Source organism: Rhodococcoides trifolii, from assembly GCF_014635345.1.
Lineage (GTDB): Bacteria > Actinomycetota > Actinomycetes > Mycobacteriales > Mycobacteriaceae > Rhodococcoides > Rhodococcoides trifolii.
On record NZ_BMCU01000004.1, the window covers coordinates 280,386 to 336,648 of the forward strand.

56 protein-coding genes and 2 riboswitches (2 of these 58 only partly in view) are annotated in these 56,263 nt (G+C 66.9%); of the genes, 38 read left to right on the forward strand and 18 right to left on the reverse strand.

Annotation, left to right across the window (positions count from 1 at the left end):
- Together IEW02_RS19015 and IEW02_RS19020 are read right to left on the reverse strand one after the other, a co-directional pair.
- Positions 1 to 1,012, reverse strand: partial view of an NHL repeat-containing protein gene (locus IEW02_RS19015; RefSeq protein ID WP_188546449.1) — the 5' portion only. The gene continues 47 nt to the left of window position 1, outside the view; 1,012 of the gene's 1,059 nt are visible here — the first part of the coding sequence; the start codon lies at positions 1,010 to 1,012; its stop codon lies beyond the left edge, outside the window.
- Positions 1,013 to 1,044: 32 nt separating this feature from the next.
- On the reverse strand, positions 1,045 to 3,234 hold the full coding sequence (locus IEW02_RS19020; RefSeq protein WP_188546450.1) for an MMPL family transporter: 2,190 nt from the start codon (positions 3,232 to 3,234) through the stop codon (positions 1,045 to 1,047).
- A gap of 112 nt (positions 3,235 to 3,346) precedes the next feature.
- Between IEW02_RS19020 and IEW02_RS19025 the strand changes: the two genes are divergently transcribed.
- Positions 3,347 to 3,994, forward strand: a complete 648-nt coding sequence (locus IEW02_RS19025; protein WP_188546451.1) for a GntR family transcriptional regulator — start codon at positions 3,347 to 3,349, stop codon at positions 3,992 to 3,994.
- Positions 3,991 to 5,187: an MFS transporter gene (locus tag IEW02_RS19030; protein WP_188546452.1), complete on the forward strand. Its 1,197-nt coding sequence runs from the start codon at positions 3,991 to 3,993 to the stop codon at positions 5,185 to 5,187. The genes IEW02_RS19025 and IEW02_RS19030 overlap by 4 nt, the downstream gene beginning before the upstream one ends.
- A 47-nt stretch (positions 5,188 to 5,234) precedes the next feature.
- Here IEW02_RS19030 and IEW02_RS19035 read toward each other — a convergent pair whose 3' ends face one another.
- Together IEW02_RS19035 and IEW02_RS19040 are read right to left on the reverse strand one after the other, a co-directional pair.
- Positions 5,235 to 6,566 carry a M1 family metallopeptidase gene (locus IEW02_RS19035; RefSeq protein WP_188546453.1) on the reverse strand — a complete coding sequence of 444 codons (1,332 nt, stop codon included), beginning with the start codon at positions 6,564 to 6,566 and terminating at the stop codon, positions 5,235 to 5,237.
- A complete protein-coding gene (locus IEW02_RS19040) occupies positions 6,566 to 10,456 on the reverse strand; it encodes a Pls/PosA family non-ribosomal peptide synthetase (protein WP_188546454.1) in 3,891 nt (1,296 codons plus the stop codon). Before IEW02_RS19040 ends, IEW02_RS19035 begins: the two co-directional genes overlap by 1 nt.
- A gap of 133 nt (positions 10,457 to 10,589) precedes the next feature.
- A riboswitch (SAM riboswitch) is annotated at positions 10,590 to 10,705 on the forward strand.
- 35 nt (positions 10,706 to 10,740) lie between these two features.
- On the opposite strand from IEW02_RS19040, the gene IEW02_RS19045 reads away from it, so the two are divergent.
- The gene (locus IEW02_RS19045; protein WP_188546455.1) at positions 10,741 to 12,099 is read left to right on the forward strand and encodes an aminotransferase class V-fold PLP-dependent enzyme; all 1,359 of its coding nucleotides are present in this window, start codon (positions 10,741 to 10,743) and stop codon (positions 12,097 to 12,099) included.
- A 176-nt stretch (positions 12,100 to 12,275) separates the two neighbouring features.
- Positions 12,276 to 12,755: a hypothetical protein gene (locus IEW02_RS19050; RefSeq protein WP_188546456.1), complete on the forward strand. Its 480-nt coding sequence runs from the start codon at positions 12,276 to 12,278 to the stop codon at positions 12,753 to 12,755.
- On the opposite strand, the gene IEW02_RS19055 is transcribed toward IEW02_RS19050, so the two are convergent.
- From IEW02_RS19055 to IEW02_RS19065, 3 genes are read right to left on the reverse strand one after another with little or no spacing between them, the layout of a single operon-like run.
- On the reverse strand, positions 12,752 to 13,234 hold the full coding sequence (locus tag IEW02_RS19055) for a YbaK/EbsC family protein (protein WP_188546457.1): 483 nt from the start codon (positions 13,232 to 13,234) through the stop codon (positions 12,752 to 12,754). The two genes, IEW02_RS19050 and IEW02_RS19055, sit on opposite strands and share 4 nt — an antisense overlap.
- Positions 13,234 to 14,229 (reverse strand): allantoicase, encoded by a 996-nt coding sequence (gene alc / locus IEW02_RS19060; protein ID WP_188546458.1) that lies wholly within the window; start codon positions 14,227 to 14,229, stop codon positions 13,234 to 13,236. Before alc ends, IEW02_RS19055 begins: the two co-directional genes overlap by 1 nt.
- A 10-nt stretch (positions 14,230 to 14,239) precedes the next feature.
- A complete protein-coding gene (locus IEW02_RS19065) occupies positions 14,240 to 14,758 on the reverse strand; it encodes a 2-oxo-4-hydroxy-4-carboxy-5-ureidoimidazoline decarboxylase (RefSeq protein ID WP_188546459.1) in 519 nt (172 codons plus the stop codon).
- Between the two features lie 109 nt (positions 14,759 to 14,867).
- Between IEW02_RS19065 and IEW02_RS19070 the strand changes: the two genes are divergently transcribed.
- Together IEW02_RS19070 and IEW02_RS19075 are read left to right on the forward strand one after the other, a co-directional pair.
- Positions 14,868 to 15,692 (forward strand): crotonase/enoyl-CoA hydratase family protein, encoded by an 825-nt coding sequence (locus tag IEW02_RS19070; protein WP_188546460.1) that lies wholly within the window; start codon positions 14,868 to 14,870, stop codon positions 15,690 to 15,692.
- Between the two features lie 45 nt (positions 15,693 to 15,737).
- Positions 15,738 to 16,793, forward strand: a complete 1,056-nt coding sequence (locus IEW02_RS19075) for a GGDEF domain-containing protein (protein ID WP_188546461.1) — start codon at positions 15,738 to 15,740, stop codon at positions 16,791 to 16,793.
- 1 nt (position 16,794) lies between these two features.
- On the opposite strand, the gene IEW02_RS19080 is transcribed toward IEW02_RS19075, so the two are convergent.
- Both IEW02_RS19080 and IEW02_RS19085 read right to left on the reverse strand, forming a co-directional pair.
- The gene (locus IEW02_RS19080) at positions 16,795 to 17,250 is read right to left on the reverse strand and encodes a PAS domain-containing protein (RefSeq protein ID WP_188546462.1); all 456 of its coding nucleotides are present in this window, start codon (positions 17,248 to 17,250) and stop codon (positions 16,795 to 16,797) included.
- A gap of 96 nt (positions 17,251 to 17,346) precedes the next feature.
- A complete protein-coding gene (locus IEW02_RS19085; RefSeq protein WP_188546463.1) occupies positions 17,347 to 17,835 on the reverse strand; it encodes an inorganic diphosphatase in 489 nt (162 codons plus the stop codon).
- 129 nt (positions 17,836 to 17,964) lie between these two features.
- Between IEW02_RS19085 and dacB the strand changes: the two genes are divergently transcribed.
- From dacB to IEW02_RS19195, 22 genes are all read left to right on the forward strand, one after another.
- The gene (gene dacB / locus IEW02_RS19090; RefSeq protein WP_188546464.1) at positions 17,965 to 19,368 is read left to right on the forward strand and encodes a D-alanyl-D-alanine carboxypeptidase/D-alanyl-D-alanine endopeptidase; all 1,404 of its coding nucleotides are present in this window, start codon (positions 17,965 to 17,967) and stop codon (positions 19,366 to 19,368) included.
- Between the two features lie 21 nt (positions 19,369 to 19,389).
- Positions 19,390 to 20,472, forward strand: coding sequence for an Rv3626c family coenzyme F420 biosynthesis-associated protein (locus IEW02_RS19095; protein ID WP_188546465.1), 1,083 nt, complete (start codon positions 19,390 to 19,392; stop codon positions 20,470 to 20,472).
- Positions 20,472 to 21,500 carry a tRNA lysidine(34) synthetase TilS gene (gene tilS / locus IEW02_RS19100; protein WP_188546466.1) on the forward strand — a complete coding sequence of 343 codons (1,029 nt, stop codon included), beginning with the start codon at positions 20,472 to 20,474 and terminating at the stop codon, positions 21,498 to 21,500. Before IEW02_RS19095 ends, tilS begins: the two co-directional genes overlap by 1 nt.
- A 12-nt stretch (positions 21,501 to 21,512) precedes the next feature.
- The gene (gene hpt, locus IEW02_RS19105; RefSeq protein WP_188546467.1) at positions 21,513 to 22,067 is read left to right on the forward strand and encodes a hypoxanthine phosphoribosyltransferase; all 555 of its coding nucleotides are present in this window, start codon (positions 21,513 to 21,515) and stop codon (positions 22,065 to 22,067) included.
- Between the two features lie 259 nt (positions 22,068 to 22,326).
- Positions 22,327 to 24,969 (forward strand): ATP-dependent zinc metalloprotease FtsH, encoded by a 2,643-nt coding sequence (gene ftsH / locus IEW02_RS19110; protein WP_188546468.1) that lies wholly within the window; start codon positions 22,327 to 22,329, stop codon positions 24,967 to 24,969.
- Between the two features lie 77 nt (positions 24,970 to 25,046).
- Positions 25,047 to 25,664 (forward strand): GTP cyclohydrolase I FolE, encoded by a 618-nt coding sequence (gene folE / locus IEW02_RS19115; RefSeq protein ID WP_188546469.1) that lies wholly within the window; start codon positions 25,047 to 25,049, stop codon positions 25,662 to 25,664.
- Between the two features lie 38 nt (positions 25,665 to 25,702).
- A complete protein-coding gene (folP, locus tag IEW02_RS19120; protein WP_188546635.1) occupies positions 25,703 to 26,503 on the forward strand; it encodes a dihydropteroate synthase in 801 nt (266 codons plus the stop codon).
- Positions 26,503 to 26,868, forward strand: a complete 366-nt coding sequence (gene folB / locus IEW02_RS19125; protein ID WP_188546470.1) for a dihydroneopterin aldolase — start codon at positions 26,503 to 26,505, stop codon at positions 26,866 to 26,868. The genes folP and folB overlap by 1 nt, the downstream gene beginning before the upstream one ends.
- The gene (gene folK, locus IEW02_RS19130) at positions 26,865 to 27,362 is read left to right on the forward strand and encodes a 2-amino-4-hydroxy-6-hydroxymethyldihydropteridine diphosphokinase (RefSeq protein ID WP_188546471.1); all 498 of its coding nucleotides are present in this window, start codon (positions 26,865 to 26,867) and stop codon (positions 27,360 to 27,362) included. The genes folB and folK overlap by 4 nt, the downstream gene beginning before the upstream one ends.
- Positions 27,359 to 27,826: a DUF3180 domain-containing protein gene (locus tag IEW02_RS19135; RefSeq protein ID WP_371829975.1), complete on the forward strand. Its 468-nt coding sequence runs from the start codon at positions 27,359 to 27,361 to the stop codon at positions 27,824 to 27,826. The genes folK and IEW02_RS19135 overlap by 4 nt, the downstream gene beginning before the upstream one ends.
- A gap of 86 nt (positions 27,827 to 27,912) precedes the next feature.
- On the forward strand, positions 27,913 to 29,100 hold the full coding sequence (locus tag IEW02_RS19140; protein ID WP_188546472.1) for a DUF6779 domain-containing protein: 1,188 nt from the start codon (positions 27,913 to 27,915) through the stop codon (positions 29,098 to 29,100).
- A gap of 138 nt (positions 29,101 to 29,238) precedes the next feature.
- On the forward strand, positions 29,239 to 30,171 hold the full coding sequence (locus tag IEW02_RS19145; protein WP_188546473.1) for a Rossmann-like and DUF2520 domain-containing protein: 933 nt from the start codon (positions 29,239 to 29,241) through the stop codon (positions 30,169 to 30,171).
- Positions 30,168 to 31,034, forward strand: a complete 867-nt coding sequence (gene panC, locus IEW02_RS19150; protein WP_188546474.1) for a pantoate--beta-alanine ligase — start codon at positions 30,168 to 30,170, stop codon at positions 31,032 to 31,034. Before IEW02_RS19145 ends, panC begins: the two co-directional genes overlap by 4 nt.
- 4 nt (positions 31,035 to 31,038) lie before the next feature.
- Positions 31,039 to 31,458: an aspartate 1-decarboxylase gene (panD, locus tag IEW02_RS19155; RefSeq protein WP_188546475.1), complete on the forward strand. Its 420-nt coding sequence runs from the start codon at positions 31,039 to 31,041 to the stop codon at positions 31,456 to 31,458.
- Positions 31,458 to 32,252: a type III pantothenate kinase gene (locus IEW02_RS19160; RefSeq protein WP_188546476.1), complete on the forward strand. Its 795-nt coding sequence runs from the start codon at positions 31,458 to 31,460 to the stop codon at positions 32,250 to 32,252. Before panD ends, IEW02_RS19160 begins: the two co-directional genes overlap by 1 nt.
- A gap of 123 nt (positions 32,253 to 32,375) precedes the next feature.
- Positions 32,376 to 32,888 (forward strand): cysteine dioxygenase, encoded by a 513-nt coding sequence (locus tag IEW02_RS19165; RefSeq protein ID WP_229746161.1) that lies wholly within the window; start codon positions 32,376 to 32,378, stop codon positions 32,886 to 32,888.
- 8 nt (positions 32,889 to 32,896) lie between these two features.
- Entirely contained in the window at positions 32,897 to 33,319 is a 423-nt protein-coding gene (locus tag IEW02_RS19170; protein ID WP_188546638.1) for a rhodanese-like domain-containing protein, read from the forward strand.
- Positions 33,320 to 33,339: 20 nt separating this feature from the next.
- A complete protein-coding gene (gene lysS, locus IEW02_RS19175) occupies positions 33,340 to 34,848 on the forward strand; it encodes a lysine--tRNA ligase (protein WP_188546477.1) in 1,509 nt (502 codons plus the stop codon).
- 113 nt (positions 34,849 to 34,961) lie between these two features.
- Positions 34,962 to 35,321, forward strand: coding sequence for a histone-like nucleoid-structuring protein Lsr2 (locus IEW02_RS19180; protein ID WP_188546478.1), 360 nt, complete (start codon positions 34,962 to 34,964; stop codon positions 35,319 to 35,321).
- A gap of 381 nt (positions 35,322 to 35,702) precedes the next feature.
- Entirely contained in the window at positions 35,703 to 38,237 is a 2,535-nt protein-coding gene (locus IEW02_RS19185; RefSeq protein ID WP_188546479.1) for an ATP-dependent Clp protease ATP-binding subunit, read from the forward strand.
- A gap of 72 nt (positions 38,238 to 38,309) precedes the next feature.
- Complete coding sequence (locus IEW02_RS19190) at positions 38,310 to 39,536, forward strand: NAD(P)/FAD-dependent oxidoreductase (protein WP_188546480.1); 1,227 nt, start codon at positions 38,310 to 38,312, stop codon at positions 39,534 to 39,536.
- A 30-nt stretch (positions 39,537 to 39,566) separates the two neighbouring features.
- A complete protein-coding gene (locus IEW02_RS19195; RefSeq protein WP_188546481.1) occupies positions 39,567 to 40,328 on the forward strand; it encodes a VOC family protein in 762 nt (253 codons plus the stop codon).
- Here the strand turns inward: IEW02_RS19195 and IEW02_RS19200 are convergent.
- Complete coding sequence (locus IEW02_RS19200) at positions 40,325 to 40,912, reverse strand: TIGR03086 family metal-binding protein (protein WP_188546482.1); 588 nt, start codon at positions 40,910 to 40,912, stop codon at positions 40,325 to 40,327. The genes IEW02_RS19195 and IEW02_RS19200 overlap by 4 nt on opposite strands.
- A 129-nt stretch (positions 40,913 to 41,041) precedes the next feature.
- Between IEW02_RS19200 and IEW02_RS19205 the strand changes: the two genes are divergently transcribed.
- Genes IEW02_RS19205 through IEW02_RS19215 form a run of 3 tightly spaced genes read left to right on the forward strand, consistent with a single transcriptional unit; the run spans position 41,042 to position 43,177 of the window.
- The gene (locus IEW02_RS19205) at positions 41,042 to 42,013 is read left to right on the forward strand and encodes a helix-turn-helix transcriptional regulator (protein ID WP_188546483.1); all 972 of its coding nucleotides are present in this window, start codon (positions 41,042 to 41,044) and stop codon (positions 42,011 to 42,013) included.
- A 43-nt stretch (positions 42,014 to 42,056) separates the two neighbouring features.
- On the forward strand, positions 42,057 to 42,497 hold the full coding sequence (locus tag IEW02_RS19210) for an OsmC family peroxiredoxin (protein ID WP_188546484.1): 441 nt from the start codon (positions 42,057 to 42,059) through the stop codon (positions 42,495 to 42,497).
- Positions 42,494 to 43,177, forward strand: a complete 684-nt coding sequence (locus tag IEW02_RS19215) for a DsbA family oxidoreductase (RefSeq protein ID WP_188546485.1) — start codon at positions 42,494 to 42,496, stop codon at positions 43,175 to 43,177. Before IEW02_RS19210 ends, IEW02_RS19215 begins: the two co-directional genes overlap by 4 nt.
- Here the strand turns inward: IEW02_RS19215 and IEW02_RS19220 are convergent.
- The 4 genes from IEW02_RS19220 to IEW02_RS19235 form a co-directional block, all read right to left on the reverse strand.
- Positions 43,141 to 43,959: a CbtA family protein gene (locus tag IEW02_RS19220; RefSeq protein ID WP_371829976.1), complete on the reverse strand. Its 819-nt coding sequence runs from the start codon at positions 43,957 to 43,959 to the stop codon at positions 43,141 to 43,143. The two genes, IEW02_RS19215 and IEW02_RS19220, sit on opposite strands and share 37 nt — an antisense overlap.
- Positions 43,950 to 44,144, reverse strand: coding sequence for a CbtB domain-containing protein (locus IEW02_RS19225; protein ID WP_188546486.1), 195 nt, complete (start codon positions 44,142 to 44,144; stop codon positions 43,950 to 43,952). The genes IEW02_RS19220 and IEW02_RS19225 overlap by 10 nt, the downstream gene beginning before the upstream one ends.
- Positions 44,145 to 44,176: 32 nt before the next feature.
- Positions 44,177 to 44,325, reverse strand: a riboswitch (cobalamin riboswitch).
- Entirely contained in the window at positions 44,322 to 45,770 is a 1,449-nt protein-coding gene (locus IEW02_RS19230; RefSeq protein ID WP_188546487.1) for a serine hydrolase, read from the reverse strand. (Overlaps the previous riboswitch by 4 nt.)
- 30 nt (positions 45,771 to 45,800) lie before the next feature.
- Positions 45,801 to 46,115, reverse strand: coding sequence for an antibiotic biosynthesis monooxygenase family protein (locus IEW02_RS19235; protein ID WP_188546488.1), 315 nt, complete (start codon positions 46,113 to 46,115; stop codon positions 45,801 to 45,803).
- Between the two features lie 23 nt (positions 46,116 to 46,138).
- Here IEW02_RS19235 and IEW02_RS19240 point away from each other — a divergent pair, with 23 nt between their 5' ends.
- Complete coding sequence (locus tag IEW02_RS19240) at positions 46,139 to 46,846, forward strand: alpha/beta fold hydrolase (RefSeq protein WP_268236753.1); 708 nt, start codon at positions 46,139 to 46,141, stop codon at positions 46,844 to 46,846.
- Positions 46,847 to 46,873: 27 nt separating this feature from the next.
- On the opposite strand, the gene IEW02_RS19245 is transcribed toward IEW02_RS19240, so the two are convergent.
- Positions 46,874 to 47,743 (reverse strand): HhH-GPD family protein, encoded by an 870-nt coding sequence (locus tag IEW02_RS19245; RefSeq protein ID WP_188546489.1) that lies wholly within the window; start codon positions 47,741 to 47,743, stop codon positions 46,874 to 46,876.
- 119 nt (positions 47,744 to 47,862) lie between these two features.
- Between IEW02_RS19245 and IEW02_RS19250 the strand changes: the two genes are divergently transcribed.
- Positions 47,863 to 48,570 carry a carbonic anhydrase gene (locus IEW02_RS19250; protein WP_188546490.1) on the forward strand — a complete coding sequence of 236 codons (708 nt, stop codon included), beginning with the start codon at positions 47,863 to 47,865 and terminating at the stop codon, positions 48,568 to 48,570.
- Between the two features lie 42 nt (positions 48,571 to 48,612).
- The gene (locus tag IEW02_RS19255) at positions 48,613 to 49,320 is read left to right on the forward strand and encodes a hypothetical protein (protein WP_188546491.1); all 708 of its coding nucleotides are present in this window, start codon (positions 48,613 to 48,615) and stop codon (positions 49,318 to 49,320) included.
- A 99-nt stretch (positions 49,321 to 49,419) separates the two neighbouring features.
- Here the strand turns inward: IEW02_RS19255 and disA are convergent, their stop codons facing one another.
- From disA to IEW02_RS19270, 3 genes are all read right to left on the reverse strand, one after another.
- Positions 49,420 to 50,508: a DNA integrity scanning diadenylate cyclase DisA gene (gene disA / locus IEW02_RS19260; RefSeq protein ID WP_188546492.1), complete on the reverse strand. Its 1,089-nt coding sequence runs from the start codon at positions 50,506 to 50,508 to the stop codon at positions 49,420 to 49,422.
- Positions 50,509 to 50,565: 57 nt separating this feature from the next.
- Entirely contained in the window at positions 50,566 to 51,987 is a 1,422-nt protein-coding gene (radA, locus tag IEW02_RS19265; RefSeq protein WP_188546493.1) for a DNA repair protein RadA, read from the reverse strand.
- A 67-nt stretch (positions 51,988 to 52,054) separates the two neighbouring features.
- Positions 52,055 to 52,657 (reverse strand): copper chaperone PCu(A)C domain-containing protein, encoded by a 603-nt coding sequence (locus IEW02_RS19270; RefSeq protein WP_188546494.1) that lies wholly within the window; start codon positions 52,655 to 52,657, stop codon positions 52,055 to 52,057.
- Between the two features lie 282 nt (positions 52,658 to 52,939).
- Here IEW02_RS19270 and IEW02_RS19275 point away from each other — a divergent pair, with 282 nt between their 5' ends.
- From IEW02_RS19275 to rlmB, 4 genes are all read left to right on the forward strand, one after another.
- Complete coding sequence (locus IEW02_RS19275) at positions 52,940 to 53,428, forward strand: CarD family transcriptional regulator (protein ID WP_188546495.1); 489 nt, start codon at positions 52,940 to 52,942, stop codon at positions 53,426 to 53,428.
- Between the two features lie 151 nt (positions 53,429 to 53,579).
- Positions 53,580 to 54,056 carry a 2-C-methyl-D-erythritol 2,4-cyclodiphosphate synthase gene (ispF, locus tag IEW02_RS19280; protein ID WP_188546496.1) on the forward strand — a complete coding sequence of 159 codons (477 nt, stop codon included), beginning with the start codon at positions 53,580 to 53,582 and terminating at the stop codon, positions 54,054 to 54,056.
- Between the two features lie 11 nt (positions 54,057 to 54,067).
- The gene (gene cysS / locus IEW02_RS19285; protein WP_188546497.1) at positions 54,068 to 55,462 is read left to right on the forward strand and encodes a cysteine--tRNA ligase; all 1,395 of its coding nucleotides are present in this window, start codon (positions 54,068 to 54,070) and stop codon (positions 55,460 to 55,462) included.
- 3 nt (positions 55,463 to 55,465) lie between these two features.
- Positions 55,466 to 56,263, forward strand: partial view of a 23S rRNA (guanosine(2251)-2'-O)-methyltransferase RlmB gene (gene rlmB, locus IEW02_RS19290; RefSeq protein WP_188546498.1) — the 5' portion only. Its footprint extends 174 nt past the window's final position; only the first 798 of its 972 coding nucleotides appear in the window; its start codon is at positions 55,466 to 55,468; its stop codon lies beyond the right edge, outside the window.

The window sequence follows — 56,263 nt, forward strand, 5'->3', positions numbered from 1 at the left end:
CGTCGGGATCGCTCCCGGTGACGACGACGCCACCCGTACGGGGATCGACCGCAACGGAATTGGGCTGCTGCACGGTCGGCACGTCGCCGACGGTGCGGGGCTGCTCGGGGTTCGAGAGGTCGACCACTCGCAGGATGTTCGACGCGGTCAGCGTGATGTACATCAGGTTGCGCTGCGCGTCGAACGCCATGCCGTAGGGATTGCCCGGCGCGTCGACGCGGGCGACGTCGGTGATCTGCGGTCCGATGCGCTCGATCAGGACCGCGCCGCCGTCGGTGTCGGCGAACGCGGCGAGGTCGCCGGTCAACGTCAGTGCGTGCGTGAGCTTCTGGCCGACCGGTGCCTGCGCGACCTGCTGCATCGTCGTGCCGTCGTACACCCAGACGCCGTTGCCCTGGACATCGGCGACCGCGGCGTACTGCCCGACAGCGGCGAGCCCGCCCGGCTGCACCGGCCCCGCCGGTAGCTCGCTCGCGACCTTGCCGTCGCGAATGAACACGACGCCGCCGCCCATCTCGTTGGTGACGACGATGGTGCCGTCGGACGTCCGTACGGCGTCGTGCGGTTGGCGACCGACCATCGACGCCGTGGAGGTCACGCTGCCGTCGGCCAACGAGAGCTGCGAGAACTCGTCCGACTGCTCCAGCGGGACGAGGACGGGACCGTCGGGTCCGGCGAGCGAGAGGTGCCGCGCGGACCCCTCGGTGGGGACGGTCTGACGGACCGCGCCGGTGGTCGCGTCGAACAGTTCGATGCCGTCGGGCTCGCGGACGGAGACTGCGCCGATGCCCGAGGTGCCGATCACGATTCCCTCGGGAGCGTTCCCGATGGGCACGACGGTGCCCACGGGCGGAACCGTCGGCGCCTCGGCCTGGCCGGGTTCGGCGGCGGGTGTGGTCGCCGCGGACGACGGGGTGGTCTCGGGCGGAGTCTCGGAGTCGGACGAACTGCATCCCGTCAGCACGAGACCGGCAACGAGCGAGGTGATCAGAACCGAGTTCCTGGTGCGCATTGCTCCAGTGTGCCCAGTCGGCGGGCCGGCGCCTAGTCGGCGGCTTTCGCCAGCGCCGACGGCCACCAGATCTTCTTGCCGATGTCGTACGAGAGTGCGGGGACGAGGATGCTGCGGACCACGATCGTATCGAGGAGGACGCCGAACGCCACCGCGAATCCGACTTCGGCCAGGAACACCAGGGGTAGGACGCCGAGCACGGCGAACGTGGCCGCCAGAACGATGCCGGCCGAGGTGATGACGCCACCGGTCACGGCGAGACCCCGAGTGACTCCTTCGCGGGTTCCGTGCTCCAGGGTCTCCTCTCGCACTCGTGTCATCAAGAAGATGTTGTAGTCGATACCGAGCGCGACCAAGAAGACGAACGCGAACAACGGGAACGACTGATCGGCACCCGCGAAGCCGAACACGTGGGTGAAGAACAGCCCCGACACTCCGAGGGCGGCAGCGAACGACAGGACGACGGTGACGATGAGGATCAGTGGTGCCAAGAGCGCGCGCAGCAACACCGCGAGCACGAGGAAGATCACGACCAGGACGATCGGGATGATCAGTTTGTTGTCGTGTACGGCCGCGTCCTGGACGTCGATGGTGGTCGCGGTCTGCCCGCCGACACGCACGTCGCCGGGCAGATCGTGCACCGTGGCCCGAAGATTCTTGACCGTGGCAAGGGCAGCGGGTGAGTCGTACGGATCTGCCAGTGTCGCGTTGACGAGAGTGCGCCCGTCGATCGGCTCGACCTGTAGTTGTACTGGTGCGCAACCAGTTTGCCCGGCCAACGCAGCCGGACCGAGCGATTGGAGAAGTGCCGCGATCTTCGCGAAGTCCGCCTGCACACAGACGGAGTTCTCTTTGGTGGCGATGCCGGGCGCCGATCTTGCTGCCTCGATGACACCCGCGGCGTCCGCTGCGTCGACGGTCATGACGACGGGAGCGCCGGTACCGGGGTCGAACTTGGAGTCGTAGAGCTCTTGGCCCGTCACCGCGGGAGGCTTGTTCGTGAAGGTCTGGGTGGTGGTGAGTCCGCCGGTGTCGAGGCTGACGACGCCGATGATGCACAGCAGCAGAACGACGGTGGCGCCGATCCACGCAGCCCGATGACGCGCAGCGATCAGTGCCGCGATGCGACCCCACAGGCCGTGTGTCGTCAGGTCGGAGGCGTGGTCGATCTTGGGTTTGCGGGGCCAGAACACCCACCGCCCCGCCGCGGAGAGGACGACGGGAAGGAAGGTCATCATCACCAGGAGCGTGCACCCGATACCGATGGCCGCCACGGGACCGAGACTCTTGTTCGAGTTCAGCTCCGAGAAACTCAGGCACAGCAGCCCGATGATGACTGTCGCCGCCGAGGCGAAGATGGCGGGCGCCGACTCCTTCCACGCCGTGATCATGGCGTCGAAGCGGTTCTCGTAGTTGTGCAGTTCTTCGCGGTAGCGCGAGATGAGCAGGAGGGCGTAGTCCGTGCCGGCGCCGAGAACCAGGACCGACAGAATTCCTTGACTCTGGCCGGTCAGCGTCAGGAGGTCGGCCTTTGCCAGGAAGTAGATGATCAGCGACGACACCCCCAACGCCAGCACCGCGGAGATGATCGGAAAGAACCACAGCACCGGTGATCGGTAGACCACCAGAAGGATCAGGATCACCACCAGGAGCGCTGCGCCCAACAAGGCGCCGTCGAGGCCGGAGAACGCATCGATGAACGCCACGAGCAATCCGCCCGGTCCGGCGGGCAGCACGGTGATCGTGTCGCCGGCCGTCTGCTGCGCCGCCGCGATCACGGCGTTCTCGGTCTCGGCGAGGGCGTCACCCTGAATGGGTGTGCCGTCGTCGGTCTCGGCGACCAGGGGGACGAAGAGGGACGCAGTCCTTCCGTCGCTCGAGTAGGTGGGCGCTGCGATGCCGTCCGTGTCCACGCCGTCGACTGCGCTGATTGCTTTCTGCGCGTCGAGGATTGTCGTCTTGTCTGCGTCGGTGAGCGGTTCGGTCTTGTCGAACAGCACGAAGCCGGGAATGGTCGGAACTTTGATGAACTCGGCGCTCTCGTTGCTCACCCGCGTCGATTCGGCCGATCCCGGGAGGTAGGACGCGTTGTCGTTCTTCTGAACCTCGGACAGCTTTCCTTGGTAACTCCCGCCCGCGCCGCCGACCAGGAGCACGAGGATTGCCACGGCGATGACGGTGAACACGGGCCGTCCGCGCCGGACGGTGGTGGGTGCAGTCATGTCTGGCCCCTCGGTCCTGGCCCGGCTTGTCGGGTGCGGTAAGTAGACCACCCATGTGCGACGGAGGCACTCGGTATTCACCCTGATCTTGCGGTCTGCTTAGATACAAGTTGTGCGCAACTTGCCGACATCAGCTGACCGGGCCTACTCGACGGTCAAGGAGCTCATCGTTTCGGGTGACCTGCCCGGCGGTGAACTGATCAGCGAGGGCGAAATCGCCGAGCGCACGGGAACCAGCCGCACCCCGGTCCGCGAGGCATTTCTCCGTTTGCAGTCCGAAGGCTGGATGCGGCTCTACCCCAAGCGCGGCGCCCTCGTCGTCCCGATCGCCGACGGTGAAGCCGGGCATCTGCTCGACGCGCGACAACTCGTCGAAACGGGAAGCCTGCAGGCGTTCGCCGAGGACCGCGCCGCGCGCGTCCGTGCCACTGAGGAGATGCGCGCCAGCCTCGAGCGGCAGCGCGCACTCGCCGGCACGGGGGATTTCCTCGGCTTCAGTGCCGAGGACGCCGACTTCCACGCCACCGTCGTACGCCACGGCCGCAATCCACTTCTCGACGTGTTCTACGCAAGCCTGCGCGACCGGCAGCGACGCATGACCGCCAAGTCGGTGACGCGCGATCCCGGGCAGCTGGCGTCGATCATCGCGGACCACGAGCACCTGGCCGCACTGGTCGCCGACGGTCGTGTCGACGAGTACGACGCGGCAGTACGGACGCACATGTACCGGGTACACGGAATGGAGGAGGGGAACCGATGAACAAGAACTGGCTTCTCGTCGCGGCGGGAATGTTCGCCGTCGCGTGGGGCGGAAACGAATTCACGCCGCTGCTCGTGATGTACCGGTCGGAAGGGTCTTTCACGCCCGTCGTCGTCGACACCTTCCTCTTCGCCTACGTGATCGGCATCGTGCCGGCCCTGCTCATCGGTGGGCCGCTGTCCGATCGCCTCGGCCGACGTGTGCTCATGGTCCCGGCGCCGCTGATCGCCGCCGCCGGATCCATTGTCATTGCGCTGGGCGCGGATTCGGCCGTTCTGTTGTTCGTCGGCCGCATCCTCAGCGGCGTCGCGTTGGGCATCGGTATGGCCGTCGGCGGAAGCTGGCTGAAGGAACTGTCCGAGCCGGGCGCCGGTGCGCGGCGTGCCGCGATGAGTCTGACGGGCGGTTTCGCGATCGGCGCGGGCGTCGCCGGTGTGCTTGCTCAGTGGGCGCCGTGGCCCACTCATCTGGCGTACGTCGTGCACGTCGTGATGTGTCTTGTGGTGTTCTCCGGCATTCGTCGTGTTTCGGAAACGATTGCACGGCAATCGAACCCAGGACGTCTGCGCGACGACTTGAAGATCCTGTCCGCCGGTCACCGCCGCTTCCTCACCGTGGTTCTGCCCGTCGCGCCGTGGGTGTTCGGGGCGGCGAGCGTCGCGTACGCCGTCCTGCCCGCGTTGATGACCGACCACAGCGGGTCGGCTCCGATTGCGTTCTCCGCCTTGCTCGGCGTCGTTGCTCTGGGCTGCGGGTTCACCATCCAGGCGGTCGGTCGGCGTATCGACACTCCGAGCGGGGCCCGCGCGGTGCTGGTGGCGTTGGGCATCATCGTGGTCGGCATGGCCCTTGCGGCTGTGGCCGCGGACCGGCTCACCGTTCCCTTGGCGCTCCTCGCGGCTGCCGTTCTCGGCGGTGGCTACGGAATGGCACTGGTGTCGGGACTGCAAGAGGTACAACGCATTGCGGGTCCGAAGGATCTCGCCGGGCTGACCGCCGTCTTCTACTCGATCACCTACCTGGGGTTCGCGGTGCCCGCGATCCTGGCCGTGCTGGTGCAGGAGTTCCCCGGCCTCGTGTCGTACCCGGTGCTGTTCGGCATCGGGTCGGCGGTGGCGCTGGTGTCGCTGGGGTGGGTGGCCGTCCGTTCGCGGGCGCATCTGCCGGAAGGCCGCGTTGCGGCACGGGTGTGAAAAAGAGTCCTCCCGCACTCTTTTTCACACCCGTGCGCCGCAGGTGCCTACGGCATTTTCGGCAACCGCGTCCCGTTCAGCCACGGATCCCAGAACGCCGCCGTCGTCCCGTACCGCGATGCGAGGTCGGTGAAGTCGGCCGTCACCACCGTCGAGTAGCGGAACTTGTCGGTCCACTCCTGGATCAGGGCGAAGAACTTCTCGTCACCGACCTTGCGACGCAACGCATGTACGGCTAGGGCGCCGCGCTTGTAGACGCGGTCGTCGAACATCGATTCCGGACCGGGATCGGCGAGCACGATGTCCATGGGCAACGCCGCCTGCAACGCATGCGCGCGGGTGGCGCGGGAGTGGGCGGATGGCCCGCCGGAGTTCTCGGACCAGATCCATTCGGAGTAGCAGGCGAAGCCTTCGTGCAGCCAGATGTCGCGCCAGCGACCGAGGGTCAGGCTGTTGCCGAACCACTGGTGCGCGAGCTCGTGCGCCACGAGCCGCTCGTAGCGCCGGGTGCCGTCGCAGTGATTCGCTCCGAACGTGCTGATTCCCTGTGCCTCGATGGGGATTTCGAGCTCGTCGTCGGTGACCACGACGGTGTAGTCGGCGAACGGATAGGGCCCGTAGAGGCGCACGAACACGTCCATCATCTCGGCCTGACGCCCGAAGTCGTGCGCATACGAGGGCAGCAGCCGTGACGGCAGCACCGCGGAGATCGGGACGGTTTCCGACTGGATGGTGTGCTTCTCGTACGGTCCGATCTGGATGGTCGCGAGGTAGGACGCCATCGGTTCCGGCTGATCGTAGACCCAGGTGGTGCGCGAGGACTTGGTCTGCTTGCGCACCAGTGTCCCGTTGGCCACCGCGAAGTACGGCGAGTCGGTGGTGATCGAAATGCGGTAGCTCGCTTTGGAACTGGGGTGATCGTCGCACGGGAACCAGGACGCGGCCCCGTTGGGCTGACTGGCGACCAGGGAGCCTTCGGTCAGCTCCTCCCAGCCGACCTGTCCCCACAGGCCGCGGATCGGTTGCGGGTTGCCGTTGTAGGCAACGACCACCACGAACGGTGCGCCGGTGGCGAGTGGCTTGCTCAGCGAGATGGTGAGCTTGCCGTCACGGTGCGTGTATTTGCTTGCGCGCGAACCGTTCACGGTCACCTTGGACGCACTGAGCGCGGGCCCGAAGTCGAGCGAGAACTTCTGCAGCGGCGAGACCGTGACTGCGCTGACCGTGGCCTTGCCGGCCAACCGGTTGGCACTGACCCGGTATTCGAGCTCGAGTTCGTACCGCGAGACCTTGAAGCCGCGGTTGCCGTTCTGCGGCAGATAGGGGTCGATGGGCGGTTCGATCGCCTCGCTGTCGAACCGTGGAGTCAACGGCTTCACTACGCCTCCGACTTCACGAGTGGGTCTCCTTTGACCCACGGGGAGATCGGATTGCCCTGCCACCGGCTCGAGCTCGGAACGCGGTCGCCGCGCATCACCAACGACGCCGGACCGACGGTCGCGCCGGGTCCGATACCTGCAGCGGGAAGAGCGACGCAGTGCGGCCCGAGGGTCGCACCGGCTCCCAGGGTGACGGTATCCATGCTCATGATCCGATCATGGAACAGATGCGTCTGCACAACGCACCCACGGTTCACGGTCGCGCCGTCGCCGAGGGTGATCAGATCTGCCTCCGGCAACCAGTAGGTCTCACACCAGACGCCGCGCCCGATGGTGGCGCCCAACCATCGCAACCACACGTTCAGCACCGCGGTGCCCTCGGCGGCCCGAGCGAACCACGGGGCGGCGACGGTCTCGACGAACGTGTCGGCCACCTCGTTGCGCCACACGAACGAACTCCACAACGGGTGCTCGACGGCACCGATGCGGCCGACGACGAGCCACTTCGCCAGCGCTGAAATCGCTGCGGCCACCGCGCCGGCGGCGAGCAGTACGAGTCCGCTCAGCAGAGCCGCAAGCCAATACCCGACGCTCGACGCGATGGCGGTCAGCGAGACGAGCACGCCCCACCCGATCGCGAACGTCACCATCACCGGAACGAGCCGGCACGTCTCGACGACGGCGCGCGCGATCTTGAGCTTGCGCGGTGGGTCGAACGTGCGGGCGGTGTCCGCAGAATTGGGTGCCCGACGCAACCGCACCGGTGGACTGCCCAGCCACGACGACCCGGACTTGGCCTTCGCCGGCGCCGCGGAGAGCACCGCGACGAGTCCGTTCTTCGGGACGCGGCGCCCCGCCCCGGCCATCCCGGAGTTGCCGAGGAACGCGCGTTTGCCGACCTTGGCCTCACCGAGCATCATCCAGCCGCCGCCGAGCTCGTAGCTGGCGATCATGGTGTCGTCGGCGAGGAACGCCCCGTCGCCGACGGTGGTGAACTTGGGCACCAGCAGCACCGTCGACGCTTCGACGTCCTTGCCGATGTCGGCGCCCAACAGCCGGAGCCACCGCGGCGTCAGCAGCGACGCGTACAGGGGGAAGAGGAACGTGCGGGCGGCGTCCATCAGGCGTTCGGTCGCCCAGACCTGCCACCCGATCCGGCTGCGTACCGCGTGATAGCCCGGCACCAACCCGATGGAGAGCAACCGCACCGCAACCAGGGTGATCACCGCGTACAAGAGAAGACTCACGAGTGTCGCGAGCGGCAGCCACGCCAGTCCGAGGCCGAGTGCGCCTGCGAGCGTGGTGGTGTCACGCACACCCCAGCCGATCAGGGCGATACCGAACGCGAGCGCGAAGATCGACAGACCCGAGAGCAGCAGCGACGTGACGCCGTAGGCGACCACCCACCGGCTCGCGCGCGGCGGCGTGTTCGCCGGCCAGAGATGTTCGGCCTTACCGACTTTCGCGGCCGGTGACCCGGCCCACTGCTGACCGGCCTTGACCTTGCCGACGACGGCCGAGCCGGCGAGGACCTCCGCGTTCTTGCCGATCTGCGCGCCGGGCATGACCGTCGATCGCGCCCCGATGGTTGCGCCGGCGCCGACGGTGATGCGCCCGATGTGCACGACGTCGCCGTCGATCCAGTGACCCGACAGGTCCACCTCGGGTTCGATCGAACACCCGTCACCGAGCGACAGCATGCCCGTCACGGGCGGAAGGGTGTGCAGATCAACGCCTTTGCCGATGTCCGCACCCAGAGCGCGTGCGTAGTAGACCATCCACGGCGCACCGGAGAGATTCGAGGCGCCGCTGGCGTCGGTGAGTCTGACCGCCGTCCACAGCCGCAGGTGCACGCTTCCACCGCGCGGGTACGAGCCGGGCTCGATACCGCGAAGGAGGATCCGGGACCCGACGACGGAGATCGCCATGCGGCCGATGGGCGTGATGAACAGGAGGAACCCGACGAGAATCCACCACCAGGACACCGTCGGCAACCAGGGGACCGGTGTGATCCAGGACAGGACATCGGCGGCTGCGCCGAGCCAGGTGATCCATTGCAGCCCGGTCAGAGTCGTCAGCGGAACCGTCGCCACGATCTGCGCCCACTGCGCTGCGCGCGGCGTCGGAGTCACCTCCCGCGGTTCGACCACGACGGTCGGGGCGAGCTCGTCCAACATCTCGACGAGCGATCCCAGCCGAGGGTGATCGTAGAGCTCGGCGACGGTCACCGACGGGAACTTCTCACGCAGCTTCGTCACCAGCTGAGCGGCCGAGAGGGAACCGCCGCCGGCGGCGAAGAAATCGACGTCCAGCGAATCGATCTCGGTCCCGAGCACGTCGGTCCACAGGTCGGCGACCCACCGGGCGGTGCCGTCGAGGTCGGATGCTCCGCCGGAGTCGGACTCGCGGCGGGGAAGTGGCCACGGCAAGGCATTTCGGTCGACTTTGCCGGAGGTACGCGTCGGCAGTTCGTCGAGAAGTGCGAGCCGGGGAACCAGGGCCGTCGGCAACTGCTCGACGAGGAGCTCGCGAGCACGCGCGAGGTCGAAGTCGGGATCGGTACTCGCGAGATAACCGACGAGAATCGGTGTGCCGGAACCGGTCTTGCGCACCGCCGCGGCGGCCGCGCTGACCCCGGGCAGTGCCTGCAAGGCGTTGTCGACCTCGCCGAGTTCGATGCGGCGACCACCGACCTTGACCTGATCGTCCGCGCGGCCCTGAAACAGCAGGCCCTCTTCTTCGAGCCGCACGAGATCGCCACTGCGATAGGCACGTTCCCACCCGAGAGACGGCATCGGGGCGTACTTCTCGGCGTCCTTGGCCGGATCGAGGTAGCGGGCCAGCCCGACGCCGCCGATGACGAGTTCTCCGACCTCACCGACCGCCACGGGCTCGCCGTCCGGTCCGACGACCGCGAGATCCCACCCGTCCAACGGTAATCCGATGCGTACCGGTCCCGTGCCGTCCATGAGCGCAGCACAGGCGACGACGGTGGCCTCGGTGGGGCCGTACGTGTTCCATACCTCTCGCCCCGGAACAGCAAGGCGCTCGGCCAGTTCCGGCGGGCACGCCTCGCCGCCGAAGATGAGCAGACGCACGTCCTCGAGGGTGACGGCCGGCCAGAGAGCAGCCAGGGTGGGCACCGTCGAGACGACGCTGATGTCGCGCGCCACGAGCCACGGACCGAGGTCCATGCCGCTGCGCACCAGCGATCGCGGCGCGGGCACCAGGCACGCACCGTTCCTCCAGGCCAGCCACATCTCTTCGCACGACGCGTCGAATGCGACGGACAACCCGGCGAGCACGCGGTCGCCGGGACCGATCGGTCTGTCCTGCAGAAACATTCGCGCTTCGGCGTCGACGAAGGCGGCCGCGTTACGGTTGCTGACCGCGACACCCTTCGGGGTGCCGGTCGACCCGGAGGTGAAGATGATCCAGGCGTCGTCCTCGGGGTTCGGCCGTCGGACGGGGCCGGCTCCGGGGGTGGCCGCAGACGTGGCCGTCACGCCGGACTCCATGACGATCGCGGTGACTGCGGCCTCGGAGAAGACGAGCTCGGCGCGTTCGTCGGGATCGTCGACGTCGACGGGAACGTAGGCCGCGCCTGCGCCGATGATCGACAGGATGGCCGCGTACAGCGAGTAGGTTCCGGACGGCATCCGGATGCCGACGCGGTCGCCGGCGCACACCCCGGCGCGGCCCAGCCACTGCGCGCCCTCGTCGATGGCGTCGAGAAGTTCGGCGTAGGAGATGGTGGTGTCACCGTCGTCGATCGCGGGGGCGTCGGGGAACCGGCGAGCGGTGTCCTCGAGCACGTCGATCAGCGTCCGCGCGGGCGGCGCCTCCGAAGATCGGAGGAACGTCTCGGGGATGCGGTTCTGCAGTGACAAGGTGAGACGGCCTTTCGTGTCCGGTCGGGTGTGCTCCGTGTTATCCCACGTCTAGTTTGCGGGTGGGTGAACAGAATCGCGCGCTCCCGGCCCCGGTTGACAACCGCGCGTGTCCTTGTCATTGTTTTGTTCAGGTCACGAGTACCAGCATCAAGCCCCGGCTCGCTGGTCGGCAACCCTCCTCCGCGGTGGGGTGCTCCGGGTGACGACCAGGCTGTGCCCCGAGGTGGGGTACGGCAAGCGCGGACTCCTCGTGGGTCCCCAAGCCGAGGGACATCTCTGCCATGACCACTGTTTCCTTCACTGCATGTTCGACCGTCTCCGGAGCGGACCTGGACGTTCCCCTCGTCGACGGACGCTCGGTCCGCTACGCCAACTTCGACTACGCGGCCAGCGCTCCCGCGCTCGAGGCCGTCACCGACGCGGTGCGAAACCTGTTGCCCTACTACGCTTCCGTGCATCGCGGCGCCGGATACGCCTCACGGGTCTCCACTCAGGCGTACGAGAACGCGCGCAACGCGGTGGGCGAGTTCGTGAATGCGCGTGACGCCGATGTCGTGGTGTTCACCCGCAACACCACCGATTCGCTGAACCTGTTGGCGCGGTGCGTACCCGGCGACACCGTGGTGCTCGACATCGAACACCACGCGACCCTCTTGCCGTGGCACGGGCGACGCGTGGTCTCCGCAGCCGACACGATCGACGAGACCTGCCAACGTCTGGTCGCCGAATTGTGGTCGAAACCCGCTGCGCTGCTTGCGGTCACGGGTGCGTCGAACGTCACCGGTGAGGTGTTGCCGCTCGCGCGTCTGGCCAGGATCGCACACGAATGCGGCGCGCGAATCTGCGTCGACGCGGCGCAGTTGGCTCCGCACCGCAGCATCGACATCGCCGACCTCGGTGTCGACTACGTCGCGTTCTCCGGACACAAGCTGTACGCGCCGTTCGGGGCGGGAGTGCTGGTGGGAAACCGGGATTGGCTCGACGCCGCGGACCCGTACCTGGCTGGCGGGGGCGCGGTGAGCAACGTGCGCGTCGACGAGACGGTGTGGGCGTGCGCGCCGGCACGTCACGAGGGCGGAACGCCGAACGTCCTCGGTGCGGTCGCGCTGGCGGCCGCGTGCACCGCGCTGGGAACGCTCGACTCGTCGGGACACGAAACCGCCCTGACCGAACTTCTGAAGGACGGACTCGCCGCCGTTCCCGGTGTGTCCTTCCTGCGCATCTTCGACGACGTCGAGGACTCCGTCGGCATCGTCTCCTTCACCGTCGACGGGTACGAGCCCGGGCACGTCGCGGCGTACCTCTCGGCCGAACACGGCATCGGGGTGCGGGACGGTCGGTTCTGCGCGCATCCGCTGCTCGCGAAGCTCGGTGTCCCCGACGGGGCGGTGCGGGCGAGCATCGGCCTCGGGACCTCCAGCGAGGACGTCGAACGGCTCGTGGGGGCGGTGTCTGCGCTGGTCGGCGGCGTATCGACGTGGAACTACGCCCGCACCGACGGGTATTGGAATCCGGTGCCGGACCCCCGGCCGCTCGGGACGTCCGTCGACGGCGGGGCCCTCTGCATCGGAGTGGAGCCTGCGGAACGACCAGGTCGTGTGTCGGAGTGGAGCCTGCGGAACGACCAGAAGGCACTGTGACGTACGACGCACTCTCCCGGCGTGGGGTCAGCAGGTGGTTAGCATGAGCTACATGTTCGAGAGCACTCGATGGGCCCGTAGGCACGTCGATCTGTGCCGCGTCTCGTCCACCGCGTGTCATCCCTGAGGTTCGGCGTCGTTCACTGCACAGCCACTCAGCGCGAGAAGGACATCTGATGACATCAGCACCCACCGTTTCGGTCGACGCGGTCGCTCTGACCGTGGACGCACCGAAGCTCGAGACCGTACGCATTCAGGCTTCGGACCTGTCCGAAGCGCAAGCACAGCGCACTCGACTGCGCCAGGCGTTCGCCGAAGCCGGTCACGACGTCGATCAGCTCTCCGTGGTTCTCGACGTCGACATGCACATCGCTGTCGACGCGCGAACTGCTCGCAAAGAGCTGGGTAGTGCGGTATCGGTGCCTGCGCCGCGATCGCTTCTCTACGTCGGCACCGCGTCCGGCCTGGCCGGATTGATCGCGGACATCAAGGCAGCCGATGTCGCGGACGGGGTGAACCTGCACCCGATTCTCGATCGTGGGGACGTCGTGGTTCGCGTCGTCGACGAGGTGCTGCCGTGGCTGGCGTCGCGGGGCGCCGTCGTCGACGACGACGCGGTGCGCGGACTCGCCGGATCTGCTCGGAAGGCGAGCTAGCCCGCAGGCCCCATGTCCACCGCCAAACCCGCGGTGATGCGGAGAAGCTCGCTGTAGGTGGTGCGGAAGAGCGTGTTCGGGTGACCGGCCGCCGCCCAGAGTTCTTGGTACCGGCCGAGATCGGTGTCGACGAACGTCGGTAGATTCGTCGGGTGCCCCACCGGCGCGATGCCCCCGATCGGTTGTCCGGTCGCGTGTTTGACGACGTCGAGCGGCGCGCGCACCAGCGTGCCCTCCAGGCGGGCTCCCGTTGCCGCGAGATCGACGTTGTGCGCACCCGAGACCAACAGCAGCACGGGATCGTCGTCGAGCAGGAAGACCAGCGACTTCGTGATGGCACCGACCGGAACGCCCACGGCCGCAGCAGCTTCGGCGGCCGTGTGCGTCGGCTCGCTCTGCGTCACGATCACCCCGTGATGGCCGCGGGAGATCAGGACGTCCGCGACGTGTGCTGCGCCCGGGTGCGGGAGGCGAGGCATCACACGTCCCAGGACACTTTCACCGCGGCGCGCGCCTTCTCGGTCAACTGTCCGAACATGCGCAGCCGAGCCATGCCGCCGTCGGGAAAGATGTCCATCCGAATCTCGGTGACCGGGTCGGAATGCTCGAGAACGAAACGGTGTCGAGTGTCGGGCTGCAGGCGCGTCTTCGGCAGCAGATCGAACCACTCGCCTTCACCGTGCCGTCCCTTCAAAGACGCTGCGCCGGGGGCGTTTCCGAGGAAGCAGGACGTGTCCAGTTCGGCCAGCGCGATGACGGACTCACCTGCGAGCCGTACCTGCACCCAGTCGTTGGCGTCGTTGCGTCGGCGCGATGTTTCCCATCCCTCGCCCATCGACCGCGGCGGCCCGGGGAAGAGAAGGTTGTTCGGTGAGCTGTAGAACATGTTGGAGCAGGCGGTGACGTAACCGCCGTTCTCGAGCGAGGCGAGGTCGATGGGACCGGCGTCCAAGAACTTCGGGTCGGGTCGGCCGCGTCCGAGGACGCGCAGGCGCGCCACGCCGCCGTCGGGATAGATCGTGAGTTTGACGTGTGTCCACCGCCCGTCGGACGCCACCTTGAAGCGGTTCTCCGTGTCACCCTTGACGGGGCTGCGCGGCACGATGGTGACCCACTCGACGTCGGCGCGCAGTTCGTCGGTACTCGGAAACCCGTTCACCGCAGCAGCTTCGACCGAAATCTCGGGCGGGTAGTTTCCGGTGAACCATCCGGTGTCGACCACGACGGCCTCCACGACGCCGGGCGCTCCGAGCCGAACGATGGCCTCGTCGTAACCGGGCTCGCGACGCCGTCTGGTCTCCCACCCGTCGTAGATCTGGCCCTTGTGGCCGAACGTGGCGGTTTGGTAGACGGCCTTGCCGGGGCGGACGAGATTCTCCTTTTCCGCGAACGTCTCGTCGTTGGCCCAGACGACAGCTCCACCGAGTGTGCGTACGGCGAGGTCGGGCAGGGGCAGCGGGAAGGTCGACGTCATGAGGAGCAGGCTAATACAGCGGGTAGCCCTCTTCCGGTCCGAGCATCCGCTCGAGCCTGATGTGGTTGATCTTGGCGAGCTCGTTGCGCATCACCTTGCGCTCGGTGTCGCGGTCGTTGTGCATCCGGCCCGTGATCTCGGCGGTGAGGGCGGGGGCGGTTCGGCCGGCCGGTACACACAGCAGCCGGAACCCGAAGAGCTCTTGGTACGACGCGCAGGCGGACCGCAACATCTCCTGCTCGTCCTCGCTGACCACGACCGCGCACTGTTCCTGCGCCGACCGGAACCGGTTCAGGCGGCTGCAGATCGGTGGATGGCCGGTGAGCGCCTCGTCGATGTCGGCCTCGGACAGCTCCCCGAGCTCGGTGTCGGCAGCGCGGAACAGATCGTCGTACGACGCGTACGGCCGCCGGTCGACGATCGTGGACGCCCAGGTGACCGAGGGGCAACATTCGAACAGTGCGTGCACGGCCTGGCGATGATTCATCGTGTTGAATCGCTCCAGACCGATTCCTTGATGCATCAACATGACACCAACTATGTGTCGGTTTCCACGCCCGAGCCAGGGCCGAGCAGGAACTTTGCACAGCCTTAACGCGCCGTAACACGACGTACCGGCGGTTGGTTAATGTACGACCATGACCACCTCATGGACCGCGTTCACCGTCGAGCAGGCCGATCACGTCGCCACCGTCAACCTCGTCGGACCCGGCAAGGGCAACGCGATGGGCCCCGACTTCTGGCGCGAACTGCCGCTGCTGTTCGGCGAACTCGACGCCGATCCGCAGGTGCGGGCAATCGTGCTGGTCGGGTCGGGCAAGAACTTCTCCTACGGCTTGGACCTGCCGGCCATGGCAGGCGACTTCGCCCCGCTGATGGGCGACCGCGCGCTGGCCGAACCTCGTACGACCTTCCACGCCATGGTCAAGCGTCTGCAGGCGGCCATCACCGCTGTCGCGGACTGCCGCAAACCAGTCGTCACCGCCGTGCAGGGGTGGTGCATCGGTGGCGGCGTCGATCTCATCTCTGCGGCCGACATTCGCTACGCCAGCGCGGATGCCAAGTTCAGCGTCCGAGAGGTGAAGGTCGCGATGGTGGCCGACGTGGGGTCGTTCGCGAGGTTGCCGCGCATCATCTCCGACGGCCATCTGCGCGAACTCGCACTGACGGGCAAGGACATCGACGCGGCGCGTGCCGAGAAGATCGGCCTCGTCAACGAGGTGTTCGACGACGTCGAGGGAGCCGTCGCGGCGGCGCAGCGGACGGCGGCCGAGATCGCGGCCAACCCGCCCCTCGTCGTGCAGGGCGTCAAGGACGTCCTGGACCACAGTCGCAGTGCGGCCGTGGACGATTCGCTTCGGTACGTCGCTGCCTGGAACGCCGCCTTCCTGCCGTCCGAGGACCTCCAGGAGGCCATCGCGTCGGTCTTCGAGAAGCGGCCGCCGCAGTTCCGGGGTCGCTAGACTCGAACACGCACGACTCGGTCGGGCCGAGCAAAGGATTCTCTCGTGGCCGGGCACAGACAGATACGGCTGGGCGCCAACGAGCGCTCTACCCGCAACGCCATCGCGGCGATGACGGTGTGCTTCGGCGTCGTGTCGGTGTTCATCGTCCTGTCGGACGAAGGGCCGCGATCGTCGGTCAGCACCGTCGTCGCCCTGTTCATTGCGGGTTCGACTGTGCCCGTTGCGATCTGGTGGTACCTCCGCGGGCGACTGCGCACGCTGATGAGCCCGTGGTTCGTCGTCTACGCCGACGCCGGAGTGACGATCAACTCCGTGCTGTTCGACAGCCGCGACCTTGCGTTCTTCGCCACCAACCTCTTCGCCGTCATCGGTTATTTCGCATCGTTCTTCGTCGGCCGGACCGCGACGCGGCTGCACCTGTGTCTGGTCGTCGCGGTGACGGCATACATCGCGTGGTCCGCACTCGAGACCGGACAAATCGACGGATGGTCGGTGGCCTCCCGTGTCGCCATCGGTCTGCTGGTCAACGTCGGCGGCCTGGCGTTCGTGTCGAACTTCAACCTCGAGGTCCGGGCGGTGATGCGTACCCAGGAAGACCTGGTCCACACCGACCCACTGACGGGGCTGCTGAACAGGCGCGGGTTCGAACGAGACGTCGACCGCTTGGTCGAACGTGTCGAGAACGGCGAGGAGGCGGACGGAATAGCCGTGCTGTCGATCGACATCGACAGCTTCAAAGCGGTCAACGACAGTCACGGTCACGCCGCAGGTGACGAGGTGATCAGACTCGTGGCCGCTCGGCTGTCCGCGTCACTGGGTGAGCACGCGTCCATCGCACGCAGCGGCGGCGAGGAGTTCACGGCCGCCGTGCACGCGGCCGACTCGACCGACATGCACGAACTGGGAGAGCGGGTACGAGCGGCGGTCAGCCGCGAGACGGACGTGATTCCGGTGACGGTCAGCGTGGGTGTGACGCCACTGGACCGCAGCCGCCCGGAGCCGCTGATGTCAGCGCTGCGCACGGCCGATTCGGCCATGTATCGGGCCAAACGGGCCGGCGGCGACCGTATTCACACCGCGGACAGCGGCGCGATCTGAATCAGCGGAACGCGCTCTTCGGGTCGTTCCACAATTGGTCGGTGAAGTCCTCGAGGACCACGAGCACGACCTGATCCTCGGCCCGTCGAAGGATCGACTTGCTGGCACGGACCTGAAGGATGTCGCCCTTCGCGTCGGACATCCGCCACAACGAATCGGCGCGCGTGGCGACCGTCGTCAAGAACGTCTCGGCGATGTTCACACCGAGCCCTTCGCGCGCCGGGAAGATGTCGTGCAGGTGCATGAGCTGGTCCGACGGGGGTTCGTCGGGGTCGATCCCCATGAGTTCGCGAAAAGACTCGTTGGCGAACACCACGGTGCCGGCCGGATCCACCGCGAGCACGGGCACCGGAATCCGGTCGAGGACCACGGTGACCGGCAGCTCCGGAAACTGGTTCGGATCGGAAATGGCTCGAGACGCCGGATCCCTACGATCGCCGCCGCCGGATTCGCTCATCGAAATCTCCAAACCATTCTTTCGACCAACACTGCTCTGACCAATACGGTTGTACCGGATGCTAGCAGCGCCCGAGGGCTGAAGCCGGGGAGAGCGTCAGTGCCCGCTGTTCGCGAGTCTTTCGATCGACGCGGTGATCTCGGCCTCGGCCTCGCTTCGGCCCACCCAATCGGCGCCCGTGACGTGTTTGTTGGGCTCGAGGTCCTTGTAGTGCACGAAAAAGTGCTTGATCGCGTCGAGTTCGAATGCGGACACGTCGCCCAGGTCTTGGATGTGATCCCAGCGCGGATCGCCGGCCGGGACGCACAGCACCTTGTCGTCGCCGCCGGCCTCGTCGACCATCTTGAACATCGCGACGGCGCGGGCCTCGACCAGAACACCGGGATACACGGACTCGGGGAGCAGAACGAACGCGTCCAGCGGATCCCCGTCCTCGCCGAGGGTGCCCTCGATGAAGCCGTAGTCGGCGGGGTAGCCCATGGCCGTGTAGAGGTATCGGTCGAGGCGCAGGCGTCCGCTCTCGTGATCGACCTCGTACTTGTTGCGCTGGCCCTTGGGGATCTCGATGGTCACATCGAACTGCACGTGAGGTGTCCTTTGCTCTACGGCTGACGGTGGCTCGACTCGAAACAGTAGCGGGTCGGCGCGCATACACCCGTGGACGGACCCCGCAGATAGAGTTCACCGAACCGTGTCGACAGCCAAGGAGTGTGAGTGAAGCGATCCGGCGGAACGCTGTCGTCCCGGACTCAGGTGATCGGCCTCGCTGTCATCGTCGTTGCGGTCGTCTTCGCCCTGACGCTCCTGCTCCTCAACCTCCCGTTCGGCTCCGAGACGTCGGACGAGCAAGCCGCAATTTCGCCGGAACCGTCGGCGATCACCGCGACACCGCAGGTCGCGCCGCTTCCCGACGACGCCCCGATACCGACCAACTCGGGTCTGTCGGCGGTGTTGGCGGGTCCGCTGGCCAACCCGGACCTCGGTCGATTCACCGGCATCGTGCACGACGCCAAGACCGGCGACGTCCTGTGGTCGAGCAACGAGAACTCGCCCATGACGCCCGCGTCGACCACCAAGGTGCTCACCGCCGCCGCCGCCATGATCGCGCTGCCCGACGACCACCGCGTGGAAACTCGCGTTGTCAAGGGTCAACAGGACGGGCAGATCGTCGTCATCGCCGGCGGCGACACCACGCTCACCGCGCAACCCGTCGGCGCACCGGTGTTCTACGCGGGCGGCGCGCGCATCGACGACATCGCCGAGCAGGTACGCCGATCCGGGGTACCCGTGAACAGCATCGTCGTCGACACGAGCATCTACTCCGGTGATCTGCTGGCGAAGGGGTGGTTCCCGGCCGACATCTCCGGCGGCAGTCTGGCGCCGATGGAACCACTGATGCTCGACGGTGCGCGCTCGAACCCACTGGTCGACGAGTCGCCGCGCAGCACGACGCCGGCGCTCGACGTCGGACGGGCGATCGCCTCCGCACTCGGTGTCGATCCAGCGGCGGTGAGCTCGGGGACGGCGCCGCAGGGAGCCGATCAGCTCGCGAGTGTGCAGTCCGCGCCGTTGCGGCAACGACTGGGCCAGATGATGGGGCTGTCGGACAATCTTCTCGCCGAGTCGGTCGGGCGCGAGATCGCGCTGGAGGAAGGCAAGCCGGCGTCGTTCACCGGCGCGGTCGACGCGGTGATCTCCACGCTGACGACGGCCGGGTTCAACGTCAACGGGGTCTCGCAGCAGGACGTGAGCGGTCTGTCCGTCGACAACGTCATTCCGGCCCGAGTGCTCGGCGACGTGGTCACCGCAGCGGCGACCGATTCCGACGCGTCCTCCGAGCGCAACGTCGAGCTGCGGCCCATGCTCGACTACCTTCCCGTCGCCGGCGCCACGGGAACGCTGGCGGACCGCTACGCGTCGGGGGACCGCACCGCCGCGGGGTGGTTGCGTGCGAAGACCGGAACCTTGTCGACGGCCAGTGCGTTGGCGGGATACGTGGTCGATGCGAGCGGACGGGTACTCACCTTCGCGCTCATGTCCAACGACAGACCGCCAGAAGTCGGCCGACCGGCGCTCGATGCCGTGGCGTCGGCGTTGCGGTCGTGCGGATGCACGTAGTGGCTATGAAGGGCGGTTCGGGTGGTTGAGACGAAGAGCAACTTCGGCGGCGCGGTCGACTGGTCGCTCGCGGCCACCGTCGGAGCCAAGCTGGCCCCCGCGGGCCCGAGGACGTCCCGGTACACCGCCGATGCAGCGCTGGCCGAGCTCGCCGAGGCGTCGAAACGCGCCGAAGGCCCCGTGCGAGACGTCACCGGACTGGCCGACGGACTGCCGGTTCCGGAGGCGATGATTCTGGACCGTCCCGGTTGGATCAAGGAAGCATCCGCGTCGATGGGCCATCTGATCGGTGCCGACGAGGGCGCCGGAGTGGAGCCTGCGGAACAACCCGACAGGAAGTCGGGCGGCGGTTTTCTCGGGGGGAAGCCTGCAGGTGTGCAGGCCGGAGCCATGCTCGCGTTTCTTTCCACTGCCATTCTCGGCCAGTACGACCCGTTCACCGGACCGAACGGAACGTTATTGCTCGTCACGCCCAACATCATCTTGGTGGAGCGGTCGCTTCGGTTGCAGCCGAGCGACTTTCGGCTGTGGGTCTGTCTGCACGAAGTGACGCATCGAGTGCAGTTCTCGTCGTCGCCGTGGCTCGCCGGGTACATGAAGGACTGCGTCGCCACGCTGAGTGACGGAGTGGACGAGCCGTTCGGGGACGTGATCGGACGGTTGTCCACTGCGTTGCGGCAGCGATCGAGCGGGCAGGCGGATCCGTCGAGCAAGGGAATCGTCGGCCTGCTCCGGGCCACCCAGGCCGAGCCGCAGCGCGAAGCCCTCGACCGGTTGCTGATGCTCGGAACCCTGCTCGAAGGGCACGCCGACCACGTCATGGATGCGGTCGGTCCGGCCGTGGTGCCCACGGTGGCATCTATCCGTAAAGCCTTCGACAGCAGGCGAACTCGCAAACAGAACCCGCTGCAGCGCCTGATCAAGATGCTGCTCGGGATGGACGCCAAGATGGCGCAGTACGTGCGCGGCAAGGCGTTCGTCGACGCAGTGGTCGCGGCGGTGGGCATGGAACGGTTCAACACCGTGTGGACCGACGCCACCACGCTGCCGCGCATCTCGGAGATCGACGACCCGGATGCGTGGATTCGCCGAGTCCTGGGCTGATGGTTCTGCCGGAAGGTCCTGCGCTGCACGGCATCCGGCTCGCTGTCCGATCGTGGTTGCGTGAGCACGGTGTGGACGAGGTGGTCGTCGCGCTGTCCGGCGGCGCCGACTCCCTGGCTCTGACCGCGGCGGCGGTGGCCGAAGCGTCGCAGGTGCTCGCCGTCGTCGTCGACCACGGGTTGCAAGAGGGGTCGGACCTCGTTGCCGCCTCCGCTGCACAAACGGCGCGTGAGTTCGGTTGTCGCGCAGCCGAAGTCGTGACCGTGAATGTGAGCGGGTCCGGTGGGCCCGAGGCGTCGGCACGTCGCGCCCGGTACGCGGCGCTCGATCGGGCCCGCGCCGGTGCGCCGGTTCTGCTGGGGCACACGCTCGACGACCAGGCCGAGACCGTCGTGCTCGGTCTCGGACGAGGGTCGGGGCCGCGCTCGATCCGCGGGATGGCGTCGTACGACCCGCCGTGGGGCCGACCGCTGCTCGGAGTGCGCCGCGAGCGGACACACGCGGCCTGCGCGGAGTTGGGCGTTGCGCCGTGGGAGGACCCGCACAACTCCGATCCCGCGTACACCCGGGTGCGCCTTCGACGCGAGGTACTGCCGCTGCTCGAAGACGTGTTGGCCGGCGGCGTCGCCGAGGCGCTGGCCCGGACCGCCGCGCAGCTGCGGGAGGACGGCGAGGTGCTCGACGGGTGGGCGGCCGACGTTCTTACGGCGGCGAGTCGGGGCAGCGACCTGGACTTCGACGACCTCGACATCGGCGCCCTCGAAGCGGTCCCCTCGGCCGTGCGTCGACGGGTCGTCCGGTTGTGGCTGCTCGCGGGCGGGGCGACGGCGGTGACGGCCGGCCAGTTGCAGTCGGTGGACGATCTGGTGGGGCGGTGGCGTGGGCAGGGAGAGGTTGCGGTGGCGGGTAGGCCGGAGGCCGGTCGGGATTCAGCGGGTAGGCCGGAGGCCGGTCGGGATTTGTTCAGGTTGGTCGTGTCCCGCAGGCATGGCAGGCTGACGCTCGGAAAGTCTGCTGCCGCGCTCTGAAGGGAACCCGCCGTGTACGAGGGCGACATCGCATCGGTCCTTATCTCCGAGGAAGAGATCGAGAAGCGGATCGGGGAGCTGGCCGAGGAAGTCGCCAAGCGGTACCCCGTCGGCGCACCCGAGGGCGATTTGCTGCTGGTGGGCGTTCTCAAGGGCGCCATCATGTTCATGACCGATTTCGCGCGAGCGCTGCCGATCCCGACTCAGCTCGAGTTCATGGCCGTCAGTTCCTATGGGTCGTCGACGTCGTCGTCGGGTGTGGTGCGGATCCTCAAGGACCTCGACCGCGACATTCACGGCCGGAACGTGCTGATCGTGGAGGACATCATCGACTCCGGTTTGACGCTGTCCTGGCTCAAGCGCAACCTCGCGACCCGACAGCCCGCCTCCCTCGAGGTGGTGACGCTCCTGCGCAAGCCCGACGCGATCAAGGTCGACGTCGAGGTGGCGAACGTGGGATTCGACATTCCGAACGAATTCGTCGTCGGATACGGGCTCGACTACAACGAGCGGTACCGAGACCTTCCTTACATCGGAACACTCGAACCCAAGGTGTACGGCGGCTGAACTGCTCCCTTTCTGCGGTGATCACGGCCGTATGGCTCGATTTCACCGCGCAAGTGAGCAATTTTGCCGTGATCACCGAATGTGGGGTGACGGCGGCGGGAACCGGAACGGGTTCGTCGGGCGTTGAACCAACTAGTGAACCGCATTTCCTCCGCGGATCCCTGCGCACCGACGCGTCGGTCACCGTTCGCGGTAACCTGATATGTCCGGTGCGTAGCCGACTCACGCACACCGAACTGCCACCGAGGGCGACGCACGTATGAATCGCAAGACCGTATTCCGCAACCTGGCGATCGTCGCCGCCGTTCTGTTGGTCATCTTCGCCTTCAGTTACTTCGGGAACACCACCCGCGACTGGAAGAACGTCGACACCTCCGTTGCGATCACGCAGCTCGACAACCAGAACGTCGACAAGGCGCAGATCGACGACCGCGAGCAAGCCGTTCGACTGACGTTGAAGAACGGTGACTCGACGGACGGCGACACGCAGATCATCGCCAAGTACCCCGATTCGGTGTCCGGCCAGATCTTCGACAAGGTGGCGGCGTCGGGCGCGCAGAGCTACAACACGACGGTCACCACCGAGAGCTGGTGGACGTCCATCCTGGTCTTCCTGCTGCCCATGATCATCCTGCTCGGGCTCTTCGTCTTCGTGATGGGTCGCATGCAGGGCGGGGGACGCGGCGGCGTGATGGGCTTCGGCAAGTCGAAGGCCAAGCAGCTCACCAAGGACATGCCCAAGACCACGTTCGCCGACGTCGCGGGCGCGGACGAAGCCGTCGAAGAGCTGTACGAGATCAAGGACTTCCTGCAGAACCCGTCGCGCTACCAGGCGCTCGGCGCCAAGATCCCGCGCGGCGTGCTGCTCTACGGCCCTCCCGGAACCGGCAAGACGCTGCTCGCTCGCGCAGTCGCCGGTGAGGCGGGTGTCCCGTTCTTCACCATCTCCGGCTCGGACTTCGTCGAGATGTTCGTCGGTGTCGGCGCGTCACGTGTGCGCGACCTGTTCGAGCAGGCGAAGCAGAACAGTCCCTGCATCATCTTCGTCGACGAGATCGACGCCGTCGGCCGCCAGCGCGGCGCCGGCATGGGCGGCGGGCACGACGAGCGCGAGCAGACGCTCAACCAGCTGCTCGTGGAGATGGACGGCTTCGGTGAGCGCACCGGCGTCATCCTCATCGCCGCCACCAACCGCCCCGACATTCTCGATCCGGCGCTTCTGCGCCCGGGCCGCTTCGACCGGCAGATCCCGGTCGGCGCGCCCGACCTCGCCGGCCGTCGCGCCATCCTCAAGGTGCATTCGAAGGGCAAGCCGATCGCGCAGGACGCAGACCTCGAAGGTCTCGCGAAGCGCACCGTCGGAATGTCCGGTGCCGATCTGGCGAACGTCATCAACGAGGCTGCGCTGCTCACGGCCCGTGAGAACGGAACCGTCGTCACCGAGGCTGCGCTCGAGGAATCCGTCGACCGTGTGGTGGGCGGACCCCGTCGCAAGAGCCGGATCATCAGCGAGCACGAGAAGAAGATCACGGCGTACCACGAGGGTGGGCACACGCTCGCCGCGTGGGCCATGCCCGACATCGAGCCGGTCTACAAGGTCACCATCCTCGCCCGCGGGCGCACCGGCGGACACGCCATGACGGTGCCCGAGGACGACAAGGGCCTGATGACGCGCTCGGAAATGATCGCTCGCCTGGTCATGGCCATGGGTGGACGCGCGGCAGAGGAACTCGTGTTCCACGAGCCGACCACCGGCGCGTCGTCGGATATCGATCAGGCGACGAAGATCGCCCGCGCCATGGTCACCGAGTACGGCATGAGCTCCAAGCTCGGCGCCGTGCGCTACGGCCAGGAGCAGGGCGACCCGTTCCTCGGCCGCTCGATGGGTCAGCAGGCGGATTACTCGCACGAGGTCGCCAAGGAGATCGACGGCGAGGTGCGCAACCTCATCGAGGCCGCTCACACCGAGGCGTGGTCCATCCTGAACGACTATCGCGATGTTCTCGACGTCTTGGCCACCGAGCTTCTCGAGCGCGAGACGCTCACCCGCAAGGACCTCGAGAAGATCTTCACCGGCGTCGAAAAGCGTCCGCGGATCACCGCGTTCAACGACTTCGGCGATCGCATTCCGTCGACGAAGCCGCCGGTCAAGACGCCGCGCGAACTCGCGCTGGAACGCGGGGAAACGTGGCCTCCGGTCTCGGTCGTCAAGGAGCCCAGCTACGCGTCTGCTCCGCAGGCACCCGCCGAGCATCGCAACGGCAATGGCGGCTACTCCAACGGCGGCAATTCGAACGGCGGCAATTCGAACGGCGGGGGTGCCCATTCGAACGGAAACGGCTACTCCGGCCCGCCGAACGGCGGCGGCTATCAGAACGGCGGACAGAACGGCGGCGGTGGCTACCCGAGGCCGCACGGCTCGATGCCGGACTACGGCGCGCCCGCTGGGTGGTCTGCACCCGGTTGGCCGCCGCGTGATTCCGACGACTCCGCCCGTGGCGGTTTCACCGAGCCGCCGCAGCCCCGCGAGCCCCAGACCCGCGAGCCTCAGTACCCGCAGGCTCCGTACGGCGGTGGACCGAACGGACAGCCGACCTACGGTGAGCCCCAGTACGGACAGCCGCAGTACGGACAGCCGTACGGTCAACCCCAGTACGGACAGCCCCAGAACGGTGGGTCCCAGAACGGTGGGCCACAGTACGGTGGGCCCCAGAACGGGCAGCCGGACTATGGCGACTACCGGCAGCCGCCCGCACAGCCCGGTTACGTTCAGCCCGAGCCCCACCCCGGCGACGAGCAGCCGCGGTGGCAGCCACCAGCCGACGAAGGCGACGACGGCACGGCGGGGAGGCCGGAGTCCGGTCGGGAAACGCAGCGATGGGACCGTCCGGACGGGCGCTGACGCCGGGTAGTCGGTGAAACCTGTTTCAGGACAGTCGATCTGGGCTCGAAACCCAGTTGTCGAAAGGGTACGTACACGTGACCATCAACGAGGTCGAGACCGAGCCTCTGTCAATCTCGTCGGGAAAGCCGTTCGATCAGGCGCGAGCCGAAGCGGCGGTCCGAGAGCTACTGCTCGCCGTCGGTGAGGACCCGGAACGGGAGGGTCTGCGCGACACACCTGCCCGTGTCGCCAGGTCCTACCGAGAAGTGTTCGGCGGCTTGTTCACCGATCCGGATGCGGTGCTGAACACCACGTTCGACGAGGCCCATCAAGAACTGGTGATGGTTCGCGACATCCCGATGTACTCCACCTGCGAGCACCACCTCGTGTCGTTCCACGGGGTGGCGCACGTCGGGTACATCCCGGGCCCGTCCGGTCGGGTCACGGGGTTGTCGAAACTGGCCCGTGTCGTGGACCTCTACGCCAAGCGTCCGCAGGTCCAGGAACGTCTGACCACTCAGATCGCCGACGCTCTCGTGCGCAAGCTCGAACCGCGGGGAGCCATCGTGGTCATCGAAGCCGAGCACCTCTGCATGGCCATGCGCGGTATCCGCAAGCCGGGCGCGTCCACCACCACGTCGGCGGTTCGCGGCATCTTCAAGTCCAGCGCAGTTTCCCGTTCCGAGGCGTTGGACCTGATACTGCGTAAGTGATCGACACAGCGCTGCCCAGGCCCGGACGTCCGGTGGTGATGGGTGTTCTGAACGTGACCAGCGATTCGTTCTCGGACGGCGGTCGCTACCTGGACACCTCGGCGGCCGTCGCGCACGGTCTCGAGCTGTACCGAGCAGGCGTCGACATCGTCGACGTGGGTGGTGAGTCGACCAGGCCCGGTGCGTCGCGGGTCGATCCGGACGTGGAAGCCGCCCGTGTCGTACCGGTGATCACCGAATTGTCCGCGGCCGGTGTTCGCGTCAGCGTCGACACGATGCGGGCATCCGTCGCGTCGGCCGCCGTGAACGCCGGTGCGGCACTGGTGAACGACGTGTCCGGAGGTCGCGCCGATCCGGCGATGGCGTCCGTCGTCGCCGACGCCGGGTTGCCGTGGATTCTCATGCACTGGCGATCCAGTACGGACTGGGTGCACCGAGGTGGGGCCGAAGCGTACGACGATGTCGTGAACGACGTCCGACGCGAATTGCTCGAGCAAGCCGACCTGGCATTGGCGGCGGGGGTGAGTGCCGACCGAATTGTGCTCGACCCCGGCCTCGGGTTCGCGAAGAACGCCGAACACAATTGGCAACTGCTGCGCGGGCTGAGGCTGCTCGTCGACACCGAATTCCCGATCCTGGTCGGGGCCTCGCGCAAGCGTTTCCTCGGGACTCTGCTGGCCGGCCCGGACGGGACGCCCCGCCCACCGCACGAGCGAGACGTCGCCACCGCCACCATCTCCGTGCTGGCGGCCCAGCGCGGTGCGTGGGGCATCCGGGTGCACGACGCAGTAGCGACGCTCGACGCACTGGCCGTAAACCGCGAATGGAACGAGGCGTGATGACAGATCGAATCGAGCTGCGTGGGTTGACGGTTCGCGGCAACCACGGAGTCTTCGACCACGAGAAGCGCGACGGTCAGGACTTCCTGATCGACATCGTGGTGTGGATGGACCTCGCGCCCGCCGGGGCGTCCGACGATCTGACGGACACGCTGCACTACGGCGAACTCGCCGAGGCGGCGGCAGCCATCGTGGCGGGACCGCCGTACGACCTGATCGAGACCGTCGCCGGGAAGATCGCCGACGGAGTCCTCACCGACTCGAGGGTGGACCGCGTCGAGGTGACGGTGCACAAACCGTCGGCGCCCATTGCGTTGACCTTTGCCGATGTCGCGGTGGTCGTCGTCCGAGATCGTCCCCGGTGAAGGCCGTTCTGTCGATCGGCAGCAACGTGGGCGACAGCCTCGCTCATCTGCAGTCGGTCCTCGACGACCTCGGTGACGCTGCCACCGCGGTCTCCGCTGTGTACTCGACGGAGCCGTGGGGCGGGGTCGAGCAACAGGATTTCCTCAACGCCGTCGTGCTCGTGGAGGAGAACAACACCGATTGCTGGGGTTGGCTCCGCCGCGGGCAGTCACTCGAACAGGCCGCGCAGCGCACGCGCCTACAGCACTGGGGTCCGCGGAGTCTGGACGTGGACGTGGTCGTCTGCGACGACGTGCGCAGCGACGACCCCGAGCTCGTCCTGCCGCACCCCCACGCGCACGAACGGGCGTTCGTGCTGGTGCCGTGGTTGGATGTCGACCCGGCGGCGGCTCTGGGTGCCGTGCCCGTCGCCGATCTGCTCGCGGCGCTTCCGGAGGCCGACCGACGTGGCGTCCGGCGGACGAATCTCGTTCTGGTCAGGAAGCCATCGTGACACCGACTCGGGTTCGCGACCTGCTCGGACTCTTCGCCGTTGCGGCCGTCGCCGCCTGGATCGTGGTGCGCGTGGCGTACGGGTCGCTTCCGCCGATCTCGGTGGTAGCGGCGTCGTCGCTGTTCCCCGTGGCGGTGTTGGTGATCGTGCTCGCGTTCGTCATCCGCAATCGCGTTCGGAACCGACGTGTCGGGGACGGCCCGAACCAGCTGCACCCCATCACGGTGGCCCGGTCGGTTGCGCTGGCGAAAGCCTCGGCGCTGGTCGGGTCCGCAGCCGCCGGTGTGTGGCTCGGCTTTCTCGTCCACATCGTCCCGCAGCGGGCGACGCTGCGGGCGGCTGCCGCCGACACGCCCGGCGGGACCGTGGGGCTCGCCGCCGGCGTCGTGCTCGCGGCCGCGGCCCTGTGGCTCGAGCATTGCTGCCGCACCCCCGACGACGAAACGGACAACGCCGCCACCTGATTCTTTGTGGCATATCACGTACGTTCGGCGCATTTCTCCGCGGTGGATGACGGAACGATCGGTCTTGTGCCGTTACCCTGGGATTCATGACGGACACCGGTCGCACCAAGGCCACCCGCCGCACTCGGCGCGGTGGCAGCCAAGCGATCATCGCCGCTCTGATCTTTCTCGGTGTCGTCGCGAGCGTCATTCTTCTGCTCACCGACAGCGTGCAGTGGCTCCGACTCGGCATCGTGATCGCGTTGTGGGCGGCCATCGTCGGCGCTTTCGCGATGACCAAGTACCGGCGCGACTCCACTGCGGACCAGGTCAAGGCCCGCGATCTGCAGACCGTCTACGAGCTTCAGCTCGAACGCGAGATCGCCGCGCGCCGCGAGTACGAGCTGGGTGTGGAAGCTCGCGTGCGCGGTGAGGTGGGCGGCGACTCCTCCGAACTCCGTGCCCTGCGAAACGAGTTGGCGTCGCTGCGACGCAGCCTCGAGATGCTGTTCGACGGAGCCTTGCCCGAGGATCGAGCCGCCATCGCCGGCGAAGCGATGCGGATGCGCGAGCTCGCCGACCGTTCGTACAGCGGCTATCAGCCGGCGCCGTCCGGGTTGTACGTGCGCGCGCCCTACGCCACCCCCGCCGACGAGCCCGTCACCGCCGAAACGTCGGTCATCCACGGAGAGTTCGACTCCTCCGGCTCGTTCCGTCCCGCCCCCGAGTGGATGACGGATGAGTCGGCCGAGGCCGAATCAGGTTCTGCTGCAGACGAAGACGGCATTCCCGAGTTCGACATGCCCTACCGCGAGCCCGCGCCCTACGAAGCGACGCCCTACCGGTCTGACGCCGAGGAGCCGGAGACGTTCGAGCCCGTGTCGTTCGACGACGACCGGTTCGACGAGACGGAGCCTCCGGTGGAAGAGCCGGTGGCGGTGGCTGCCGAACCTGTGGTGGCCGAGCCGGTTGCTGTGGCCCCTGCTGCTGCGACCCCCTCTTCCTCGACCCTCTCGACGCCCGACTACTCCACCCCGGAGTTCTCGATGCCCGGAGTGACGACGCCCGAGGTAGTGGCTGCGGATCAGGCGACCCCGTCCGCCCCGTCGACCGACACCGACGCGCCGGAGTCCGGCAGGCGCTCGCGTCGTCGGGCGGCGGAAAGCGAATCGGCGGACGCCAACGGCGGCGCACATTCGAGCGGTCGGTCGGTCGCGGACATCCTCGCCGGCATCGGCGGTTCGACGGACAGCGGGACGGCCGAAGTGGGTCGTCGGCGTCGTCGGGCGGATTAAAGCTCCGCTCCAGTCAGAGGCCGTGGCGCCCGAGGTGACGTGGGTCTCGCTCGTGGCGTCCGTTCCGCCCCGACCGCTACTGTGGCCGAGAACGTCCGGTACCCGCATGCGGGACTGGAACGAACGAGAGGATTGTCGGTGACCTCTGGGATCACTTCTGACCCTGCACCAGCGCGTTTGTCGGTCGGAGTCGTCTCCGCCGGTCGTGTCGGGACCGCGGTGGGTGAAGCGCTCGAACGCGTCGGCCATGTGGTGTTCGGCGTCGCAGCTGTGTCCGACGCGTCGCGCGCACGGGCACAGGAACGCCTTCCCGACGCGCAGATCCTGCCCGCGACCGACGTCGCCCGCCGCTCCGAGTTGTTGATTCTTGCGGTTCCGGATCAGGAGCTCGCGGGGCTTGTCGGCGGTCTGGCCGCGACGGGTGCAGTGAAGCCGGGGACGCTGGTGATGCACGTGTCCGGGGCCAACGGCGTGGGGATCCTCGAACCGCTGACTGCTCGCGGCGCGGTTCCGTTGGCGATCCATCCGGCCATGACGTTCAGCGGGAAGGCCGAGGACACGTCGCGTTTGCAATCGGCGTGCTTCGGTGTGACGGCCCGCGACGACATCGGCTACGCGATCGCTCAAGCCCTCGTGCTGGAGATGGGCGGCGAGCCGGTCCGCGTTCGCGAGGATGCCCGCACGCTCTATCACGCTGCGCTGGCGCACGGCAGCAATCATCTGGTGACCGTCGTCGTCGACGCCCTGGATGCGCTGCGCGCTGCACTCGCCCATCAGGAGCTGCTCGGTCAGGAGTTGGTGCTCGACGCTCCCGGTGGCGTGGCCGAGCGCGTGCTCGCGCCGCTGCTGTCGGCGGCCCTCGACAACGTGCTCAGGCGAGGTCAGGCCGCGCTGACCGGTCCCGTCATGCGTGGTGATTCCGCAACGGTGGCACGCCATCTCGACGCGCTCGTGGAAGTGGATCCCCGGATTGCGGCCGGTTACCGGGCGCTGTCGTTGCGTACGGCGCAACAGGCGCGATCGGCCGACGACATGGTGAACTTGCTCGAGAACTGGGGGCCCGCGACGTGAGTGTCTACGTTCCCGGTGAGTTGACCGTGCACCACGACCCGCAGATCGTCACCTCCATCTCCAAGGCTCTGCGCGGTGTCGGGCGGCGGGTGACACTGGTCCCGACGATGGGCGCCCTGCACGCGGGTCATCTACACCTGGTGGAACAGGCCAAACGTGGTGGCGCCGTGGTGATCGTGTCCATCTTCGTCAATCCCCTGCAGTTCGGTGTGGGGGAGGATCTCGACAAGTACCCGCGCACCCTCGACGCCGACGTCGAGCTGCTGCGCGCGGCCGGTGTGGAGGTGGTGTTCGCGCCGAGCGCCCAGGACATGTACCCGAACGGACCGCGTACGACGGTGCACCCCGGGCCGGCCGGCAGCCAGCTCGAAGGTAGTTCGCGGCCACAGCATTTCGCGGGGATGCTGACCGTGGTCGCCAAGCTTCTCCAGATCGCGCGCCCCAACACCGCCTACTTCGGTGAGAAGGACTACCAGCAGCTGGTGCTGATCACACAGATGGTGCGCGATCTGAACTTCGACGTCGAGATCGCCGGGGTGCCGACTCTGCGGGAGCACGACGGCTTGGCCTTGTCGTCCCGCAATCGCTTCCTCGACCCCGTGCAGCGCAGCGCTGCAGTCGCCCTGTCGGCGGCCCTGCTCGCCGGGCAACACGCAGGCCGAGCGGGCGCCGACGCCGTGCTCGCCGCAGCTCGGTCCGTGCTCGACGCGGTTCCGGAGGTGACGGTCGACTACCTTGCGCTGCGCGGCGTCGACCTCATGGACCCGCCCGCCGACGGTGACGCACGCCTGCTCGTCGCCGCGCGAGTCGGGCCTACTCGTTTGATCGACAACCTTCTCGTTTCCCTCGATCCCCAGGAATGACACCATGTTTCGTACGATGATGAAATCGAAGATCCATCGCGCGACGGTTACACACGCCGATCTGCACTACGTCGGATCGGTGACCATCGACCAGGATCTTCTCGACGCGTCCGACCTCCTCGAAGGCGAGCAGGTCACCATCGTCGACATCGACAACGGTGCGCGGCTCGAGACCTACGTCATCGCGGGTGAGCGTGGCACCGGGGTCATCGGAATCAACGGCGCTGCCGCACATCTGGTGAACGTCGGTCATCTGGTGATCATCATCGCCTACGGGGTGATGGACGAGCTGGAGGTGCGCGACTACGCGCCGTCGGTCGTCTTCGTCGATTCCGACAACCGTCTGGTGGAACGGGGTGTGGATCCGGCGCATGCTCCGGCAGGCTCGGGATTGATCGATCCCCGTGTCGGCGTGGCCGTCTGATGCTCCTCACGGTCGATGTTCGGAACACGAACATCGTGCTGGGCATCTTCTCCGGTGCCGGTTCTCACGCAAAGCTGTTGCGCGACTGGCGAATGCGCACCGACGCCTCCATGACGGCGGACGAACTGGCGCTCACCTTCCGCGGTCTGCTGGGCAGCGACGCCGACTCGATCACCGGTGTCGCTGCGCTGTCCACGGTGCCGTCGGTGCTGCGCGAGATTCGCACGATGCTCGACCGCTACTGGTCGCACGTCCCGCGGGTGGTCGTGGAACCCGGTGTGCGAACCGGTGTTCCGTTGCTGGTGGACAATCCGAAGGAAGTCGGCGCGGACCGCATCGTCAACAGCCTCGCCGCTCATCACTTCTACGCGGCACCGTGCATCGTCGTCGATTTCGGGACGTCGACCTGTGTCGACGTCGTGTCGGCCAAGGGTGAATTCCTCGGTGGTTCCATCGCACCCGGTGTCGAGATCTCGATGGACGCATTGGCTTCGCGTTCCGCGGCACTGCGCAAGGTGGAGTTGGCGCGGCCGCGAGGAGTTCTGGGGAAGAACACCGTCGAGGCCATGCAGTCCGGCGCGGTGTTCGGCTTCGCCGGTCTGGTCGACGGGATCGTTGCGCGGATCAGAGCGGAAGTGCCCGGATTCGGCGGCAGCGACGTGGTGGTGGTGGCCACCGGCGACAGTGCCGGCCTGTTCGTGAACGAGTCGACCTCCATCGACGAGCACGAACGCGACCTCACGTTGGAGGGCTTGCGGTTGGTGTTCGAGAGGAATCAGGCGCGAAAGCGGTAGGGGTGGCGCAACTGCGCGATTCTGTGCCACACTTGCTCCCGTGAATCGCTGCACGGGAACTCAGGAGTGTTGTCGGGGCTGACCGCTGCCCTGATCTTTCGCACACTTCCTGGAGTCTGTCCCGTGCTTTCTGCATTGCCTACGCGTCTGCGTCCGGCCGACCTGCTTCGAATCACCGACCAAGGTGCTTCCGACGTGCTGGACGGACGCTTCGATTCCGTACTTCCCGCGACGTACCCCACCGACGAACGATGGTCTGCGCGTTTGCATTCCGACGACGACCTCGACGTGTGGCTCATCAGCTGGGTGCCGGATAGATCGACCGAATTGCACGATCACGCCGGGTCCATCGGTGCGCTGACGGTGCTCAGTGGATCCGTCGCCGAGCTGAGGTGGACGGGAGAGTCGTTGCGGCACAGGCGACTCGATGCGGGTGACCAGGCGTCGTTCCCGCTGGGATGGGTGCACGACGTGATGTGGGCACCAGAGCCGGCGTCCGCCGCACGGCGTCCCACGCTGAGTGTGCACGCGTACTCGCCGCCGTTGACGGCGATGTCGTACTACGAAGTGACACAGCAGGGTTCGCTCCGCCGCACCCGCTCCGAGCTCACCGACACGCCCGAGGGAGACGCCTGATGGCGCGCATGACGATCGACGAGGTGCTCGACCGGGCACGCTCGACCTATCAGCGGACCTACGCTTTCGAGCTGGCGGAACGAGTGGCGCGCGGCGCCGTCGTCGTCGACATTCGCCCGCAGGCGCAGCGCGCGGTGGAGGGAACCCTTCCGGGCGCACTGGCCGTCGAACGCAACGTGCTCGAGTGGCGATGCGACCCGACGAGCGGCGCGCGGCTGACCATCGCCGTCGACCACGACGTCGAGTGGATCATCCTGTGCTCGGAGGGCTACACCTCCAGCCTCGCGGCAGCGGCGTTGCATGAGCTCGGGCTGCACCGCGCCACCGACCTCGTCGGTGGGTACCAGGCGTTGAAGTCGGCGGGGCTGACGAACGTGCTCTCGCAGGCCAAGCATTGCGTGCGCGAGGGCAACACGCTCGTTTCGCACTGACCCCGATACAGTTCGACGTCGTGACCGAACACGCGGAAGAACTCGACGACACCCCCGAACAGCTCCGCATCCGTCGTGACAAGCGAGACCGGTTGTTGGCGGAGGGGCGCGAGGCCTACCCGGTGTCGGTTCCCCGCACGCACTCGCTGCGGGAGATCCGCGAGCAGTTCCCCGCACTGGAACCCGACTCGCACACGGGCCTCGAGGTAGGCGTCGCCGGTCGTGTCATCTTCCTGCGCAACACCGGCAAGCTCTGCTTCGCGACGCTGCAGGAGGGGGACGGCACCCAGTTGCAGGCCATGATCTCCCTCGCGGGCGTGGGGGAGGACGCGCTGGGATCGTGGAAGGCCGATGTCGATCTCGGCGACTTCGTGTTCGTACACGGCGAGGTCATCAGCTCGCGGCGCGGCGAACTCAGCGTCATGGCGGACTCGTGGTCGATCGCAGCCAAGTCGCTGCGCCCTCTGCCCGTCGCGCACAAGGAGATGAACGAGGAATCGCGCGTTCGGCAGCGGTACGTCGACCTGATCGTGCGGCCGGCTGCGCGGGAGAACGCGCGCAAGCGTGTGGCCGTCGTCCGGGAGCTTCGGAACGGTCTCGAGCGTCGCGGATTCCTCGAGATCGAGACCCCGATGCTGCAGACCCTGCACGGCGGAGCGGCTGCTCGTCCGTTCGTCACTCGGTCGAACGCGCTGGACATCGAGCTGTTCCTGCGTATCGCTCCGGAACTGTTCCTCAAGCGAGCCGTCGTCGGCGGCATCGACCGGGTGTTCGAGATCAACCGCAACTTCCGCAACGAAGGTGTGGACTCCACGCACTCGCCGGAGTTCGCGATGCTCGAGACGTACGAGGCGTACGGAACCTACGACGAGTCGGCCACCATGACCCGGGAGTTGGTGCAGGAGATCGCGCTCGCAGTCTTCGGGTCGCACGTCGTCACGCTCGCCGACGGCAGTGAATACGACTTCGGCGGCGAATGGAAGACGATGGAGATGTACCCGTCGCTGTCCGCGGCGATCGGGACCGAGGTGACGCCGGAGTCCACCGTCGACGAATTGCTCGCTCTCGCGCAGCAGGTGGGCCTCGAGGTTCCGTCGGGCAAGGGGTGGGGACACGGCAAGTTGGTCGAGGAACTGTGGGAGAACCAGTGCGGGGATCAGCTGTACGAACCCACGTTCGTACGCGACTTCCCGGTCGAGACCTCGCCCCTGACGCGGCAGCACCGCAGCAAGGCCGGCGTCGTCGAGAAGTGGGACCTCTACGTCCGTGGCTTCGAACTGGCCACCGGGTATTCCGAGTTGATCGATCCCGTCGTGCAGCGGGAGCGGTTCGTCGACCAGGCACGACTGGCCTCGGCGGGTGACGACGAAGCAATGGTGCTCGACGAAGATTTCCTCTCCGCGATGGAGTACGCGATGCCTCCTACGACGGGAACGGGAATGGGCGTCGACCGGCTGTTGATGGCGTTGACGGGATTGGGAATCAGGGAAACTGTGCTGTTTCCGATCGTTCGGCCGGGCCGCAGCTGACGACGGGTCTACAATTCCGGTAATCGGTTGGTATTGCTCCTCAAATCCGAACGGGTAATCTGTCCGTCTCGGGGGAGCGTGGGATCACCCGCGGCAAGGGGGATTGCAGACAGATGGTCAAGAAGGTCACGGTTACGTTGGTCGACGACCTCGACAACGTGCCGGCGTCGGAGACCGTGATGGTGGGTCTCGACGGCAGCTGGTACGAGATCGACCTGTCGGATTCGAACGCCGACCTCCTGCGGAAGCAGATGGGGCAGTGGATCATTCACGCGCGCAAGATCACGCGGCGCGCGCGTTCCGCATCGTCGAACGGGCAGCGGGAACCCGCGTCCGCCCCACGGACCAGAGGTGCGGCCGATCGGGCCCGCAGCGCCGCCATTCGTGATTGGGCGCGCGAGCAGGGTTTCGAAATAAGCGCCCGCGGACGTATTTCGTCGGAGGTCGTTCGCGCCTACGAGAACGCCGAGTAGCACCACCTCCGTCATTCGTTCGAATGACTCGAACCCGGGTGACACGCCGCCGCGCACTCCCCTTTCGCCCATTTTCGGTGGCCGTCGTTCGCTCGGGGCGGACGGACGGTGGTAACGATTGGCGGAAGCCGCGCGTTGAACACCTCGAAGGGTTCGGCCGACACAGTCGCCGTTTTTCGCCTCCAGCGGAATCTCGTTGGAGGCACGGCAACCTGCGGGTAAGGCAACTAGACTGAACTCGGGATCGTGGAATCAACGTTCGGCGTCGAATACTCGGCGTAGAGGTACTTCCCGATTGGCCTACCGGTGTTGACATCTGCGGTGGGCGAGGTCCGGACACCAGGTCCGATGGCCTGCCAGTCATGAGTGTGAGGGAGAACGATGTTCGAGAGGTTTACCGACCGCGCACGGCGCGTCGTCGTCCTGGCCCAAGAAGAGGCCCGGATGCTCAACCACAACTACATCGGCACGGAGCACATCCTGCTGGGTCTCATCCACGAGGGTGAAGGCGTAGCGGCGAAGTCTCTGGAGTCGCTCGGGATCTCCCTCGAGGGTGTACGCAGCCAGGTCGAGGAAATCATCGGCCAGGGCCAGCAGGCTCCGTCCGGTCACATTCCGTTCACTCCGCGTGCCAAGAAGGTCCTCGAGCTGAGCCTGCGTGAGGCACTCCAGCTCGGACACAACTACATCGGAACCGAGCACATCCTCCTCGGCCTCATTCGTGAGGGCGAAGGCGTGGCCGCTCAGGTGCTGGTCAAGCTCGGCGCCGACCTCAACCGGGTCCGTCAGCAGGTCATCCAGCTGCTGTCCGGATACCAGGGCAAGGAGCCCAGCGAGTCCGGCAGCAGCCGCGGCGAAGCGGGCACCCCGTCCACCTCGCTGGTCCTCGACCAGTTCGGTCGCAACCTGACCCAGGCCGCACTCGAAGGCAAGCTCGACCCGGTCATCGGTCGCGCGAAGGAAATCGAGCGCGTCATGCAGGTGCTCTCGCGTCGTACCAAGAACAACCCTGTCCTCATCGGTGAGCCCGGCGTCGGCAAGACGGCCGTCGTCGAAGGCCTCGCGCAGGCCATCGTCAACGGCGAGGTTCCCGAGACGCTCAAGGACAAGCAGCTCTACACCCTGGACCTCGGTTCGCTGGTGGCCGGCAGCCGCTACCGCGGCGACTTCGAGGAGCGCCTGAAGAAGGTTCTCAAGGAGATCAACACCCGCGGCGACATCATCCTGTTCATCGACGAGCTGCACACGCTCGTCGGCGCAGGTGCAGCCGAAGGCGCCATCGACGCGGCCTCGATCCTCAAGCCGAAGTTGGCTCGTGGCGAGCTCCAGACCATCGGTGCCACCACGCTCGACGAGTACCGCAAGTACATCGAGAAGGACGCAGCACTCGAGCGTCGTTTCCAGCCGGTGCAGGTGGGCGAGCCGTCCGTCGAGCACACGATCGAGATCCTCAAGGGTCTGCGCGATCGTTACGAGGCGCACCACCGCGTCTCGATCACGGACAGCGCGCTGGTCGCGGCGGCAACCCTTGCCGACCGCTACATCAACGACCGCTTCCTCCCGGACAAGGCAATCGACCTCATCGACGAGGCGGGCGCGCGCATGCGTATCCGCCGGATGACGGCGCCGCCCGACCTGCGTGACTTCGACGATCGCATCGCCGACGCACGTCGCGAGAAGGAATCTGCGATCGACGCGCAGGACTTCGAGAAGGCTGCGAACCTGCGCGACAAGGAGAAGACGCTGGTTCAGCAGCGCTCCGAGCGTGAGAAGCAGTGGCGTTCCGGAGACCTCGACGTCATCGCCGAGGTCGACGACAACGAGATCGCCGAGGTCCTGGGCAACTGGACCGGCATCCCCGTCTTCAAGCTCACCGAGGAGGAGACCACCCGTCTGCTCCGCATGGAAGACGAGCTGCACAAGCGCATCATCGGCCAGGTCGAAGCGGTCAAGGCCGTCTCGAAGGCGATCCGTCGTACGCGTGCGGGTCTGAAGGATCCGAAGCGTCCGTCGGGCTCGTTCATCTTCGCCGGCCCGTCCGGTGTCGGTAAGACCGAGCTGTCGAAGGCGCTGGCGAACTTCCTCTTCGGCGAGGACGACGCGCTCATCCAGATCGACATGGGCGAGTTCCACGACCGCTTCACCGCGTCGCGGCTCTTCGGTGCCCCTCCCGGCTACGTCGGCTACGAAGAAGGTGGACAGCTCACCGAGAAGGTGCGCCGCAAGCCGTTCTCCGTGGTGCTGTTCGACGAGATCGAGAAGGCTCACCAGGAGATCTACAACACGCTCCTGCAGGTCCTCGAAGACGGACGCCTCACCGACGGTCAGGGTCGCACGGTCGACTTCAAGAACACCGTGCTCATCTTCACCTCGAACCTCGGTACCGCCGACATCTCGAAGGCAGTCGGCCTGGGCTTCAGCTCGGGTGAAGGTACGGGCTCGAACTACGAGCGGATGAAGCTCAAGGTCAACGACGAGTTGAAGAAGCACTTCCGCCCCGAGTTCCTGAACCGTATCGACGACATCGTCGTGTTCCACCAGCTCACCAAGGACGAGATCATTCAGATGGTCGATCTCATGCTGGCGCGAGTCGAGGTGGCGCTCAAGAACAAGGACATGGCCATCGAGGTCACGGACAAGGGCAAGTCGCTCCTGGCCAAGCGCGGATTCGATCCGGTACTGGGTGCGCGGCCGCTGCGTCGCACCATCCAGCGCGAGATCGAGGATCAGCTGTCCGAGAAGATCCTGTTCGGCGAGATCGAGCCCGGCCAGATCGTGCTCGTCGACGTCGAGAACTGGGACGGAGAGGGTTCGGGCGAGGACGCCAAGTTCACGTTCCGCGGCGAGAAGAAGCCGATCAATCTCCCGGACGAGTTGACCGTCGACTTGGCGAAGTCGGGCGAGAGCTCCGAGTAGTTTCGTTCGAAGCGGGCCGCATCCTCAGGGGTGCGGCCCGTTCTGCTGTTCCATGCCTCGGAGGGAAATCTCATGGTCGAACGGACAGATGTGGTCGTCGTGGGTGCCGGCCTGGCTGGACTGGTCTGCGCGGCCCACCTGCAAAGCCGAGGCATCGACACGCGACTGCTCGAAGCGTCGGACCAGGTGGGTGGGCGGGTTCGCACCGACGTCGTCGACGGACACCTGTGCGACGTGGGCTTTCAGCTGCTGAACCCCGCGTATCCCGCGGTCGGACGAGGAATAGACGTCAAGGCCTTGGAGTTGCGACCGTTTGCGGCCGGCGTCCGGGTGCGACGAGGTACCGGTTGGTCGACACTTGGCGACCCGCGTCGCGAGCCACAATTGCTGTGGAAGACGCTGCGCAGCGGACTTCTGTCACCACGCGAGATCGCGGGTCTGGCGCGCTGGGTAGCGCCGGTGATGGTCAGTGCGCAGCGCTCCCTTCGGGGGGACGATGTCACCCTGAACGAGTCGCTCGACGCAGTAGGAGTACGTGGACCACTAAGACAGCACGTTCTGGAGCCCTTCCTCGCGGGAGTGCTCGCCGACGACACCGGCACCACGTCGGCGGCGTACGTCCGGCTGCTGATCCGCTCGTTCGTGCTCGGCACCCCGGCTGTCCCGAGGGACGGCATGCGGGCGTTGCCCGCACAACTTGCGGCGGGATTGAGCCGACCGGCCGAGACGTCGGTAAAGGTGCTGGGCGTCGATGACGGAGTCGTGCGTACCGAGGCAGGGTCGATCAACGCGCGCGCCGTGGTGGTCGCGACCGATGTTCGGGATGCATCCGATCTCGGAGTCGTACCTTCGGGCTCTGCGATGAACGGGTTGACCACGTGGTGGTTCTCCACGCCGGCAGGCATGCCGCAGGATCGGCTGCTGGTGGTCGACGGTGATCGCGGACCGGTCGTCAACACCGCGGTCATGTCTGCTACCGCTCCCAGCTATGCGCCGGCCGGTCGCGACCTCGTTCAGGTGACCACCTTGGCCGCGGCAGGGCTGACCGACGACGCCGCACTCGCGCAGGCGCGACGGTTGTGGGGTGTGGACACCAGCGAGTGGAACCTGCTCGTGCGTCACGACGTGACGCGTGCCCTGCCGAAGTCGACACCGCCGCTTCAGGCGCGGCAGCCGGTCGATCTGGGTGACGGTCTCTTCGTCTGCGGCGACCACCGGGACACTCCGTCGATCCAGGGTGCGTTGGTGTCGGGTCGCCGCGCAGCCTCCGCGGTGATCGCTGCTCTCGGAGCGCGATGAGTTAGCGACGCATTCCGAGTCGGTATTGGCATGGCAACTGCATCCGTGAACTCGCTGATCCTGTCCAGCCCGGACCCCGCTGCACTCGCGCAGTGGTACGGAACAGTGTTCGAGGCGCCGCCGATGGCGATGGGCCCGTACACCGTTATCGACCTCGACGGCTTCTTCGTGATGTTCGACAAACGTGACGACGTCACCGGCCCCAACCCGAACGGCTCGCGCATTCTGCTCAACATCGAGCCGGACGACCCCGCCGCCGTCGCTGCACGAATCGACGGGCTCGGCGGAACGTGGATCAGCCCACTCGAGGACCGCGACGGTGACCAGTTCGCGACCGCGGTGGACCCGGACGGTAATTGGATTCAGCTGGTCCGTATCCGGGACGAGATGGAAGCGCAGATGGGCGCGCCCACCACCCCGTTCTCCGGATTCGCGGTTCGTGACGTGCAGGAGGCCACGGTGTTCTACCGAGACCTTCTCGGAATGCGTGTCCTACCGAACGGGACGGACATGGCGTGGATACGCATCGACCGCCGAACCACGGTGCTCGCGTACCCGAAGCCGGATCATGTGCCCGCAGCGCACACGATCCTCAACATCCCGACCCGCGACGTCGGGTCGAAGGTTGCCGAGCTCACCGCCAAGGGCATCACATTCCTTCGCTACGACGGATCTCCGCAGGACGAGGACGGTGTCATGCGCGGCTACGGTCCCGACATCGCGTGGTTCACCGACCCGTCCGGCAACGTGCTCTCGGTGGTTGCCATGGTGGAGCCTGATTTCGAGAGTTAGGCGTGCGTGAGCCATTCCGCTGAGTCCCGCCCCGACCAGTTCGCGAGACGTTCCGTGGGTCCGGCGTCCGGCCGCGGCTCGACCACTCGGCCGAAGGGCACGTCGTCGGCGTCGCGGATGTCGGCTGGGAGGAACTGAGGAAAAACCCCGGCTACCACGCCGACCACCGCGGGATCGGCTTCTGCTGATTGTCCGGTCGACACGGCCAGATCCCACCCGTGCACGAGCGTCTCGTTCAGGTAGCCGAACAGCACGCCGCGGCCGGGCACCGTTCCCCACGGCACGGTGATCATGGCGTCGAGCAGGGAGTCGTCCGCGTCCCACGCCGCGAGCGAGGCGGCCGCGGCCGCAGCCAGGTCGCCGGCCGGGTCCGCGAGATCGTGCAGGTCCACGTTCACTGCCATCACGTCGCGGCCCGATGCGGCGGCATGCCCGCGGCGAACCGTTCCGACGAGGTGGCCGATCAGCGCGCGGACGTCGAACTCGGAGCACGGGGTGGGCAGCGACATCTGCTCCTCGGTGACGGCGGCGGCGAGGCCGGCCGTCCAGTCGAGTGCGCTGCGGTAGAGGGGGCGGGGGTCCATGGGGGTGCCTTTCGTGATGCGACCGAAGCCGCTGGATCGACCGAGGGTGCCCCCGAGTCGGCTGAACACGACGAAGTCAATCCGATAATCACGACACGTTGTGTCATGTATTTCTGCCAAACTTCGTTCATGCGCGCCGACCGCCTCCTCTCGCTCGTCCTGCTGCTGCGAAACCGAGGCCGCATGTCCGCAGCTGCGCTGGCGAAGGAACTCGACGTTTCCGAACGCACCGTCCTGCGCGACATCGACGCCCTCTCGCTCTCGGGCTTTCCGGTCTACGCCGAGCGAGGACGTCACGGCGGCTTCGAGTTACTGCCCGGTTTCACGACGGACCTGACCGGCCTCACCGCAGACGAAGCCAAGGCGCTGATGACCGGGCCCGCCTCCGAATCTCTCGGCATGGCGCCCGCCTTCGCCTCCGCCATGCGCAAGGTGGCCGCGTCCATGTCGGACGAACAGCGAAGGGCGGCAACGACTGTCGCGCAACGCGTACTCGTTCGGCCGGAAGGATTCGTCTCCGAACCGCCCGATGCGGACGACCGTCTGGGATTGGTTCAGCAGGCCGTCTTCTCCGGCCGACGGCTGCGCATCGTGTACGGACCGGAGCAGACCGAACGCACCATCGACCCGCTCGGGCTCGTCCACGCGGGTCGGCACTGGTACCTGCTCGCGCTCCATCGCGGCAACGAGCGCACGTATCGACTCTCGCGCATGGGCAACGTCGAGCAGCTCGACGAACCCGCCGAACGCACTCCGGACATCGACCTGGCCGCCATCTGGGACCGTCGACGGACCGAGTTCCGCTCGAGCCGAGAGGTCGTCTCCGCCACCGTCCGCGTCCACCCCAACCAATTTTCGACGGTTTCTGCGGTGGCCCTGGAAGTCCGTTCCGTCACCGAAGAGGGTGGCGACGGTGACGGTGACGGGAAGGCCGGAGGCCGGCCGGAATCCTGGACGACTGTGGATGTCGTCCTCGGCGGGGTGGGGCACGCCTGTTCGTTGATGTGGATGCTCGGTGACGACGGGGAGTTGGTTTCGCCGCCGGAGCTTCGGGCCATCCTGAGAGGTCGGGCTGCGGCGATGGCAGCCCAGCACAGCTAACCTGGAGCAGGTTAGTAGTTGATTCTTTGACGAGAGGACTCTCATGCCTACACGTACCGCACGCACTGCCTGGAACGGAACACTGGAGAAGGGCGCCGGCCAGGTAGAGCTCACGAGCTCCGGTGCCGCCACCTTCGACGTCTCCTTCCCCAAGCGTGCAGCCGAGAACGCAGACGGTACCACCAGCCCGGAGGAGCTCATCGCCGCAGCGCACTCCGCCTGCTACGCGATGCAGCTGTCCGCCGTGATCGCCGAAGCCGGCGGCACCCCGGAGAGCCTCGACGTGAAGGCCGACGTCTCGCTCGGCCCGGACACCGTGGGCTTCAAGCTGACCGGCATCAAGATCACCGTGCGCGGTGAGGTGTCCGGCCTCGACGCCGACGGCTTCGCCAAGGCCGCGCAGGACGCCAAGGAGACCTGCCCGGTGTCGAAGGCGCTCACCGGTGTCGAGATCACCCTGGATGCAGCGCTCGAATCGGAATGAGTCGCTCGGCGACGACAACGGCGGTTGTCGAGGTCTGGTCCGACATCGCGTGCCCGTGGTGCTACATCGGGAAGTCCCGGTTCACCGCGGCGCTCGAGTCGTTTCCGGACCGCGATCGTATCGAGGTCATCTGGCGTGCCTACCAGCTTTCACCCGACACCCCTGTCGGTGAGGCAACGCCGGAGATCGACTCGCTCATGGCCTCGAAAGGCATGGAGCGCGAGCAGGTTCGAGAGATGTTCGAGCAAGTGAGTGCGAACGCGGAATCTGCCGGGCTCGAGATCGACTTCGAACGCGTCGTCGCCGCCAACACGTTCGATGCGCACCGGTTGATCCAGATGGCCGGTCCGCAGGAAACACCGAAGGGACCGCGAGCATCACGCCGAACCGAGGTGATGGACAACCTCTTTCGCGCACACTTCGTCGAAGGTCGGATCATCGACGACTTGGACGTCCTCGCGGCCGTCGCGGACGAGTCGGGACTGGGTGCAGACGTCCGGTCCCGACTCGACACGGACGAAGGTGCCGAGGAAGTACGCGCTGATCTCGCGACCGCCAAGCAGATCGGCGTGAGCGGAGTTCCGTTCTTCGTCGCCGGTCGGCGTGTGGCCGTGTCCGGTGCGCAGGCCGAGAGCGTGTTCTTTCAGTTGTTCGACAGAGCCGTCGCCGACCTGGACTGATCCGAGCGAGTGGCTCGCTCGGTCAGGTATGCGAATGCCAGGCCGAGCGAGATCCACAGCGTCGCCTGAATGGTCAGCGACGAGATGCGGAACTGCCACAACAGGGTTGCGGGGAAATCCGTTCCCACCTCGTTGATCCCGGGCAGCAGTACGTAGCCCGCGATCACGACGACGAGGAACCCGGCGAGCGGAGCAGCGATCCTCGTGGCGATGGACGACTGCGCCGCAACAAGTTTCGACACGTACGCGGCAACGACGACCGCGAGCAGACCGAGCACCACCGACGCGAGCCACAGCCAGGTGCGCTGAGTGATCGTGTCGGGATCGCCTACTGCAGGCGGATTCGCCGGGTACTTGAAGAACGGCACCGCCTCGATGGCGAGCCACCCTCCACCGGCGATCACGAGCGCGAGTACGGGCCCGCGCAGGGTCACGAACCGTCGGGCGTAGTGAACGACGACGGCGAAGATGGCGCCCAACGCGAGGCCGGCCAGGCCGGTCGCGAGGAACAGCCCTACCTTCTGACCGTCACGCGAGACGAGGGGTGTCTCTTCTTCGTCGTGTGCAGCGGTGACTTCTTCTCCGCCGTGACTGTGCCCACCCGCCGCATCCTCGATGGCGATGGCCGCGTCGACGTGAGGTTCACCGATGAAGAAGGCGACACCACCCGCGAGGATGCCGGCGATCAGACCGGCAAGGAGGCCGCGGAGAAGGAGCTGGACGAAACTTCCGGGCAGGTGGGTCAGTGGCGAGCTTGGGAGCGCTGCGTTATTCAGTGGCACGGGAGCCCCAGCAGGTGACGTCCGTCGTGCATCAGCTCGTGCATGTACATACCGGAGCGCGAGATGGCTCCCTGGTCGAAGCCGACCAAGTACAGCGTGAGGAACGCAAGCAGAATCACCGCGGCAACGACGACTGCGAGCGCAGCGGATTCGTTGACCGAGCTGGGGGAGTGGACGATCGCCATGTGGTGTCCTTCCGGGATGTTCGCGTCCCGAGTAGAGGATGGCTGCGGCGGCCTCGTTTTCTGACTCTCGAGCCGCGAGGCTCGATTACAGTGGCGCGACCGTCCCGGATTCGCACCGGGTTACCGTCGACCGTCGCAGTGTGGTCAAGCGAACTGTGACACCGGCGGCCTCACAAGTCAATTGGCCGAGGCGATCCCGAAGGCCGATTGGGCGATCGAGAACACGTAGCCGTTCTCCAGCTGACCGATGGGCCGGTCCGATTCGATCTGCGTTGCGAAGACCCAGTCCTGACCTGCAGCGTCCGTCGCGAGCCACGATCCGATGACGTCACCGGGAAGGTTGCCGGACTTGGCGCCGACGTACGGCCACTGCGCGCGGTCGAGCTCGATCAGCGGCTGGATGCCCAGTATGCGTCGGGCCTCGTCGGGGAGTGGACCGTTCAGCAGACCGGCGTAGGCGTTGCAGATGTCGTCGGCCGTGGCGAACCAGCCGACGTCCTGAGCCGACCCCGGCGTGCTGATGAGCGACTGCAGGTCGAGGTCCAGCGGCTGATCGTCGAGCGAGGCGAGAATGGCTCGTCGACCCTCGGTGTCGGCGCTCTGCCAGGCCGCGCGCTGATTCTGCACGCCCCAACCGGTGAGGAACACTTCCTTCGTCGTCGGGAACGGGGTGAGGTCGGCGGGATCGTGGTGACCCATGAGCGACAGCTCGTTCTCCACCGCCGCGCGCCCGAGGCGGTCGATCAGAAGATCGGTCGCGGTGTTGTCGCTGATCGAGATCATCTTCTCGGCGGCGTCGCGAACGGTCACCTCGGTGCCGGCGGGAAAATTCTGCAGTTCACCCGACGGTGCGCTCTTGACGGCTTCGGTGATCGTCAAGGTCTCGTCGAAGGAGACCGTGCCGTTGTTCACGGCGCGGAGCAGTGCGCCCAGTACGTACAGCTTGGCGACGGACGCGATCTGCAGTTCCGCACCGGCGTTGGTCGCGTGGACGGGCACGCAGCTGCCACCGGTGATGCGCGCGGCCAGAACGGAATCCGCCGTGGTGCCGAGCGACGAGATGGCCTGATCCACGTCGGCCCAGGTGGTTTCGGGGGGTGCGGTGGCCAGACCGCGAATGCCGTCGAGCTTTCCGGTCGAGTCGATCGACAGGTCGAGTGTGGCAGGGACGCCGCGGCTGGTGGTCAGCTGCAGCTCCGCCTGGCCGCCCTGCGCGCGGTAGGAGTTCACGGTGAACGGCGCACTGGTATTGAGCTGTACGACGGGTGTGATCAGGCCCGCTGCACCGAGTGCCTGCGCCAGAACGGGCGCTGCGAACGCGTTGATCTCGTCGGGGTTCAGCGTGTTCACGTCCGCATTGATCCAGCCGACGACGGTCCGGCTGACCTGGCCGATCGGAGTGGACGGGTCGATCAGCGGAGGAGCGGCACCGTCGGCGGTCTCGACGGTCTCGGCGGTCTCGGCGGTCGGCGGAGGCGTCGACTCGGCGCTCGTATCGGACCATCCACGAGCCGAACCGGATTCGAGCTTCGGGTCGACTCCTCCGGAACACGCCGTCGCGGTCAAGGCCACGGCGAACAGCGCAACGGCCCGCCCCCGGAAACTCTGCATCCGCACGATCCCCATCCAAAATCGGTGAATTACCCGGTTCGAACCCTACTGACCACCCTCGGGCTTGACGTCGAGCACCACCTCGAACTCCAGCAAGGATGCGCCCGAGCTGACCGGCTTCGCACGCTCACCCGAATGCGCGGCGACGGCGGGACCTGCAGCCCAGGCCGCGAACGCCTCTTCGGTCTCCCACTGGGTGACGACGAAGTACCGGCTGTCGCCCTTCACCGGACGCAGCAACTGGAAACCCAGGAAACCGGGCGATCCGTCGACGGAATGGGCCCGCGCGGCGAACCGCTTCTCGAGCTCGGCGCCGGCGCCTTCGGGAACTTCGATCGCGTTGATCTTCACTACTGCCATGGGCCCGAGATTACCCTTCGGGTGTGACACCGATCGTCCTGCTGCACGGGCTCATGGGCCGCGGACGTACGTGGCGTCGGCACGTTCCGTGGCTCGGCGAACTGGGCGAGGTGCATACGTTCGATGCGGCGGGGCATGGGCGCTCTGTTTCTTCGGTGGACACCGAAGCCTTCGTTGCCGATCTCGCCTTGTTCGTCGGCGCACTCGGTCCCTCGATCGTCATCGGCCACTCCATGGGAGCCCTGCACGCGTGGTGTCTGGCGGCAGCGCATCCGGAACTGGTGCAGGCGTTGGTGATCGAGGACATGGCGCCTGATTTCCGTGGGCGCACCGCCGACGACTGGGCCGCCATGATGCACGCGTGGCCGCAGCCGTTCGCCACCGCGCAGGATGTGCTGGATTTCTTCGGAGACGTTGCCGGACAGTACTTTCTGGATTCCTTCGACCATTCTTCGGACGGCTACCGCCTGCACGGTGACGTCGACACGTTCGTGGCCATCTCCGCGGAATGGGGGACACGCGACTTCTGGTCCGAGTGGGATGCGGTACGGGCGCCCACGCTGCTCATCGAGGCGGAACACGGCATCACCCCGCCGGGGCAGATGGCGGAAATGCATGCGCGGGGGCCTGATTCGGAGTACGTCCTGGTGCCGGGGGTTGGGCATCTGCTGCACGACGAGATGCCTCAGCGGTATCGAGAGCTCGTGGAGGCCTTCCTGCGGAACCGTTGAGCCGGACAAAGGCCCACCAGTCACGCCTCACCCCTCTCCCGCCAGCGCGAACAACCCTTCCGCCGTCTGCTCCACCAACCCGTCCGCCAGCAACGAGTCCAGCGCCCGCTCCCGCTGACCGGCGTCGGTGGTCCACACCAAATCGAGGCGCGCCTTCTCCACCGGTCCGCTGGTGTCGCGGAGCACGGACATCAACTTGCCGCGCACTTGACGATCGGTGCCGGCAAACTTCTGCACCTTCTTCGGCGGCCCAGCGTGCGCGGGCTTGCCGGCCTCGACCCATGCGCAGTGCGGGAGTGGACATTCGGCGCAGGTGGGCTTCTTGGCGGTGCAGATCACGGCGCCGAGTTCCATCAATGCCGCCGAGAACGTCGCTCCTCGGTTCGGGGGAAGCAAGGCTCGGACGTCGGCCAAATCCCTTGTCGTCGAAGGGTTCCCCGGCTCGGCGAGACCGTGAACCGCACGCGCGACGACCCGTCGGACGTTGGTGTCGACCACCGGAACGCTCTGCCCGTACGCGAAAGTCGCCACAGCGCGCGCGGTGTAGGCGCCGATTCCGGGCAGCCCGAGGAGCGTGTCCACATCTGCGGGCGCAACGTCTCCATGCTGTGTGGCAAGGACTTTGGAACATTCGTGTAGCCGTAGCGCCCGACGCGGATAACCGAGCTTCCCCCACGCGCGCAACACTTCCGCTTGCGACGACGCCGCCATCGCCGAGGGCACCGGCCACCGCGCCACCCAGTCGAGCCAGATGGGTGCGACACGTGCGACAGGAGTCTGCTGCAGCATGATCTCGCTCATCAGGATCTGCCACGCGGTCACGGCGGGTCGGCGCCACGGGAGGTCGCGCGCGTTCTCGTCGAACCAGGACACCAAGGCGTCGGCGTCGACCGTCAAAACAAACCTCCTGTGCGCCTTTGCCGATCATCCCGACCGGCCTCCGGCCTTCCCGCAGCCTTCCACGCTACTCAAACGCGCACCGGCAGTGCAGCCGCGGCTAGGGCAGAATGTCCGACATGGGGAATTCAGACACTGCAGCAAAGACGCCAGCCGAAGCCTGGACCGCCATCTACGAAGGCAACCGCCGTTTCGTGGACGGTAAGTCCATCCACCCCGACCAAGGTATCGACCGTCGCACCAGCCTCGTCGACGGCCAGCACCCGTCGGTCGTGCTCTTCGGATGCTCCGACTCGCGCGTTGCCGCGGAAATCATCTTCGATCAGGGTCTCGGAGGCATGTTCGTGGTGCGCACTGCGGGCCAGGTCGTCGACTCGTCCGTGCTCGGGTCCATCGAGTTCGGCGCAGAGGTTCTCGGGGCCCCACTCATCGTCATCCTCGGTCATGACAGCTGCGGCGCCGTCAAGGCCACTCTGGGGGCGGTCGAGAACGGTTCGGTTCCCGGCGGATTCATCCGCGACATCGTGGAGCGGGTCACGCCGTCGATCCTCAACGCGCACCGCCTCGGGTACACCCGTGTCGACGACATCGAAGCGCGCCACGTCCTCGAAACCGGAAAGCTTCTGGTCGAACGGTCCTCCATCCTTGCGAAGCGCATCGAGGCCGGGGAGCTCGCTATCGTCGGCCTCACCTACAAGTTGGCCGAGGGCAAGGTCGAGTTCCAAGGTGTGGTCGGCGACATCGGTCCCGTCGAGTTCGGCGGCACCGACCGCACGGATCCGGGCGATCACCTGCACGCGGCCGCTGTTCCCAGCGACACGCCGTAGTAGGTGCGGCTCGGGCACCCGCTCGGCACATACGGTTGACGGGTGCTCGAGCCGAACGGTCCACTGCCACCCGAGATCTACTGGCGTCGTCGTGCGCTGGCAATCGGTGTCGCGGTCGTCGCGCTCGTCCTCGTCGTGTGGCTCATCGTGTCGTTGACCAGTTCCGACGATCCCGACGCGACGGCAACCGGCGCGTCCGCGACGCTCACGCCGACTCCGACGACCACCTACCGTCCCGACGCATCGTCGAACCCGGGACCCGATGCCCAGGCGTCCGGTGGGGGCGGCGGCGGTGGCGCTGCCGCCGGATCGACCACGACGACGACCACAGCGTCGGGCTCGTCGACTCCCGCGGCTCCCGGACAGTGCTCGGACCAGTCGCTCGCAGTGAAGGCGTCCCCCGACCAGCCGACGTACCAGGCGGGCCAGGAGCCGAAGTTCACGATCGTCGTCACCAACATCGGCACCTCGGCGTGCTCACGTGACCTCGGGTCCGGCCTGCAGCAGGTGTTGGTCTACACCCTCGAGAACCAGCGACTGTGGTCGAACATCGACTGTTTCCCGGCCACTGCCGCCGACGTCCGCAACCTCGCTCCCGGCCAGCAGGCTCCGTTCACCGTGACGTGGTCCGCGACGACGTCGGAGCCGGGATGCACCGCTCCCCGCAACCCTGTCGGGGCGGGTGCGTACTCGGTGGTGGGTCAGCTCGGAGAACTGCGTAGCTCGCCGGAGACGTTCAACATCGCTTGATGCGCTTCGCGCTCGGGTGCGAACCTGGACCTCGGTCGCTCCGCAGGCTCCACTCCGGGCGTGCTGGAGGACTCTTTTTCACACCCATGTGCGCAGCGCCTAGTCGAACGGCCCCGAAATGCTCGCTTCGGCCATGCGCGACAAACCTTCTCGAATGTGACGCGCCCACAACCCACCGATGCCCTCGACGGACTGCAGGTCTGCGGCGGTGGCCGCGAGCAGCGTCTGCAGTGTGCCGAACGACTGCACGAGCCGGTTGATCTGGCTGAACTGCAATCGCGGAACACGGGTCAGCACACGGTATCCGCGCGGACTCATCGGTGAATCCAGCGCCTCGATGGTGCCCGGGTACCCGAAGGTGCGGGCCAGCATCGTGAGGTCGAGCAGGTCGACGTCGGTGAGTTTGTCGAGTGCCCCGAGGGTGCGTTCGACGTTGGTGGTGCTGGCCGGCTCGGTGCCCGCGAGGTAGTCCCGCACGACGAGCTGGCGGGCAATGTCGTTGTCGCCCACCAACTCTTCGAGTTGCAGCGCCAATTGCCTTCCGTCCGTTCCGAGTTCGAGCACGTTCTGCTCGATCTCCACGGACACCCGTCGCACCATCTCGAGCCGCTGGGCGACGGTCAACGCGTCGCGCAGGGTCACGAAGTCCTCGATCTCCACGACCGAGAGTTGGCGCGTCACTTCGTCGAGTCGCGCCTTGTATCGCTCGAGCGTGGCGACGGCCTGGTTGGCGCGCGAGAGGATCGTGGCCGACCCTTCGATCACGTGCCGCACGCCGGCGACGTAGACGCTGACGATGCTCATCGACTGGCTCACCGAGACCACGGGATACCCGGTCTCCATGGCGGTGCGTTCCGCGGCGCGGTGCCGGGTGCCGGATTCGACGGTGGCGATGGTGTGGTCGGGAACGAGTTGGACGTTGGCGCGGACGATGCGCTTGCCGTCCGTCGACAACACGACGGCGCCGTCCATCTTCGACAACTCACGCAGCCGGGTGGGGGCGAATTCGACGTCGAGCACGAAGCCGCCGTCGCAGAGGTTCTCGACTCGGTCGTCGTAGCCGAGGACGATCAGCCCACCGGTGCGACCGCGGAGGATCCGTTCGAGCCCGTCCCGGAGGTCGGTGCCCGGTGCGAGGCTGGCGATGGTGTCGCGAAGGGCAGCCGGTGGCAACAGCAGATCGCTCATGTCCGCCCTCCTCCTCGACGCTGTGGTCGGCTCCCGTAGCCGACCTCGTCGTCAAGGTTACCCGGGGGCGTCCGGCTCTCCGCGTCGACGCACGTCCAGACCGGCCGCCCGCAGGGCACTGCCCATGTCGGAGACGCGGTGAATTCGCATTCCCGACGGCGTCTCACCCGGCACGTCGGGCACGATCGCAGAGGTGAATCCGAGCCGTGCTGCCTCCGCCAACCGGCGGTCCACGCCGGTGACGCGGCGGATCTCGCCGGCCAGGCCCACTTCCCCGAGCACGACGGTGTGGGCGGGGAGTGGCTTGTCGCGATGCGCGGAGGTGACGGCCAATGCCAACGCCAGATCGACCGCGGGCTCGGTGGTCCGCATGCCCCCCACGGTGGCGGCGTAGACCTCCTTGTCGGCGACCTTCACGTTGCACCGCTTCTCGAGAACGGCGAGAATCATCGCGACCCGAGCGTGGTCGAGTCCGCTGACGGCGCGGCGCGGTGTCGGCATCTGGGTCGTGGCCACGAGCGCCTGAACTTCCGCCGGTAGTGGGCGTTTGCCGTCCATCGTGACGGTGACGGCGGTGCCTGCCACGCTGTCGTCGCGGTGGTGCATGAACAATCCCGACGGATCGCTGACCTCGCGAATGCCACCCTCACGCAACTCGAAGCAGCCGACCTCGTCGGCCGCGCCGAAGCGATTCTTGATGCCGCGCACCATGCGCAGCGTGGAGTGTTTGTCGCCCTCGAAGTGCAGCACCACGTCGACGAGGTGTTCGAGCGAGCGGGGGCCGGCCACCGCGCCGTCCTTGGTGACGTGACCGACGAGCAGGACCGCGATCCCGCTCGTCTTCGCGAGAGTGGTGAGCGCCGAGGTGACGGCGCGTACCTGCGTGACGCCACCGATGACGCCGTCGACATCCGCGGCCAGCATCGTCTGCACGGAGTCGATGATCAGCAGTGTCGGCGCAACCTGATCGACGTGACCGAAGATGGTGGCGAGGTCGGATTCGGCTGCGAGATAGACCCTTTCGTGCACGGCGCCAGTGCGGTCGGCGCGCAGGCGAACCTGCCCGGCCGACTCCTCCGCGGTGACGTAGAGCGCGCGATCGGTGTCGCTGCGCTCGGCCCACCGCCGCACTACCTCGAGCAGAAGCGTCGACTTGCCCACGCCGGGTTCACCCGCGAGCAGGACCACCGAGCCTGGTACGACGCCGCCGCCCAGAACGCGGTCGAGCTCGCCGATGCCCGTCGTCTTGGCGATGGACGCGACGCTGCTGACCTTCGTGAGAGGCATGGCCGGCGAGGTGGGGACCATGGCGCCGGTGCCCGATCGCAGGCCGCTCGCACCGGGGCGCGACGCGACGGGGGCGAGGACGGAGACTTCGTCCATCGAACCCCAGGTGTTGCATTCGGGGCAGCGGCCGACCCATTTGGAGACGGTGTGCTGACACGACGAGCACCGGAAACTGGTTCTAGCTTTGGCCACGTTCGCAGCCTAGAACCGGGTACCGACAAGTCGGAGCGACCGGCCTCCGGCCTGCCCGGCAGACTGCCTAGCCTTCTTCTTCGGCCGGACCCGACTGCTCGTTCACGACGCGAGGCGTGGGCCCGGCGTCGACCGGGACGTTGACGACGACGTCGCCCGCACGCTCGAACGAGAAGGTCATCGGGACGGTCAAGCCGGGGCGAACGTCGGCGGACAGACCGTCCAGCTCGACGAGAACACTCGACGACGGTTCAGTCGGGTCGGTGGGCTGCTGCTCGGCCGGTGCGCCGGCGGCGAGTGCGGCCTGAGCCGGGATCTCGATGCTGCCGGGGGTGCCCACGAGAGTGACCTGCTCGGCTGCTTCGGTGTCGATTCCGCGAAGGGTGTCGGAGAACTGCTCGCTGGTGTTGATGGCGGTGAAGATCAGCTCGGCCTTGCCGCCCTCGGTGAGCGAGTACTCGGCGCTGTTCGGGTAGGCCACGTGGACGTTGCGCATCGAGATGTTCGCGACGTTGGCGCCGTTGCCGTTGATCGCGGCGACCTGATTGGCCGTCTGCGCGATCTTGCCCGACCCACATGCGGTGAGCGCGAGGGTCGCAGCCGCGGCGAGAGCGAGGGCAGCGCCGACTCGGCGGGTCCCACGACGTGTGGTGGCGGGGGATGCGGTCACGTTCGTCCTCCAGTGCGAAGCCGGCCAAGAAGTCGCCGTCGCACGGCGTCCACTAGGGAGGGTAGTAGACGGCGTCGCCGGTCGCTTTCGCGGCATCGGTGTGCACCGATTCCGGAGTGTCGTGACGCCGTGTCGCCAAAGCCCGAACCCTGTTGGCAATGCACGTATCTCGGCCCCTGTCAACCCCACGGGGTGGTCCTTGGTGCCCCTGACCTGCACCGTTGATGTACCGCCCCCGTCGAACCGTGTTAAACTGGCCATATCGAAAGGGGCACCGAACACATGATTTTCAAGGTCGGAGACACCGTCGTTTACCCGCACCACGGAGCGGCGTTGATCGAAGCAATCGAAACTCGCACCATCAAGGGCGAGGCACGAGAGTATCTCGTTCTCAAGGTTGCGCAAGGCGACCTCACAGTTCGCGTTCCCGCCGACAATGCGGAGTACGTCGGCGTGCGGGACGTTGTCGGGCAGGAAGGCTTGGACAAGGTTTTCCAGGTTCTTCGTGCACCGCACACCGAGGAGCCCACCAACTGGTCGCGTCGGTACAAGGCCAACCTGGAGAAGCTCGCCTCCGGTGACGTCAACAAGGTAGCCGAGGTCGTTCGCGATCTCTGGCGTCGTGAGCAGGATCGCGGCCTCTCGGCAGGCGAGAAGCGCATGCTCGCCAAGGCTCGTCAGATTCTGGTCGGGGAGCTCGCGCTCGCCGAGGGCACCGATGAGGTCAAGGCAGACAACATGCTCGGCGAGGTCCTCGCTACCGCGTCGTAACACGCGCTCTTGTAAAGACTGAAGTCACGAAGAAGGCGCCGGACGGTTCGACTCGTCCGGCGCCTTTCTCGTGTCGCGTTCGCGGTGGGCTCCGCTCAGCCCCGCCCCACCGAGCCACGCACCCCAACTCGAACCCCGGAAAGGAACCGCTGTGCGCGTCGGAATCGGCACGGACGTCCATCCCATCGAACCGGGCCGCCCCTGCTGGATGGCGGGCCTGCTGTTCGAGGACGCCGACGGCTGCGCGGGACACTCCGACGGTGACGTCGCCAGCCACGCCCTCTGTGACGCGTTGCTCTCCGCCGCCGGCCTCGGAGACCTGGGTTCGGTGTTCGGTACCGGCCGGCCCGAATGGGACGGCGTCAGCGGCGCCACCATGCTGATGCACGTGCGGCAGCTGCTGATCGAGAACGGTCTGAAGATCGGCAACGCGGCCGTGCAGGTGATCGGCAACCGACCGAAGATCGGCCCACGGCGCGACGAGGCTCAGGCGCTCCTCACCAACGTGCTCGGCGCTCCGGTGTCCGTCTCCGCGACGACGACCGACGGTCTCGGCCTCACCGGACGAGGCGAAGGCATCGCCGCCGTCGCCACCGCATTGGTCCTCGACATCGATCCCGGCCGGTAGGATCGACGGTCGTGACCCTGCGCTTCTACGACACCGAGACCAGGGCCGTGCGTGAGTTCACTCCGCTGGCCCCCGGACACGCGTCGGTCTATCTCTGCGGGGCAACGGTGCAAGGTGAGCCCCACATCGGTCACATTCGAAGCGGCGTGGCGTTCGACGTTCTGCGCCGGTGGCTGCTGGCTCACGACTACGACGTAGCCTTCGTTCGCAACGTCACCGACATCGACGACAAGATCCTCAACAAGGCTGCCGCTGCGGGACGCCCATGGTGGGAATGGGCCGCGACGTACGAGCGGGCGTTCACCGCTGCCTACGACAAGCTCGGTGTGCTGCCGCCGTCGGCCGAACCGCGCGCGACGGGCCACATCACGCAGATGATCGAGCTGATCACCCGCCTGATCGACTCCGGTCACGCCTACGCCGCCGAGGGCGACGTCTACTTCGACGTGATGAGTTGGCCCAAGTACGGCGAATTGTCCGGACACAGGATCGACGACGTCCATCAGGGCGAGAGCACCTTGACCGGTAAGCGGGACCAGCGCGACTTCACGCTGTGGAAGGCCGCGAAGCCCGGCGAGCCGTCGTGGCCGACGCCGTGGGGCCGCGGACGCCCCGGCTGGCACCTCGAATGCTCGGCCATGGCCGAGGCCTACCTCGGCTCCGAGTTCGACATCCACTGCGGCGGGCTGGATCTGGTGTTCCCGCACCACGAGAACGAGATCGCTCAATCTCGGGCTGCTGGAGACGGTTTCGCGCAGACCTGGCTGCACAACGGCTGGGTCACGATGAGCGGCGAGAAGATGTCGAAATCGCTCGGCAACGTCGTCTCCATCCCGAACATGCTCGACACCGTTCGGGCGCAGGAACTTCGGTACTACCTCGGTAGTGCGCACTACCGATCGATGCTCGAATACTCGGAGGCTGCGCTACTCGAAGCGGCCAGCGCGTACCAGAGCATCGAGGCGTTCGTGCTCAAGACCGCCGAGCGTGCGGGCGAGGTTCCGGTCGGAACCTGGACGGACGTGTTCGCCGAAGCGCTGGACGACGATCTCGGAGTTCCCAAGGCGCTGGCGGAGATTCACGGGCGTCGACGCGAGGGCAACAAGGCGTTGGCGGCCGGGGATCTCGATTCTGCCGTCGCCATCGCATCGCAGATCCGGGCGATGATGGGCATTCTCGGCGTCGATCCGCTCGACGAGCACTGGGTTGCGCCGGGATCGTCGTCGGCCGAGCGGGCGGCGCTGGACGTCCTCATCGGCGACGATCTGGTTCTGCGCGCAGAGGCGAAAGCCACCAAGGATTGGCCGACGGCCGATCGCATTCGTGACCGACTCGCCAAAGCCGGCGTCGAGGTCACCGACACCCCGAACGGACCGGAATGGTCTGTCGGACAAACGGAGAAGTAAATCATGGCAGGTAACTCGGCACGGCGCGGCGCAGTCCGCAAGGACGGAACCAAGAAGGGCCAGGTCATCGGGTCCGGCGGTAAGCGGACCAAGGGGCTCGAAGGTCGTAAGGCCACTCCGCCGGCCAGCGAGCGCACCAAGCACCCTGCGGCTCGGCGCGCGCGTGCCGCCGAACGCGCAACCGCGCCGTCCGGTGGCGGCGGCAACCGGGGACGCGCGCCGGTCCGCAAGACCGAGGACGGTCCCGAGAACGTGCTCGGTCGCAACCCGGTGGTCGAGTGCCTGCGTGCCGGGGTTCCGGCGACCGCGCTGTACGTCGCGTCGGGTACCGAAGCCGACGACCGGCTGAAGGAGAGCGTGCAGCTCGCCGCCGAAGCCGGTATTTCGATTCTCGAGGTGTCGCGCACCGATCTGGATCGTATGAGCGCCAACGGAATGCACCAAGGCATCGCCCTGCAGGTGCCGCCGTACCGCTACGCCCATCCGGACGATCTCGTCTCGCACGCTCGCACCCGTCAGGAACCCGCGCTGCTGGTGGCGCTGGACAACATCACCGACCCGCGCAACCTCGGCGCCGTCGTGCGGTCGACCGCGGCGTTCGGCGGACACGGTGTGGTCATCCCGCAGCGACGAAGCGCGTCCGTGACTGCAGTCGCGTGGCGCACCAGCGCGGGAGCCGCGGCGCGTCTTCCCATCGCGCGCGCCACCAATCTCACTCGCACGCTCAAGGATTGGCAGGACAAGGGCATTCTCGTCGTCGGACTGGACGCCGACGGTGACACCACCCTCGACGAGTTCGAC

Excerpts from the sequence above, each read along its gene's own strand:
- IEW02_RS19020 (WP_188546450.1), bottom strand. The coding sequence starts at position 3,234 with ATGACTGCACCCACCACCGTCCGGCGCGGACGGCCCGTGTTCACCGTC.
- IEW02_RS19030 (WP_188546452.1), top strand. The coding sequence starts at position 3,991 with ATGAACAAGAACTGGCTTCTCGTCGCGGCGGGAATGTTCGCCGTCGCG.
- IEW02_RS19045 (WP_188546455.1), top strand. The coding sequence starts at position 10,741 with ATGACCACTGTTTCCTTCACTGCATGTTCGACCGTCTCCGGAGCGGAC.
- IEW02_RS19050 (WP_188546456.1), top strand. The coding sequence starts at position 12,276 with ATGACATCAGCACCCACCGTTTCGGTCGACGCGGTCGCTCTGACCGTG.
- IEW02_RS19055 (WP_188546457.1), bottom strand. The coding sequence starts at position 13,234 with ATGCCTCGCCTCCCGCACCCGGGCGCAGCACACGTCGCGGACGTCCTG.
- alc (WP_188546458.1), bottom strand. The coding sequence starts at position 14,229 with ATGACGTCGACCTTCCCGCTGCCCCTGCCCGACCTCGCCGTACGCACA.
- IEW02_RS19065 (WP_188546459.1), bottom strand. The coding sequence starts at position 14,758 with ATGTTGATGCATCAAGGAATCGGTCTGGAGCGATTCAACACGATGAAT.
- IEW02_RS19070 (WP_188546460.1), top strand. The coding sequence starts at position 14,868 with ATGACCACCTCATGGACCGCGTTCACCGTCGAGCAGGCCGATCACGTC.
- IEW02_RS19080 (WP_188546462.1), bottom strand. The coding sequence starts at position 17,250 with ATGAGCGAATCCGGCGGCGGCGATCGTAGGGATCCGGCGTCTCGAGCC.
- tilS (WP_188546466.1), top strand. The coding sequence starts at position 20,472 with ATGGTTCTGCCGGAAGGTCCTGCGCTGCACGGCATCCGGCTCGCTGTC.
- ftsH (WP_188546468.1), top strand. The coding sequence starts at position 22,327 with ATGAATCGCAAGACCGTATTCCGCAACCTGGCGATCGTCGCCGCCGTT.
- folP (WP_188546635.1), top strand. The coding sequence starts at position 25,703 with ATGGGTGTTCTGAACGTGACCAGCGATTCGTTCTCGGACGGCGGTCGC.
- folB (WP_188546470.1), top strand. The coding sequence starts at position 26,503 with ATGACAGATCGAATCGAGCTGCGTGGGTTGACGGTTCGCGGCAACCAC.
- IEW02_RS19140 (WP_188546472.1), top strand. The coding sequence starts at position 27,913 with ATGACGGACACCGGTCGCACCAAGGCCACCCGCCGCACTCGGCGCGGT.
- panD (WP_188546475.1), top strand. The coding sequence starts at position 31,039 with ATGTTTCGTACGATGATGAAATCGAAGATCCATCGCGCGACGGTTACA.
- IEW02_RS19160 (WP_188546476.1), top strand. The coding sequence starts at position 31,458 with ATGCTCCTCACGGTCGATGTTCGGAACACGAACATCGTGCTGGGCATC.
- IEW02_RS19170 (WP_188546638.1), top strand. The coding sequence starts at position 32,897 with ATGACGATCGACGAGGTGCTCGACCGGGCACGCTCGACCTATCAGCGG.
- IEW02_RS19180 (WP_188546478.1), top strand. The coding sequence starts at position 34,962 with ATGGTCAAGAAGGTCACGGTTACGTTGGTCGACGACCTCGACAACGTG.
- IEW02_RS19185 (WP_188546479.1), top strand. The coding sequence starts at position 35,703 with ATGTTCGAGAGGTTTACCGACCGCGCACGGCGCGTCGTCGTCCTGGCC.
- IEW02_RS19190 (WP_188546480.1), top strand. The coding sequence starts at position 38,310 with ATGGTCGAACGGACAGATGTGGTCGTCGTGGGTGCCGGCCTGGCTGGA.
- IEW02_RS19195 (WP_188546481.1), top strand. The coding sequence starts at position 39,567 with ATGGCAACTGCATCCGTGAACTCGCTGATCCTGTCCAGCCCGGACCCC.
- IEW02_RS19200 (WP_188546482.1), bottom strand. The coding sequence starts at position 40,912 with ATGGACCCCCGCCCCCTCTACCGCAGCGCACTCGACTGGACGGCCGGC.
- IEW02_RS19205 (WP_188546483.1), top strand. The coding sequence starts at position 41,042 with ATGCGCGCCGACCGCCTCCTCTCGCTCGTCCTGCTGCTGCGAAACCGA.
- IEW02_RS19210 (WP_188546484.1), top strand. The coding sequence starts at position 42,057 with ATGCCTACACGTACCGCACGCACTGCCTGGAACGGAACACTGGAGAAG.
- IEW02_RS19215 (WP_188546485.1), top strand. The coding sequence starts at position 42,494 with ATGAGTCGCTCGGCGACGACAACGGCGGTTGTCGAGGTCTGGTCCGAC.
- IEW02_RS19225 (WP_188546486.1), bottom strand. The coding sequence starts at position 44,144 with ATGGCGATCGTCCACTCCCCCAGCTCGGTCAACGAATCCGCTGCGCTC.
- IEW02_RS19230 (WP_188546487.1), bottom strand. The coding sequence starts at position 45,770 with ATGGGGATCGTGCGGATGCAGAGTTTCCGGGGGCGGGCCGTTGCGCTG.
- IEW02_RS19235 (WP_188546488.1), bottom strand. The coding sequence starts at position 46,115 with ATGGCAGTAGTGAAGATCAACGCGATCGAAGTTCCCGAAGGCGCCGGC.
- IEW02_RS19250 (WP_188546490.1), top strand. The coding sequence starts at position 47,863 with ATGGGGAATTCAGACACTGCAGCAAAGACGCCAGCCGAAGCCTGGACC.
- disA (WP_188546492.1), bottom strand. The coding sequence starts at position 50,508 with ATGAGCGATCTGCTGTTGCCACCGGCTGCCCTTCGCGACACCATCGCC.
- IEW02_RS19275 (WP_188546495.1), top strand. The coding sequence starts at position 52,940 with ATGATTTTCAAGGTCGGAGACACCGTCGTTTACCCGCACCACGGAGCG.